This is a genomic window from Secundilactobacillus pentosiphilus (genome assembly GCF_002217985.1).
Lineage (GTDB): Bacteria > Bacillota > Bacilli > Lactobacillales > Lactobacillaceae > Secundilactobacillus > Secundilactobacillus pentosiphilus.
In genome coordinates this window covers 1-41623 of the sequence record NZ_BCMI01000023.1, presented here as the reverse complement: position 1 = coordinate 41623, position 41623 = coordinate 1, and the positions used below count along the sequence as shown (strand labels likewise).

Annotated in this window: 37 protein-coding genes, 1 tRNA gene and 1 other RNA gene; 28 read left to right on the top strand and 11 right to left on the bottom strand. The window is 43.0% G+C overall.

The genetic code is table 11. The annotated features are described in order from the left end of the window. Positions 1–296: 296 nt before the first annotated feature. Both CES81_RS10240 and CES81_RS10235 read right to left on the bottom strand, forming a co-directional pair. A complete protein-coding gene (locus tag CES81_RS10240) occupies positions 297–830 on the bottom strand; it encodes a 3'-5' exonuclease (RefSeq protein WP_089121670.1) in 534 nt (177 codons plus the stop codon). Positions 831–858: 28 nt separating this feature from the next. After that, entirely contained in the window at positions 859–1623 is a 765-nt protein-coding gene (locus tag CES81_RS10235) for an exodeoxyribonuclease III (protein ID WP_089121671.1), read from the bottom strand. Between the two features lie 184 nt (positions 1624–1807). On the opposite strand from CES81_RS10235, the gene murB reads away from it, so the two are divergent. Continuing rightward, positions 1808–2716 carry a UDP-N-acetylmuramate dehydrogenase gene (murB, locus tag CES81_RS10230; RefSeq protein ID WP_089121669.1) on the top strand — a complete coding sequence of 303 codons (909 nt, stop codon included), beginning with the start codon at positions 1808–1810 and terminating at the stop codon, positions 2714–2716. A gap of 17 nt (positions 2717–2733) precedes the next feature. After that, positions 2734–4860 (top strand): cation:proton antiporter, encoded by a 2127-nt coding sequence (locus tag CES81_RS10225; RefSeq protein ID WP_089121668.1) that lies wholly within the window; start codon positions 2734–2736, stop codon positions 4858–4860. Between the two features lie 63 nt (positions 4861–4923). On the opposite strand, the gene CES81_RS10220 is transcribed toward CES81_RS10225, so the two are convergent. Continuing rightward, entirely contained in the window at positions 4924–5631 is a 708-nt protein-coding gene (locus CES81_RS10220) for a DUF1361 domain-containing protein (RefSeq protein WP_089088143.1), read from the bottom strand. 199 nt (positions 5632–5830) lie between these two features. Between CES81_RS10220 and cdaA the strand changes: the two genes are divergently transcribed. The 11 genes from cdaA (at position 5831) to CES81_RS10160 (ending at position 16756) form a co-directional block, all read left to right on the top strand. Next, entirely contained in the window at positions 5831–6682 is an 852-nt protein-coding gene (cdaA, locus tag CES81_RS10215) for a diadenylate cyclase CdaA (RefSeq protein WP_089088142.1), read from the top strand. Further along, positions 6682–7656, top strand: coding sequence for a CdaR family protein (locus tag CES81_RS10210; protein ID WP_089088141.1), 975 nt, complete (start codon positions 6682–6684; stop codon positions 7654–7656). The genes cdaA and CES81_RS10210 overlap by 1 nt, the downstream gene beginning before the upstream one ends. A 26-nt stretch (positions 7657–7682) precedes the next feature. Then, positions 7683–9032, top strand: a complete 1350-nt coding sequence (glmM, locus tag CES81_RS10205; RefSeq protein ID WP_089121667.1) for a phosphoglucosamine mutase — start codon at positions 7683–7685, stop codon at positions 9030–9032. A 216-nt stretch (positions 9033–9248) separates the two neighbouring features. Next, positions 9249–11066: a glutamine--fructose-6-phosphate transaminase (isomerizing) gene (gene glmS, locus CES81_RS10200; protein WP_089121666.1), complete on the top strand. Its 1818-nt coding sequence runs from the start codon at positions 9249–9251 to the stop codon at positions 11064–11066. 313 nt (positions 11067–11379) lie between these two features. Continuing rightward, positions 11380–11526, top strand: coding sequence for a hypothetical protein (locus tag CES81_RS13550; RefSeq protein ID WP_089088138.1), 147 nt, complete (start codon positions 11380–11382; stop codon positions 11524–11526). 103 nt (positions 11527–11629) lie between these two features. Beyond that, positions 11630–12343, top strand: a complete 714-nt coding sequence (locus tag CES81_RS10185; protein WP_089088262.1) for a glucosamine-6-phosphate deaminase — start codon at positions 11630–11632, stop codon at positions 12341–12343. Positions 12344–12551: 208 nt separating this feature from the next. Then, the gene (locus tag CES81_RS10180) at positions 12552–13682 is read left to right on the top strand and encodes a glycoside hydrolase family 73 protein (protein ID WP_089121664.1); all 1131 of its coding nucleotides are present in this window, start codon (positions 12552–12554) and stop codon (positions 13680–13682) included. A 156-nt stretch (positions 13683–13838) separates the two neighbouring features. Continuing rightward, positions 13839–14687 (top strand): glucosaminidase domain-containing protein, encoded by an 849-nt coding sequence (locus tag CES81_RS10175; protein WP_089121663.1) that lies wholly within the window; start codon positions 13839–13841, stop codon positions 14685–14687. A gap of 86 nt (positions 14688–14773) precedes the next feature. Then, on the top strand, positions 14774–15853 hold the full coding sequence (locus tag CES81_RS10170) for an ABC transporter ATP-binding protein (RefSeq protein WP_089088135.1): 1080 nt from the start codon (positions 14774–14776) through the stop codon (positions 15851–15853). 456 nt (positions 15854–16309) lie between these two features. Then, positions 16310–16618, top strand: coding sequence for a hypothetical protein (locus CES81_RS10165; protein WP_089088134.1), 309 nt, complete (start codon positions 16310–16312; stop codon positions 16616–16618). 66 nt (positions 16619–16684) lie between these two features. Continuing rightward, positions 16685–16756: transfer RNA gene (locus CES81_RS10160), tRNA-Asn, on the top strand. A gap of 144 nt (positions 16757–16900) precedes the next feature. On the opposite strand, the gene CES81_RS10155 is transcribed toward CES81_RS10160, so the two are convergent. Genes CES81_RS10155 through CES81_RS10140 form a run of 4 tightly spaced genes read right to left on the bottom strand, consistent with a single transcriptional unit; the run spans position 16901 to position 22423 of the window. Continuing rightward, on the bottom strand, positions 16901–17884 hold the full coding sequence (locus CES81_RS10155; protein ID WP_089088133.1) for a Ppx/GppA family phosphatase: 984 nt from the start codon (positions 17882–17884) through the stop codon (positions 16901–16903). Beyond that, positions 17884–20043 carry an RNA degradosome polyphosphate kinase gene (locus CES81_RS10150; protein ID WP_180949785.1) on the bottom strand — a complete coding sequence of 720 codons (2160 nt, stop codon included), beginning with the start codon at positions 20041–20043 and terminating at the stop codon, positions 17884–17886. The genes CES81_RS10155 and CES81_RS10150 overlap by 1 nt, the downstream gene beginning before the upstream one ends. 8 nt (positions 20044–20051) lie before the next feature. Further along, positions 20052–21584 (bottom strand): Ppx/GppA phosphatase family protein, encoded by a 1533-nt coding sequence (locus CES81_RS10145; protein ID WP_225356381.1) that lies wholly within the window; start codon positions 21582–21584, stop codon positions 20052–20054. 26 nt (positions 21585–21610) lie between these two features. Next, complete coding sequence (locus CES81_RS10140; RefSeq protein ID WP_089121660.1) at positions 21611–22423, bottom strand: LicD family protein; 813 nt, start codon at positions 22421–22423, stop codon at positions 21611–21613. 230 nt (positions 22424–22653) lie between these two features. Between CES81_RS10140 and CES81_RS10135 the strand changes: the two genes are divergently transcribed. Beyond that, positions 22654–23106, top strand: coding sequence for a MarR family winged helix-turn-helix transcriptional regulator (locus CES81_RS10135; RefSeq protein ID WP_089121659.1), 453 nt, complete (start codon positions 22654–22656; stop codon positions 23104–23106). A 66-nt stretch (positions 23107–23172) separates the two neighbouring features. On the opposite strand, the gene CES81_RS10130 is transcribed toward CES81_RS10135, so the two are convergent. Further along, positions 23173–23601 (bottom strand): OsmC family protein, encoded by a 429-nt coding sequence (locus CES81_RS10130; protein WP_089121658.1) that lies wholly within the window; start codon positions 23599–23601, stop codon positions 23173–23175. Positions 23602–23896: 295 nt separating this feature from the next. Here CES81_RS10130 and CES81_RS13545 point away from each other — a divergent pair, with 295 nt between their 5' ends. Beyond that, positions 23897–24073, top strand: coding sequence for a hypothetical protein (locus CES81_RS13545; RefSeq protein WP_179211676.1), 177 nt, complete (start codon positions 23897–23899; stop codon positions 24071–24073). A gap of 169 nt (positions 24074–24242) precedes the next feature. Beyond that, positions 24243–24515, top strand: coding sequence for a LysR family transcriptional regulator (locus CES81_RS10125; protein WP_089089094.1), 273 nt, complete (start codon positions 24243–24245; stop codon positions 24513–24515). Positions 24516–24524: 9 nt separating this feature from the next. On the opposite strand, the gene CES81_RS13540 is transcribed toward CES81_RS10125, so the two are convergent. Then, positions 24525–24668 carry a hypothetical protein gene (locus CES81_RS13540; protein ID WP_179211675.1) on the bottom strand — a complete coding sequence of 48 codons (144 nt, stop codon included), beginning with the start codon at positions 24666–24668 and terminating at the stop codon, positions 24525–24527. Between the two features lie 136 nt (positions 24669–24804). After that, the gene (locus CES81_RS10120) at positions 24805–25992 is read right to left on the bottom strand and encodes a D-alanyl-D-alanine carboxypeptidase family protein (RefSeq protein WP_089121657.1); all 1188 of its coding nucleotides are present in this window, start codon (positions 25990–25992) and stop codon (positions 24805–24807) included. Between the two features lie 281 nt (positions 25993–26273). Here CES81_RS10120 and CES81_RS10115 point away from each other — a divergent pair, with 281 nt between their 5' ends. From CES81_RS10115 to CES81_RS10080, 8 genes are all read left to right on the top strand, one after another. Continuing rightward, entirely contained in the window at positions 26274–26639 is a 366-nt protein-coding gene (locus CES81_RS10115) for a hypothetical protein (protein ID WP_089089092.1), read from the top strand. A 70-nt stretch (positions 26640–26709) separates the two neighbouring features. Further along, positions 26710–27081, top strand: a transfer-messenger RNA (tmRNA) gene (ssrA, locus tag CES81_RS10110). A gap of 304 nt (positions 27082–27385) precedes the next feature. Next, complete coding sequence (locus CES81_RS10105; RefSeq protein WP_089121656.1) at positions 27386–28492, top strand: response regulator transcription factor; 1107 nt, start codon at positions 27386–27388, stop codon at positions 28490–28492. Positions 28493–28917: 425 nt separating this feature from the next. Further along, positions 28918–29889 carry a (2S)-3-sulfopropanediol dehydratase activating enzyme gene (gene hpfH, locus CES81_RS10100; protein WP_089089090.1) on the top strand — a complete coding sequence of 324 codons (972 nt, stop codon included), beginning with the start codon at positions 28918–28920 and terminating at the stop codon, positions 29887–29889. Positions 29890–29903: 14 nt separating this feature from the next. Next, entirely contained in the window at positions 29904–32396 is a 2493-nt protein-coding gene (hpfG, locus tag CES81_RS10095) for a (2S)-3-sulfopropanediol dehydratase (RefSeq protein ID WP_089089089.1), read from the top strand. 33 nt (positions 32397–32429) lie between these two features. Then, positions 32430–33218: a sulfite exporter TauE/SafE family protein gene (locus CES81_RS10090; protein WP_089089088.1), complete on the top strand. Its 789-nt coding sequence runs from the start codon at positions 32430–32432 to the stop codon at positions 33216–33218. 18 nt (positions 33219–33236) lie between these two features. Then, positions 33237–34385: an iron-containing alcohol dehydrogenase gene (locus CES81_RS10085; protein ID WP_089121655.1), complete on the top strand. Its 1149-nt coding sequence runs from the start codon at positions 33237–33239 to the stop codon at positions 34383–34385. A gap of 59 nt (positions 34386–34444) precedes the next feature. Continuing rightward, positions 34445–35866: an SLC13 family permease gene (locus CES81_RS10080; protein ID WP_089121654.1), complete on the top strand. Its 1422-nt coding sequence runs from the start codon at positions 34445–34447 to the stop codon at positions 35864–35866. Between the two features lie 157 nt (positions 35867–36023). Here CES81_RS10080 and CES81_RS10075 read toward each other — a convergent pair whose 3' ends face one another. After that, positions 36024–36797 (bottom strand): Cof-type HAD-IIB family hydrolase, encoded by a 774-nt coding sequence (locus CES81_RS10075; protein WP_089121653.1) that lies wholly within the window; start codon positions 36795–36797, stop codon positions 36024–36026. Positions 36798–37055: 258 nt separating this feature from the next. On the opposite strand from CES81_RS10075, the gene CES81_RS10070 reads away from it, so the two are divergent. From CES81_RS10070 to CES81_RS10055, 4 genes are all read left to right on the top strand, one after another. Further along, positions 37056–37799: a winged helix-turn-helix domain-containing protein gene (locus CES81_RS10070; protein WP_089121652.1), complete on the top strand. Its 744-nt coding sequence runs from the start codon at positions 37056–37058 to the stop codon at positions 37797–37799. Next, a complete protein-coding gene (locus CES81_RS10065) occupies positions 37796–39259 on the top strand; it encodes an ATP-binding protein (protein ID WP_089121651.1) in 1464 nt (487 codons plus the stop codon). Before CES81_RS10070 ends, CES81_RS10065 begins: the two co-directional genes overlap by 4 nt. A gap of 148 nt (positions 39260–39407) precedes the next feature. Then, positions 39408–40259 (top strand): GRP family sugar transporter, encoded by an 852-nt coding sequence (locus CES81_RS10060; RefSeq protein ID WP_089089082.1) that lies wholly within the window; start codon positions 39408–39410, stop codon positions 40257–40259. Positions 40260–40336: 77 nt separating this feature from the next. Beyond that, on the top strand, positions 40337–41623 hold a 1287-nt coding region (locus CES81_RS10055; protein WP_089121650.1), incomplete at its 3' end, for a glucose-6-phosphate isomerase.

Genomic DNA, 41623 nt, shown 5'->3' with positions numbered 1-41623 from the left:
AGCTAACCATGTATAAACTTCTAACACGTTTAACTCTTGACTAATCGTAGGAACGAGGGTGTGACATAACTCGGTAGATTCCAGAATATAATGCCAAAATGCACCATCCCAATGGTGTTTATTGGGATGGTGCATTTTAGCATTATATGACCGAAATCTGAGTTGTGGAGCAGGTTAAGGCTATATGCCAGTATTGAACCAGCGTACATTTTAAGCTTTACTTTAGTCAAGAAATCAACTGGGATCCTTATCGATATAGATTTAAGTCACAGGTCCTTATTTGATTGCTGTGAAATTTACGTCATTTTGATGAACGGTTTTATGGCTTCTTGACCAAAAGTTTTGGTTTCAGTCAGTAAAATATTGGCGCAGGCCAAACTGTCATCCAAGGCGTTGTGGTGATGTTCCAGAGAAATGCCCAATGCATCGGCGACAGTATTCAGCTTATGATTTTCCAATCTGGGCAGAAATTGCCGGCTGGTTTTTACCGTATCTAGGGTTAAGTAGGCTGGTGACGTCATCCCGTAATGATTGAGGGTTTGCCGCAGCACACCATTATCAAACTGGGCATTGTGCGCGATCACCAGCTGTTCTGGGGTAAATAAGGATTGAATATGCGGCCAAACGGTTGGAAAATCGGGTGCTTCAGTAACATCGGCTTCGTGGATACCGTTAATTTGAGTATTACGCCAGTAAAAATCGGTGTCGGGTTTGATCAGTGTGTAGAACTCATCGGCTACCTGATCATTGCGAACAATCGTCAGTGCAAGCGAGCAAGCAGAATAGCGTTTGCCATTGGCAGTTTCGAAGTCCATTGCAACAAAGTTCAAATTGGCCACTCCTTTCAAGTCATACAAATTATACGTGAAGGCCGGTGGTTGTCAAGGCGACAGGGCAGTGATCAGAGCCAAAAATCTGGTCTTTGATATCTGCTGATTCTAATTTTGGCTGAAGGGCATTACTGGTAACGAAGTAATCGATCCGCCAGCCGGCATTCCGGTCACGGGCGCTGAAACGGTAGCTCCACCAGGAATAACGTTCGGCAGCATCCGGGTAGAAGTAACGGAATGTGTCCGTGTAGCCACGGGAGAGGAAGCGGGTAAAGGCTTCCCGTTCCTGGTCTGTAAATCCGGCGTTTTTATGGTTCGTTTTCGGGTTTTTAATATCGATTTCTTCGTGGGCAACGTTGAGATCACCGCAGAGGATCACCGGCTTATTAGCGTTAAGCTGATCAATATAATCCTGAAATGCATCTTCCCAGCCCATTCGGAAATCCAGCCGTTTGAGGCCAGTTCCCGAATTAGGGGTATAGCAGGTCACTAAGTAAAAGTCCGTATATTCCAAGGTAATAACCCGGCCCTCGTGATCGAATTCGTCGGTGCCAATATCGTAGGTAACGTTAATCGGTTCGTGTTTTGTGAAAATGGCCGTGCCGGAGTACCCCTTACGGTCAGCTGAGTTAAAGTACTGGTGGTAACCCGGCAAATCGAGGGTCAGCTGATCGGGTTGCATTTTAGTTTCCTGAACGCAGAAAAAATCAGCGTCCAAAGTGTTAAACGTAGTCATAAAGTCATGTTTGACAGCAGCCCGCAGGCCGTTGACGTTCCAGCTAATAAATTTCAAGGCAGATAACATCCCTTCTTGGTGAAATAAGTCACGTCTATTTTATCATTTTTAAGTGGCTTCGGCTGTTTTCCAGTTGATTAAAGAAGCCACTTATCCGACTAACCTTTTGTTTGCGTCTAGTCAGAATGGTATTATATTAATATATTCTACGAAATATTTGATTGGCGAAAGGAACTTAATCATGACGGCAGATATCATTGCAGCTTTTCCAAAAGTAAAGCTGATGCAAAACGAACCATTATCAAACTATACGAACACTAAAACAGGTGGCAAAGCCGACTTCTTGGCGTTCCCGCAAAATCTAGATGAAGTTCAAAACTTAGTGCGCTACGCCAATGATCAAGCGTTACCTGTGACCGTAATCGGCAAAGCCAGTAATTTAATTGTTAAGGATGGCGGCATTCGTGGGCTGGTCATGATTTTGACCGACATGAATCACGTTGAAGTTCAGGGAAATGACATCACTGCTGAATCGGGTGCCTCTTTAATTGAAGTGACTAAGATCGCACAGAATGCGAGTTTGACCGGACTTGAATTTGCTGCCGGCATTCCTGGCAGTGTTGGTGGGGCCATATTTATGAACGCCGGTGCCTATGGTGGTGAGATCAGCATGGTGGCTGATTCGGTAACCGTCTTGACACCAGAAGCAAAGTTGAAGACGATCTCACGCGATGAGTTAGACTTTGGTTACCGGCACAGCCGGGTCCAAGAGGAAGGCGATATCGTTATTACAGCAATCTTTAAGCTGCACCCGGGTAATGCGGATGAAATTCAGGCTAAAATGGATGATTTAAACGCCCGGCGCTCTGCCAAGCAGCCGTTAGACCTGCCCTCATGCGGGAGTGTCTTTAAACGGCCCACTGGCTATTTTGCCGGTAAATTGATCCACGATGCGGGACTGCAGGGTTATCAGTTTGGCGGTGCGCAGGTTTCTACCAAGCACGCTGGTTTTATTGTTAACGTTGACCACGCGACGGCATCGGATTATCTTGCGGTGATTCAACACGTTCAAGCCACTGTTTTGGCTAATGCGGGCGTTCACCTGGAGACGGAAGTGCGGATTATTGGGGAAGATCCCGTTCAGAATTAACGAGAGGAGTTAGTGAGTTGCTGATAGTTGAAGCGGTTGTTTTATTAGTCGTCCTAGTCTTGATCTCAAATGTCATCAGCCACTACCTCACCTTTATCCCGGTTAGTTTAATTCAAATTGCGCTTGGATTGGTCATTGCACTGTTTTGGGAAATTAAGATCCCGCTGGATACGGATTGGTTCTTACTGTTATTCATTGCACCGCTGCTGTTTAATGATGGTCGAAGGTTCCCCAAACGGGAACTTTGGCAGCTGCGCGGGCCGATCTTTGCTAACTCGATTTTACTGGTTTTTTTGACGACGATCGTCGGCGGGTATCTCATTTATCTGCTGATTCCGCGATTGTCTCTTTCGGTTAGCTTTGCGCTGGCAGCTATTTTATCGCCGACTGATCCGGTGGCCGTTCAGTCGATTTCAAAACGGGTGAAATTACCGGACCGAATTTTACACCTGGTCAGCGGCGAAAGCCTAATTAATGATGCTTCAGGGCTAATCGCTTTTAAGTACGCAGTAGCTGCTACCGTGACGGGTGTTTTTTCATTCAGCCACGCCGTGGGGGACTTCTTATATATCAGTATGGTGGGGCTTTTAGCCGGTTTTCTCCTCATGTGGGTGATTGAATTCATACGTCACTTCTTAAGACAGCAAGGCATCAATGACGTGGTGTTTAACACGGTTCTACAGATCATGACGCCCTTTGTGATCTACGTGATCGTCGAAGAGCTTTTGCACGCTTCTGGCGTGATTGCTGTAGTCACTGCTGGTGCGGTGTCCCATGCACAGGGGAACCGGTTGGTCGAGGATTCTCCTGAACTTAAGCTGGTTAGTGAAAAGACTTGGGATATCATCGTCTACCTCTTAAACGGGATCGTCTTTTTGATTTTGGGCGATGAGCTGCCGATTGCGACAACCAAAATTATTCACGACGTTCATTTTCATACCTTTCAAGCGGTGGCTTATTCGTTTGGCGCTTGGGTGATCCTGTTACTGATTCGGGTCGTTTGGATCTATTTATACCAAATCATTAGCAAACCTCGACGTCCCAGCTTTCGAGTAGCGCTTTTGGCGGGACTATCCGGGGTTCGGGGAGCGGTTACCATGGCTGGTGTGCTGTCGTTGCCACTAGTTACCGCTTCTGGGCAAGCCTTTCCGCAGCGGGCTTTAGTGCTGTTTGTGGCGGCTGGCGTGATTATTATTAGTCTGGTAGCTGCGGTGATCACGTTACCGCTAGTTGCGCCAGATAATCCCGTACCGCTTCAGACTCGAGCCAGTTTCACTGATGAGTCTGATAATGATTTCGATGATGCTGAAAACCTGGAACAGGGGGCCAGTGAACGGCATCCCATGAGCGAGGCCGAGGCGAGAATCTACATCATGCGGTTAGCAATAAATGCGATTGAGGAACACCGGCGAATCGAAAATCAGCGGGCAGCGTATGACTTGATCTTAGATTATCAATTTATTATTCGCAGATTAGAGTTGACCACCCGTGATGATGCCGACCGTCAGCGCGTAATGAACGATGAAATTACCTTGAGACGAGTGGCGTTGAAGGGTGAACGTTCCGCTATCGAGCGGCTGTATGCGCATCACCAAATTTCACCGCAAGCTTACCGTTCAGCTATTGGAACGATCAGATCGGCTGTACGGCGAGTTGATCATCCCAAGGCGCATTTGCATTTTGTGGCGTTTCGAAACTGGTCAGCATCGTTTCACAGAACTGTCCAGTGGCTTAAGACGGTTATTCATCGCTCACAAAACAAGTCCTCTGATAATGAGTGGCAATTGATCGATCGAGAAACTGCGAAATCAGCCATCAAGGCGTTATCCAAATATTTAAGCAACGATGAAGTCAATTCCCAATCATTAGATAAACAAGCGGTCTATCATTTGGTCGTCTTTTATCGAAACCGGATCGAACGCGCTCGCAAAAAACAGAATGCGTCACGTTCAGCGTATACTAAGCAGCTTAATCAGTTAAAAGTAATTGCGTTAGGTGCTGAACGGACGGGGGTTCAAACCCTGTTGGAGTCGGGTAATATTACCTGGCAGATGTCGGGCCGCTTACGGCAATACATCAACTACTCTGAAAACGTCCTTATGATGGCTGTGAACGACGAAGTTGACGAGTTTTATACCAAATAAATAGGATCTAATTAACTATCACTATGACGGTTAATTAGATCCTTTATTAAGTTAAAGAGCGGTTTATTTAGAATGATTTTTTTGCGCGGCATTTTTAACGGATTTGTTCATTGCCTGTTCGTTAGCCCTTTGACTGTGGTAAGCCAGATATACTAACCAGTAAGCAATTAACTGAATCAGCGTCATTAACCCGACAAAGACCACCATGGTGGGTGTCCACATGTGTAATAACCGGTCAGTGATCAACTCCGGCGAAATGAACAGGTAGACGGTATGAATCCTCATAAATCGGCCAACGTAGATACCAACGGAGGACAAGAAAGTCAGGAAAAGGACTAGTAGTGTCTGCAGCCAGGAGTTTCCCTTCAAGTAGCGTTGTGTAATGGTGTTAGCCACGTAGTTCAGACTCCAGAAACCCAGAATGACGCAGAACAAAACGCTGATCAAAAGGTAGGTAAAGTAGACCCAAACGTGCAGGTTTAACTGCAACAAGCCATCCGCACCATAAGGATTAAGCAGTGAGAGATGAAATAGATCCGTTAGTAAGTATGGTGCATTGGGGTAAAAGACCAGCCATAAAAGAACCACTAGCCAAAAAATCAGGTCGTTTGTGGGACGCTCCCTGCTAAGGTGGAAACTAATTTCGATTGGCAAATAACCCAAAAAGGTATTTAAAATTAAAAAAGTAAAAGGCTCATGTGCGAACTGCCACAGAAATAACAGCCACAGCACAACAAAAATCCGAATTTGCCAGCGTGCGTGACCCGCCAAGAGATCATCTCCCTGTTTCAAAATATAACTACACAAATAATAACAGATTACTTGAAAAGTCGCATGAAATTTCAAGTAGTTTACGGAAATCTTGAAATATTGAGTTGGCAGTTCACCAGAAATATGGAGGTGACGCCAAAAAATAGCGGTCGGCGTGCTATAATGTTATCTGAATAGATTTTTGGAGGGAAATTATCAAATGAATCTTGATTGGAGTAGCTTTTTGACGTGGCATAACATCGTAAACCTCCTCGATATTCTCGTCGTCTGGTTTGTTTTTTACGAACTGATTATGCTGCTGCGAGGAACCAAAGCTGTTCAGCTTTTACGTGGCATCATCGTGATCGTTTTAGTCAAGATCATTGCGGTTTACGTAGGGTTTGGAACGGTATCATGGTTAATGGACCAAGTGATCAACTGGGGTGTTATTGCCATGATCATTATTTTCCAACCAGAGATTCGACGCGGGTTGGAACACCTTGGCCGCGGGTCTGTGTTTGTCCGTAATCGGCAGGTGAATGAAGCCGAGAAGCAGATGATTGCCGCTCTGGATAAAGCCATTCAGTATATGTCCAAACGCCGAATCGGTGCTTTAATGACGATTCAGATGGATACTGGATTGGAAGACTATATCGAAACGGGAATCGAACTGGATGCTAAGATTACTGGCGAATTGCTGATCAATATTTTTATTCCTAATACACCGCTGCACGATGGTGCCGTGATTATTCGGAATAACAAGGTAGCTGTCGCCGCCGCTTATCTGCCATTGTCTGATAGTAATTTAATTCCTAAAGAGTTAGGCACTCGGCATCGAGCTGCGGTCGGTATTTCAGAAGTAACGGATGCGTTGACCATCGTTATTTCTGAAGAAACAGGCGAAGTTTCGATTACTAAGAATAACGAGTTGCTCCGGAATATGGACCAAAACGATTATTTGAAGTTTTTGAACAACGAACTGATTAAAGATCAGGAACCTGAACAACCGAAAAATCCGCTGAACTGGCTGATTGACGAGTTTACCCAGTTCTTTAGGGGAGGTAATCGGTGATGAAAAGAATTTTCAATAGTCGTTGGACTTACCGGCTGATTTCCCTGTTTTTGGCTGTTTGTTTATTCTTATACGTTAACAGTTCGAAAAGTACCTCAATGCAACAGACTGGGAATACTGGCGGTACCAATTCCACTACGTTAACGGCAACCCAGCGAAAAACCGTCTCAGTTCAACTCAGATTGAACGTGGATTCCGATAAGTATTTTGTGACCGGCTATCCCGAGAAAGTGAAGGTTCATTTACGTGGCCCAGCGGCCTTAGTCACCGCTACCGCAAATACACAGAACTTTCGCGTATTTGCGAATCTGACCGGTCTTAAAGCCGGTGAACACACGGTGAGGTTGAAGCAGGATGGTTTAAATCGAGATATTAACTACCAAATTGCCCCAGCTGCCATTAAGGTTAATATTCAGCCGCGCCAGACCGTTAGTTTCCCGATCAGCGTTCAGTATGATAAATCCCGAATTGCTAAAAATTACGTTGCTGGCAGCCCTAATAGTGATGTCAATAGTGTTAAGGCTACCGGTGCTGAGGGCGAAATCGACCGGATCAGCAGAGTGGTTGCTCAGCTAAACCTGCCGCAGAATGCTAGAAAGTCTATTAATAGTGAGGCAGTTATTGAAGCCCTTGATAAAAATGGCCAGACCGTGAATGTCATTTTGACACCGGCCACTACTCAAGTTAACCTGCCAATTACGGCTCGGGGGCATTCAAAGAAGGTGCCAATTAGGTTTAAGCCTAAAAACGCCAACAGCGACCAGGAATATAGCTTTCAAAGCAGTACGAAAGCCATTCAAGTGTTTGGTTCTGAGTCGGATCTGAAAGCTATTTCAGAGTTTGATGCAGATGTCGATGTCAGTGATGTTAAAAATCAAAAAACAAAAACAATCAGTTTAGATGCAGCTGCTAATAAGGTGACGGGGACGAATCCGAATAGCGTCAAAGTAAAGGTAACTACTGAATCTAAATGATAATCTGGAAATGAGGAAAATTAAACATGAAGTATTTTGGAACTGATGGTGTACGTGGTATTGCTAACCAAGAATTAACGCCGGAACTTGCTTTTCGACTCGGACGAGCAGGCGGTTATGTACTGACTGAACATGCAACGGAGCGTGAGCAGCCGCAGGTTTTAGTTGCCCGTGATACTCGAATTTCAGGACAGATGCTGGAAGAAGCAATTGTCGCTGGCCTTTTGTCGGTGGGAATTGAAGTTTTACGCTTAGGGGTTATTACAACGCCTGCCGTTGCTTACTTAGTTCGTACTCAGGGTGCGGATGCTGGTGTCATGCTGACAGCTTCTCATAATCCGGTTGAAGATAACGGGATTAAGTTCTTCGGTGCTGACGGCTACAAATTGTCAGATGACTTGGAAGATGAAATTGAAAAACTGCTTGAACAAAAAGACACGCTACCAAGGCCAGCAGCAAAGGGATTAGGTACCGTCGAAGATTACCAGGAAGGTGTCCAAAAGTACATTCAGTTCTTGGAACAGACCATTGATGATGATCTTTCCGGCATGCACATTGCAGTTGATTCAGCAAACGGTGCAACTAGTAACTTGGTTTCCAGATTGTACGCTGATTTAGGGGCTGAATTTGATACGATTGCAACGACACCAAACGGGTTAAACATTAACGCCCAGGTTGGGTCAACTCATCCTGAACAGTTGCAGAAATTCACGGTTGAAAAGGGTGTTTCAATTGGCCTAGCCTTTGATGGTGACGGTGACCGTTGCATTGCTGTTGATGAAGAAGGTAACGTGATCAATGGTGATAAGATCATGTATATTTGTGGGAAATACATGTCGGAACACGGTCGTTTGAAAAAGGATACGATTGTGACAACGGTCATGAGTAACTTGGGGATGTACAAAGCGATGGAAGCCCACGGTATGACCAGTGTTAAAACTAAAGTCGGTGATCGGTACGTGGTGGAAGAAATGCTCGCTAATGGTTATAACCTTGGTGGTGAACAGTCAGGCCACATTGTCTTCTTGGACTTCAACACCACTGGTGATGGCATGCTGACTAGTTTGCAGTTACTGCACATTATGAAAGAAACTGGCAAAAAGCTGTCCGAATTAGCTGCTGACGTGCAGGACTATCCGCAACAACTAGTGAACGTTAAGGTTGCGGATAAGAAAGCTGCATTGAATAATCCAGCAATTAAGGGCATTATTGATACCGTTGAAAAAGAAATGTCCGGTGACGGCCGCGTCTTAGTCCGTCCTAGCGGGACTGAACCACTATTGCGGGTAATGGCAGAAGCACCTACGCAAGAGGCTGTGGATGGCTATGTCAACCGCATCGCTGAAGTGGTCAAAAGAGAAGTTGGAATTGAATAATTTCATGAAATTAAAAACGGTTTTCAAACGGTGCTGTTTGAAAACCGTTTTTTTGCAATTTTCCTTGAAATAGGGTGGTTTTCAATCTATACCACTTTATACTTAATTATTGACATCTAATTTAAATGACTGTAAAGTATACATGTCTATAGATACAAAGAACATTATTGAGTCTATACCAATTAAAATATTATGAAAATTAGAGGATGAAATCTTATGTGTGGAATTGTCGGTGTTACAGGCAGTGATAATGCGGTAAAAATCTTACTTGATGGCTTACAAAAGCTTGAATACCGCGGTTACGATTCAGCTGGTATTTATGTAAACGACCAGGATGGCAAGGATTATCTTGTGAAAGAAAAGGGCCGCATCGCTGACTTGCGTCGTGAAGTTGGACCGGAAGTCCACGGGACAACTGGTATTGGCCATACGCGTTGGGCAACTCATGGGGTTGTCAGCGTTGCTAACGCCCACCCGCAGGTTTCGCAGGATAACCGCTTCTACTTAGTTCATAATGGTGTGATTGATAACTTCCAAGAACTAAAGAGTGAATATCTGAGTGACGTTCCGTTTACCAGTCAAACTGATACTGAAGTTGTCGTACAATTAGTTGATAAATTAGCTGTTAAAGAGGGCTTGAACGCCCACGATGCATTTGTCAAGGCCCTGAGCTTACTTAAGGGTTCTTCATACGCCTTTTTGTTGATGGACCGTGAAGATCCGGATACGCTCTATGTCGCTAAAAACAAAAGTCCCTTGCTGGTGGGTGTCGGTGATGGCTTTAACGTCGTTTGTTCCGATGCTTTGGCAATGTTGCGTGAAACCCATGACTTCCTTGAACTGATGGATGGTGAGGTTGTGACGATTACGCCTGACAAAGTTAAAATTGAAGATCAAAATGGGAACCCGGTTGAACGGAAGACTTTCCACGTGGATATGGATGCCAGTGAAACTGATAAGGGGACTTACCCATTCTACATGCTGAAGGAAATTGATGAGCAGCCTAACGTCATGCGCCGGCTTGCTCAGGTTTACTTGTCAGAGACTGGTGAACCAGTGATCAGCGATAAATTACTAAATTCGATGAAGCAGGCGGACCGCATCTATATTGTGGGTGCTGGTACAAGTTATCATGCTGGATTAGTCGGTAAGCGGCTATTCGAAAACTTGACCCAAACGCCTACTGAAGTGCACATTTCTTCAGAATTTGCTTATGAACAGCCGATTTTGTCCAAGAAACCATTCTTTATCTTCTTATCACAAAGCGGTGAGACTGCCGATTCACGTGAAGTGCTGGTTAACGTTAACGCGGGTGGGCATGAGAGTTTAACCATCACCAACGTTCAAAACTCAACGTTGTCGCGTGAAGCAACCTATACGTTGCTGCTGCATGCCGGTCCAGAAATTGCGGTGGCTTCGACTAAGGCCTATACAGCTCAAATTGCGATTGAAGCGATCTTAGCTAAGGCTTTGGGTGAAGCTGATAATCAAATCGTGGCTCAGCGGTTTGACGTTCGTCATCAGTTAGGCTTAGTTGCAACCGGTATTCAGGCCATTGTTGACGAAAAGAAGAAGCTTGAAGATTTGGCAAAGTCGTCCTTCTTGAAGACACCGAACGCCTTTTATATCGGTCGGGGCATTGACTGGAGCGTTTCACTTGAGGCGGCATTAAAGCTGAAGGAAATTTCCTATGTTCAGGCAGAAGGCTTTGCTTCCGGTGAATTAAAGCACGGAACGATTGCCCTGATTGAAAAGGGGACCCCAGTGATTGGGCTGATTACCCAAGAAAAGACCGCTGGGTTGACCCGGTCAAACTTGCAGGAGACCATGGCGCGCGGTGCGCACATTATTACCATTGTTTCCGAAAGTTTGGCTAAGCCTGGCGATGATATTATTTTGCCAGACGTTGACGAACTCATGTCACCGCTGCTGAGTGTTGTACCAACTCAGCTGATCGCTTATTACACAAGTCTCAACAAGGGCTTAGACGTTGATAAGCCACGTAACCTAGCTAAGAGTGTGACGGTTGAATAAACTTTAAAATTAGCGTTTAAAAAGCGCGTTATTATCAGTCCTTACGGGGCCTGGTAATGACGCGCTTTTTAGCTTCAAAGATAGCTATAGCAAGTTCTAAAGGGGGCGCAAAGAAATAAGACGAGGCCCTTTTTAAAGCATGCGCAATCAGCGCCCTTAATGTTTGGCTGTTAATGATTTGACCAGTTGCTGGCAAAATCCACCTGTGACATTGAGCCATTGTGAAATTAATCATTATTTACTTTCAAGCACTTGCGTGGACGATGTAAGCTTAACATGGTACAATTCCGCAGTAGAGAGAGGAAGATGAAACGTGAAATTTACCAAAAAACGGAGTCAAAATAAACAGGCAGAACAAAAGCGAGACGCCACTTGGAAAAAGTTTAAGACGCAGCAAAATACGTTAGCGGCTAATAAGCGTGGTGACCGGCTGCACGGTTCACGAAAAGTAAATTATTAAACTGAATTGGTCATTTTTCTTGCATTAATGGTCTAGATGACTTATCATTGGGCTATACCAACAAAGGGAGTGGCGAATCATGTCAGAATCTACAAAAGCAAAAATGAATGTGATTATCGTTAAGGATCGTGCTGAAGGCGGTCAAAAAGGCTTTGAAGTTTTTGAAAATGCCTACCGGAACGGTGCAAAGGTGTTTGGATTGGCAACTGGCAGTACACCAGTGACGACATATGAAGAATTAACTCAGAGTGACCTTGATTTTAGTCAAATGACGTCGGTTAACCTGGATGAATATGTCGGCTTAGCCCCAGACCATCCGCAGAGTTACCATTACTTCATGCAAAAGCACTTATTCGATCAGAAGCCATTTGCGCATTCATACGTGCCTGATGGTATGAATAGTGATGCTGCTGCCGAAATGAAACGTTACGATCAAGTGATCGCGGACAACCCAATTGATCTGCAAATTTTAGGTCTGGGTCAAAATGGTCACATTGGTTTTAACGAACCTGGCACTGATCCTGCTCTCGGTACTCACAAGGTCGCTTTAACCGAATCAACGATTAAAGCCAACGCCCGTTTCTTTGAAAATGAAGACGAAGTACCGCGTTATGCTTATTCGATGGGGATTGCTTCGATCTTAACCAGTAAGCATATCCTGTTGGAGGCTTACGGTCCGGAGAAGGCGGATGCTGTTAAAGCAATGATCGAAGGTCCAGTAACAAGTGATGTACCTGCTAGTTTCTTGCAACAGCATGATCAAGTAACGATTATCATTGATGAAGCGGCGGCAAGTAAGTTAACGGAAAATTATTAATTTGCGATAGAGAGATTGAAGAAAGCATGAGAGAGAAGAGCGACAAGGCTGTCGGTCTTCTTTTTTTATTTGTGCAAGCATCATTTTTTAGTATGCAGATCACAATTTTCCTAAGGTTGAGTTGATTATCAGGGAGGAACAAGCTTGTTTTCACTTCTTATTCCCATTATAATAGGTTTAAATTGTTGTATCTGAGGGGGACGTACACATGCGGAAACAGTGGATGGTGGGATTGCTCACCGTTGGTTTAGTCGTATGCGGTCTAGCTGGTGCGGGGCACACCAGGGTTGAAGCAAGCGCAACGACGGACCGGTTTATTAGCAGTATGTCATCACCTGTTAAACACGTTGCAGATGAGTACAAACTGTATCCATCCGTAATGATGGCACAGGCAGCATTGGAAAGTGGCTGGGGGACAAGTCAGCTTTCGGTCAATGCAAATAACTATTTTGGGGTTAAAGGGGCATATAACGGTGCTTCTGTAACGATGAGTACAGCTGAATACAATGCTAATGGGCAACTTTATTACACGCAGGCAGCCTTTAAAAAGTATCCTGATGCAACAGCTTCAATGACGGATAATGCACAGCTGTTGCGTAATGGAACATCTTGGAACCATAATTATTACTCACGAGTTTGGCGGGAAAATGCACCAACCTATGAAGCGGCTGCCAATGCGTTGACTGGCACTTATGCGACTGCACCGAACTATGGCAGCTCGTTGATCAACCTCATTCAGACCTATAAGTTTAATGCTTTGGATGGGGCGCCAATGGCTGCTAATTCGGCTCCAGCCGCTAAAAAGACGGCAACTGTCTCAACTAAGGTAAACTACTATGTTGGTGCTGATAGCCAGACCGCAACTTTGGGTGCTAGCTATAAGCATTATGCGATTTATAATCATGTTAAGGGCAGTAAGTACAAGTCGGTTAAGTATAACTGGTCTCAAGTTGGCGGCTGGCAGGGTCGGCCCGTTTGGATCGATGCTCGCGGTTATAAAGTGAGCACCAAGACGAATTGGTACCGGGTAAGATTTAGCAAGCAGACAACTTCCAAGAAGTATTGGGTCTACTCCAAAACATTGAGTTTCCCCAAAACGACTTATGCTGCTTACAAGAAAACAGCGACTTTAGTTGGTACGGTTTACCCGGTTTATAATCACGTTTTTAATTCAGCCTATATTGCAAAGCAATTGACGACTACGCAGGCACTAGCCAACCACTCGGTGACGATCGACCATAAAGCAACCCACGTTCAAAGCGGGGTAACGACAACTTGGTATCGAATTCACGGTGGTTCTACGAAGGGGTGGGTACCTTCAAGTGCCGTTAAAAACTAATTAAACAAATTGTTTAAATGGCCTTGATACCGCTTCTGGTAATGGGCCTTTTTTAAAGGTTTAAGTTTTAATTTATTATCAAATATTAACTTGTGAATTCTTCAGAAACCGGTATAATATTCACGGTTTAGTATTTTAGATGGGAGATTAGTTAAGATGAAGCTCTGGAAAAAACTGACAATTGTGCTGGTTTCAGTGTTTGGGCTTAGTGCGGCGACAACGGAAACTGTTCGAGCCGATACCCATACTGATTTTATTAATCGGATGAGCCAGCCGGTATTAAAAGTAAGTCGCCAGAATCATCTTTACGGTTCGGTAATGATGGCTCAGGCGGCGCTTGAAAGTAACTGGGGTACCAGTGAGTTATCACTTAACGCACATAATTATTTTGGCGTTAAGGGCAACTATGATGGGCATTCAGTTACGATGTCCACAGCTGAAGCCAATCCCGGCGGTTCAATGTACAATACGTTAGCCCAGTTTAAGGTTTATCCCTCAGCACAAGCTTCTTTGAGGGATTATGCTAAGGTATTACGTGGCGGCACGACTTGGAATCCCTTCTTATATGAAGGCGCTTGGCGGGAAAACGCGAGTTCTTACATGACGGCAACTAACATTGTTGCTGAAAACTATGCGACCGATAAAAATTATGCAAGCAAATTGAACAAAATCATTTTAGATTATGATCTTCACGACCGCCTTGACCGAACTTCAGCCAACAGTACGGATGCCGATACAAGTACAAGACTGACACCCGGTGTGGATTATGACAGCTACGATGGGACTGCAACGGTCAAGCCAGGCACCATCAAATTTTACAATGGTGTGCCAACGGCGAGCGACAAAGCCAAAGTTGTTCGGACTAAACAGCTAGCTAATAAGCAGGTTAAAGTAATGGGTCGCGGCATCGTGACCAAGGATCAAACGATTTGGTATCAAGTTAAGAGCGGTTCAGTAACTGGCTGGATCCAAATTACCGATATCTTAGGTTTGAAGAACCACTAGTAATAAGCAAGACACAAGTCATGATCTCTGATATAATGGCGTTCGTGGCGTAGCAACCGAAAAAAGACGTTAGGAAGAAATAAAAAATGGCAACTGATTACAAAATTATGGTGCAGAATGTTACCAAAGAATATGACTTATTTAAAACACAGTCAGAAAAGCTTCGTGCTTTCTTTGCGTTGAATCGCAAACCAGTACCACATTTTTGGTCGCTCATGGGGATCTCGTTGAAGGTTAAGCCAGGTGAAACGTTGGGTTTAATTGGCGTTAACGGTTCAGGTAAATCAACGCTTTCCAATATCATTTCGGGTATTATTCCACAAACGAGTGGCATTGTTGACGTGCGTGGCGACACATCAATTATTGCAATTGGTGCCGGCTTACGTGGTAATTTGACGGGGCTTGAGAACATTCGTTTAAAGGCGTTAATGCAAGGATTGACTAATGAAGAAATTGACGCACTGATGGATGATATTGTCAGTTTTGCCGATATTGGCGACTTCTTGTATCAGCCCGTAAAGAGTTATTCCAGCGGGATGAAATCGCGTTTAGGTTTTTCTATCGCGGTTCACGTCAACCCTGACATTTTGATTATTGATGAAGCTCTGTCAGTGGGTGATGATACTTTTTATCAGAAGTGTGTGGATAAAATCTCCGAATTCAAGGCTGAAGGCAAGACGATTATCTTCGTCAGTCACTCCTTAAAGCAAGTCGAGATGCTGTGTGATCGAGTAGCCTGGATTCACTATGGGAACCTCAAAGAAATTGGTGATACGGATACGATTGTTTCGGATTACCGGCAGTTTGTAAAGTGGTTTAAGGATCTAAACAAGAAGGAAAAGAAGCAATTTCAATTAAAAATGAAGGAAGCCCAAAAGGAATTTGATATTGATGCTTTTCAGGCTTCAGTAGTGGAGAAACGGCAGAAGGCAAATCCCAGCGAACAAAACGTGGCGGCAAAAGTTAAAAAGGACTTTTATGGATCTGTCATCAGTGAGAAGATGTCGTTTGGCAGCCGGTTGGTGACACTGTTAGTCTTGGTATTGCTTTTCTTTACGTGCTGGACGAATCTTTCGGGTCATTCATTAACGGAAGTTGTCTCTAATCCATCAGCGTTGGTTCACCCCACAAGTCACGTTGACAGAACGGGTAGTTTGCATAAATAAATGAATTTTTAATTAAAAAATGTGAGCATTTCTCATAAAAAGTGTTATAGTATTAATAACCATTTATTTACCCCCTGATTAGTTTTCAACGAAAAGGGATATCTCACATTTAGTGGTTTTATGAGAGCTTTGGCTGTTTGGCGAAACGGTTAAAGCTTTTTTATTTTAAATAAGTTAGCCGATATAGAATTAATCGGAAAAGGGTTGACAGCGCTTTCATGATGTCTTATAGTGTTCTTTGTAAGGTATGAATTAATTACCTTCTAATCAATTCTCTTTCTCTCTTATGCCGCCACTATCTTAGATAGTGGCTTTTTTGTATATAATAAGAGTAGGGAGACGTGTTTTTAAAGGTGTGATGAATTGCCTATGTGTGTCGTATCGAATATAATGAACAAGTGAGCAGTGAAAACTAAGCGATCATATTCAAGCTAAAAGTGGAGGGAGAGTTAGTTTTTGAAGAGTCACGAAACGTTTACACTTATTGAAGAAATAACGCGGCTTGATGGGACCAAGTACATGGAAATTAGTAATATGGTTCAAAACGGCCGTGCTGAGTTGGCAGCGGAACGCGGATTCATCAAACAAGTTCGTATTTTGCAGTTAAATATTCCGCATTCTCCGCACGTTGAGGCTTATGAGAATTACGTTAACGAAAACTATGAAATGCCAACTGAAGCAATGGACCACTTCGAAGAATGGAAGAAGCCAGATAAGATCCAGCATGAAGTTGATATGGTATTAAAAGAAAATCATATTGGTTAAAATTTGAGGAAAAAATGATTGCACGTCGTGAATTTTTATGGTATAAATAACTCATGGCGTTGTTATTGCCCCGTAGTTCAGTGGTAGAATAATTGACTGTTAATCAAGAGGTCGCTGGTTCGAGCCCAGCCGGGGCAGTTTATTTAAAGCGAGTGGGTCAGGTAGTTTAGACCTAATAAAAACCGGTCATCAGTTATTTAACTGATGACCGGTTTTTTTGAATAGTTGAACTGTTTCAATAAGTTGTCAATTGCTCCTGTAAAGTATTCAAAATAATAGCGATTAGGCCTCATCCGTTGTGAAACGGTTCAGCGTCATGGCCGCTTTTTCGTGAACGTTTTGTAGCTGTAATTCTTTCAGATGCTCGAACAGGATACCTTCACGTAGACCGCTGTTAGAAAAAGTAATCCGGTCAGAGTCCAAATAACGCATCAACAAGGTCAATGGGATCAAACCGCCGACAATAATGTCAGCTCGGTCTTTACTAAGCCCAGGGATGGCTTTTCGGCCTTCTAGATCCTGGCTGACGATCCTTGAAAAGGTGTCGTCGACAGAATGACGGCTCAACCGGTAGCCGTGAATATCCTCAAAATTGAGGATGTTATTGAAACGGCGGTTGATCTTAGCCATTGTCCGGTTACTGCCGCCAAGGCCAATCACGGGCAAATTAAGGCCGTTACGCAGCCACCAGATGCTGTTATAAACGTCACTGACAAAGGTCATGACTTTAAACAGGCTGGAAGCTGATATTTGATCAGCAGATAAGTATTCTTGAGTTAAATTAACACTGCCCAAGGGGATACTGATCAAATGACTGATGGTACTGTTTTGGACCAGCACGATTTCTGAGCTTGCACCGCCAGTATCCAAAATAACGGCATTTGTTGCGGGTAGCGTTTCGCTGACACCAAGATAATCGTAATAAGCTTCCATGGTACCAGGCAACACGTCGAGTTTGATATCCAGTTCGGTTTCAACGCGTTTGAGAAATTTTTTCTGATTGGTTGCCTGACGTGTGGCGGCGGTTGCCACTGCTTTTAGCCGGACGTTGTTCATTTTAGAATAGACATCTTTGAATTCCTGCAGGGCAGCCAGTGTTCTTTCTACGGCTTCTGGCTGCAGAACTTTATTTTCACCCATATTCTCAGAAAGGCGAACATATTCCTTCATCTGTTTGACGGTCGAATAAGTACCGTCATCATCAATTTCGGTGATTGTCATTCGAGCTGAGTTGGAACCTAAGTCGATCACTGCAAAGTTTTCCATTAGTCTGATTCACTCCCATCATCGTAGTTCAGCGGATTCGGTTGATTTTCGGGACTGAGCATTGGCTGAAATTCCGTTGGCGCTGTTTTGGTTGCGTCTTCTTGATCACGTTGGACGTGCTCGGTAGCTGCTTTTACAAAGGCGGCTTGTGACTCAAGCGGTACGAGTCCGCGGCGGTCAATGTGCGTGTAAGCACCATCTGCTTGCATGACCCGTGTCTTAACGTTGTCATTCCACATCGTATCATAAATTCGCAGTACCCGGTCAGCTAAATCGGGTTGTAGAATCGGAAATAACAATTCAACCCGACGATTCAAATTCCGAGTCATCAAATCAGCACTGGAGAGATAGACGCTCTTTTGACCGTCAATATCAAAGCAGTAGATACGGCTGTGCTCCAGAAAATGACCGACGATTGAGTGAACGGTAATGTTTTCGCTGACTTTTGGAATGCCGGTTCGCAGACAGCAAATGCCGCGAACAATTAATTGAATCTGCACACCGCAGTGGGATGCCTTATACAAGTGTTCAATCATTTTTTGGTCGGATAACGAGTTCATTTTCATACGGACGGTAACTTTGGCGCCCTTTTTGGCGGCGGCGCCTGCTTCGGTCAGCTTATCGTAAATAAAATCACGAATACCGTCGGGACTGATGTGCAGCAGGTGGAAGTAAGGCGGTTTAGAGTATCCGGATAGCATGTTGAAGATGTTGGTAGCATCGATCCCCATATCGTTATTCGCGGTAAAGAGGCCCATGTCCGTGTAAAAGTGTGCCGTAACGTCGTTATAGTTACCAGTTCCCATGTGCATATACCGGCGAATACCGCCCTGTTCCCTGCGTACGACGAGGGATAACTTACAGTGGGTCTTTAGACCAATCAAACCGTAGATGACGTGACAGCCCATTTTTTCAAGCTGTCTGGCCCAGTGAACGTTGTTTTGTTCATCGAACCGCGCTTTGACTTCTACCAAGACGGTCACTTGTTTGCCGTTTTGAGCAGCCCGGCCCAAGTAACGGATGATTGGAGAATCGCCAGATACCCGGTAGAGGGTCATTTTGATGGCTAATGTATCGGAGTCGCTGGCCGCTTGCCGGATAAATTCAACCACTGGATCGAACTTATCGTAGGGGTGCTGCATCAGCCAGTCGTGACTGCGAATGGCTGCAAAGATATCGTGATTGTGATCCAATTCTTTTGGCTGATAGGCGGTGAATTTAGAGTATTTTAAATCATCATGGTTGATGATCTGGCCGACCAGCTTACTGAGAAAGGTTAAGTCAACTGGACCATTGGTTTCATAAACAGCGAAGTCAGGCGTGCCGAGCTCTTTGTTTAACCGTTTTAAAAGCTTTTTGCTAATGGTATTCTCAACTTCCAAACGAATCACCCTACCGTGTTCCCGCAGCTTTAACTGCTGCTGGACTTCCTTTAACAGGTCCGAGGTATCTTCTTCGGCCACGTCCAGATCCATGTCACGGATGACACGGAAAACAACGGTTTCCTTAACGGTGTAATTAACGAACAGCTGACCCACGAAAGCTTTGATGATTTCTTCAATTAAGATAAAGGCATTTTCTTCGCCCGGTAAACGAACCACCCGGGGGAAAACGTCTGGAATCTGAAGGGTAGCGTAAAGCCTTTCTGAGCTATCGTTTGGTGTGAGTTGAATCGCTAAGTTCAGCGTATCGTTAGCAATGAACGGGAAGGGCCGGGAACTATCGTCAGCCATTGGTGTCAGTACCGGATAAAGTTCATCGTGGAAGTAAGTTTTAATAAACTGAAATTGTTCGCTCGTCAGGTCTTGCACGTGTTTAACGTGGACGCCAATTTGCTGAACAGCTGGTATCAATGAACGGTTGAGCGTGGTGTACTGTTTAATCAGCATTTCATGCGCGCGTTCGTTGACAGCCCGCAACTGTTCTTCAGCAGTTAAACCCGATGCGTCGGGGTTAGGGTAATTGACCGCTGCTAACTTTGCTAACGAAGCGACCCGGACCATGAAGAATTCATCCAGGTTGCTTTGAGTAATGCCCAGGAATTTTAACCGTTCTAACAGTGGGTTGCCTTTATCCCGCGATTCTTCTAGGACACGGTCGTTAAAGTCGATCCAGCTTAATTCCCGGTTGGTAAAATAAGCCGGATTACTGTAGTTGATCTTATCACTCATTTCGAAGATACACTCCTTTGCTTTAATCGTGGTTTCAAACCGAAAGTTTCTTCAAAGAATTGACTTTTATAAGCAAATTCCCAATTTTCAAATGATAAATTTTCATTACTGTAAACCGTAATGACCAGTTCCGGAGACTTAATTGAAACCGAAATACGCTTGATCTTTTGCTGGCGGTCATCATCCAGTGCATCGGCCAGCCGAAGGATTGCAGCTAGTTTTGCGACTAATAGCCGTTCGTTGGTATCCAACTGCTGAAAGTGGCTGAGATCTTCGCTAGGTGTAGTAGCACTATGATAGCGGGCGATAGCAGCGATGATCTGGCGTTCGTGGACGGAAAGACCAATGATGCTCGTGTGACGAATGATGTAGTCGGAGTGTAAGTAGTGCTCATGAGGATCGACAAAGGCCCCCACATCGTGCAGAATTGAAGCCACTTGCAATAATAAACGGTCTCGCGAAGTTAACTGGTGAATTGGCTTTAGTTGATCGAACAGGTGCAGTGCAAATTTGGTGACCAGTTTACCGTGAATTGGTTCTACAAGGTAGTGATTAGCCATGCTGTTAGCAGCATTGATCGTCTGCTCTGAAAAATCGTATTTGCTGTAACCCATCCGAACCGCTTCGTTGATGGCTAGTCCGTCTAACACGGTGTTGTGGGAAAAATGCAGCGACTTTGCTTGTGTCAGGTGCATGAGTTTGCGAACCAGTAAAATTTCTGGCAGGAGTAAAGAAATTTCGGCTTCTTTGACACCGTACTGTTCAATTAAAAATTGATCCGACGCATCAAGAACCTTGTCAAAAATCGTTTCAAATTGGTCGGCCGTTACCGTATGATGATGTTCAGCGTCAACGGTCAGCTGATTTAAGGGCATTGAGCTCAGTAGGATAAGCTCACTGGGACCCTCGATGGCCTCTTGCGGTAATAAGCGCTGATAGTCTGATAGTTTGCTATCGATATAATCACTGAGGACTTCCACGGAGCTGGGTGAGCTTTGCCGGAGGCTTTGAAGGTCTTCGGCAATTCGAACGGGGCCCAGAGAATAGTTGTTAGAATAAAGAAATGACAGATTATTGAATTCGGTGATCGTCGTATTTCCAGAATTGATCCCGACTAAGTAGGTTAAATTTTGACCCGTTGGAATCTTCTTTTGACGCAGGTCAACTAGCACAGCTTGGTTTCGGTAATAAGTTTCTTCGCTGATCGATAGCCAGTTGAGCTTGATCCCCGTTTTTAGGAAAATTTGATCCGCGATAAAATCCGCGTTGATTGCCCGTGAAAGAGCTTCACTGCCCCATAACTGATAGTCTTGAATTTGATAGTCGTTCAGGATTTGTAAAAAGCCGCGCAGTGCCGTCGTCATTTGGTTGACCAATTCAAATTGGATTGGTTCGTGCCGATATAAGTTATCACCAACGGACAGCTCTTTGTGAACGCGTTCCACCGTTTTTAGATTTTTCAGATCAACGATGAGGAGCTGTAAGCCCTGCACTGAGATGAGCATGGTGCCAAAGTAGTGAGTTGCCACAAAAATCGCCTCCATATGAATTTAAATTAATAGAATACCTGATTGTCCATAATTAATCGGCTAATGTGTTTTTCTGTTTGCTGATTTTCGGCTGGTAGCGTCATGTAATCGCCGTACATCCGAGTTAAAATTGAATCATAAGCAGTCGGCACGTTAACTTGTAAATATTCAAACGGAACCTTGGTTAAGTTACTGATTTCAGTGCCGGAAAGGATCTCCCGGTCGTAACTATATTGGGAGGCCAGGTTTTTGTAATAGTTAAAGTGATCGTGTTCATATAAGCGCATCGTATTTTCGCGCTGGTGCTTGAGTTGGTTTAAATCTTCAAGTTTACCAGGGTCGGGTTCGGCTCTATGATGCCGTAAGGGGGAATCAATCAACCTGTAGCCGGCCTTGACGATGATGCGGCTATCCAGGAGCTTAAATCGAGTGATTTGGCTGCGTCGCCGGCCAGGGTCATCAGGAATTCGGTCAAAGGGAAAGATATCAATGAAGACGCCTTTACGGGCATTATTGACGTTGGCCTTTTCCTCAATGTAAGTAAAGCGGTCGAGCAGTTTCATGTAGCTAAAGCCGTAATTGTCATCTGAGTAGGCCGTCTGCAGGAAGTAGTGGTCACCACGTAATTTTGCCGGTGCGTACTTGGCAAAGGCTTCGTAATCAGCGCGGGTCATGCCGATATCCATATCATCATCCCAGGGGATGAAGCCTTGATGACGGATAGCGCCCAATAAGGAACCACCGATCAAAAAGTAATCAATTGACAGCTCGTCACAAAGAGAAATAATCTTTGCTAAATTGCCCAGTTCAACTTGGTGAAGACGTTTAACTAAGTCGATATGCGTCGCCTCCTTTTATTGATGATCAGTACGAAACGTCACGTTAATTTTACTCCCTTTTCGGAGCTGATTAAACTTAGGTAGCAATTTAATTGAAAGTTAAGTGTAACTCAATCGATAATAATAATCCAGTAAACTATAAGAGCTAGTATTGCCAATCAAATGTGGTAATTTGGGCCGGATAATGATAAGCTAAAAACAGGAATGTCATATAGATTAGGGTGAGAAAAATGGAACGAGCACAATTACTGGATGAATACATTGATGTGTATATGAAGTCACTTAAATATCTGGATTCTTTTGTGTCGGAGCCGGCGATGAAGTACAATTTGTCGTTTGAACAGTATCTTATCATGCATGATATTGCCCATCAATCACACGTCACCCTGGCTCGAATCGCTGACAAGCGGGGCGTCACTCGCAGTGCGATTTCTCGGCAGATCAAAGTTTTGCTCAAACTGGACTATATTTACCAGCAGCAAGATGAAAAGGATCACCGCAGGCAGTTCCTGCATCTGACACCTCGCGGAAGCAAAATTGAAGCGATATTGGCTAAGGCAGCTGAAGATCGCTTTAGTGGTTGGATCGATATTTTTGGTGAAGATCGTGCGATGGATTTACTGCAGTTTATTCGTGCATTTAGTGAAGCAGCCAATTTAGAAAATAAGTCGAGGAACCTGTAAGGCAAGTTTAATAAAAAGTACCATTTGAACCGCAATTAGTTTGACGGCTCAAATGGTGCTTTATTTTTACTGGTCAAAGTCATCGACGACTTCGACGGTGTAATGACCACTGTGGCTTAACAACTTGGAAACGGGGCAGCGAAGTTCAGCTTGGTGAACAAAATCGATTGCTTGGGAGTGAGTCATATGTGGGATATGAATCTGGGCGGTGACTAAGAAATCAAGACCGTCAGTGCTTTTGACCATGCTGACGTGGACCCGAACTTCCGCTAAATGGGGGAAACCGTTTTCCCGTTCAATGGCTTCTAAAGTGGCTGACATGCAAGTGCTCAGGGATAATCCAAGTAATTGTTCAGGATTAGTTCCTGGGGTATTTTCTAACGGATGGCTGACCACAACCGCTAAGCCGTTTGGAATGTAGGCAACACCGTTAACGCCATCGTTATTGATGGCTTCTGTCTCATATTGGTGGATGTAATGTTTGGTTTTTGTCATGCGAAAGTCTCCTTTAGTCATTATTTTAGTGGTTTAAGTCGGTAATCACAACGTTGTTAGCTTAACTATACCAATTATGATGTTTTTAAGTAAAAGTATTTCTATGAGGAATGACACACAGCTATTTTACTTGACTCATCATGCTTTTAAAAGGGTGCAGGCTTAGCTTCTTTTAAACGTTAAAGTGGCTTCAAAAAATTATAATGCTGTAACTAGACCAATCAGTTGCAATGAGATATAATGACGGTGTTGTAAGAGTTGGTTTGTAAGTCCTGAAGCTTTGGAGGTATCACAAATGAGTGTGGTAAATTTTTCAGGCCACCCCGTGGTGCAAAAAGTCTTGGTTAAACAGTTCAACCGACAAGGTAAAGCTGTGGACCCTGAGACGATGGCACGATTTCGGTCGATGGTACGAACCCATACTGAACTGTTTGGGGAGCAGAACGGTACGCGGGATCAAACGGACATCTAGCAATTTAATATGGGATAAATAGTAAACGGGATGATCATCAAGTCATCCCGCTTATTGTGTCGTTGCGCAGTTAAAAGGTGAAGATGATCTTTAATCGAGAAAAGGCGAGTTGCCAGCAAGCAATTAATAGTGGTTTAATAGCAATAAGCTAAAGAAGGAGCGATTCGTTTTGTATAAAGTTATGGTAGTCTTACACGATGAAGACGACTACATCCGCATGAATAAAGTCTATTTTGAAACGATGCCCGTCGCTGGACAATACATCATCCATTCTGACGGTTTGGCATACGTGGTTGAAGAAGTCACTTCTTTTGCCGGTTACGTCAGCAGTAAAGGCGCAACAACCATTTTAGTTGTTCACCAGGCACCACGAGAGGCCGCTGTTAATAAGCTGTACGGGATTGATATTGAACGGGATCTTGATGATCCGGAGAATGGTTAACGTGTTTTCTTAAAACTTGATAACGACCTCTGGATGAATTGCTTGCGGCTGGGCTGATTTGGAGCTGTTGGGTTGATGAAACTGACTCATGCCAAATAGGAAGAGGAGAATCGTCAGTAACAATACAAACAGTTCCACAAGGATCTGTTTCATCTTAATGCTCCTTTCTAACGGTGTTTGAGATAAGACCTTGCGCTAATGATAACACCGTCGTAATGACAATTCAGTTGATAAAAAAATCTGACCACCCGCAAAGGATGGTCAGATTTTTTTATAATAAGGTAGAGTTTTAAATCAGTTTGTGAGCATAAACGTACTGCATCAATGAACGGGTTTCAGTAAACTCGTCTTCATCATGTAAAACGACGGTGATCAGCCGGTCGTGGCCAGCTTTTTGACCGGTCCCCACAAAGCAGTATCCTGCTAAGTCAGTATAACCGGTTTTGAGGCCATCGACCTTCAAGGATGAGTCGTAATACTTTCGGCCAGGTAGGAGATTGTTGTAGTTGTAGCAAAGTTGACCAGCAACGGTCATGCTGCCACGACTGCTATCGGACAATACCGAAGGATATTCGGTAATCAAATGTTTGGCAATCAGCGCAACATCCTTTGCTGAGACCATGTTGGCGTTACCGCCGCTGACAGAATAGCCGTAGCCGCGAAGGGCAGATTGCTCCATTCCGTTAGCAGAAACGTAGGTTGCACGACCGAGGTTCCATTTCTTGGCTTGTGCGTTCATCATGGCAATGAACTTGGCATTGTAAGCTGGTGTTGAACCGCCTGCGACCCACTGACCCAGGGCAATGGCGGCGTTGTTAGAGGATTCAATCAGCGCTGCTTGATAAAGCTGCTTGACGGTGTAGCTATTTGCGTTAAATTTGAAGCCGCCGTAAACACTTGACGCGCCCATGCGTTTCAAGCCGGAGTATGAAGTGTTAACTTTAGAATCCCATGTAGAACCGGTATTGGCGACTTTTTGTTCAACTAAGTAAAGCGTCATTAACTTGGTCACGCTGGCAATTGGTCTAGGAGTATTTTCACTTTTAGACCATAACACTTTATCGGTTTTAGCATTCATGGCGACTGCTGATTTAGCATATTTAAGGTAAAGAGGTGCACTACCCTTTTTTAAATAACTGTGCCACACATAACCAGAAACGTTACCAGCACCGTTCTTAACGGCATAGTAAATTGCTTTGGTAGAACCGTGTTTTAAAGTAACCTTCTTAGTGGCATACCAGGTGGTATTCGGGTAGTGGCTTAAACTAGCTAACTTTTTGGTGTGGCTAATGTTGTAGACGGACCCTTTGCTCGAGGCACGGTGATAAGCTGTTTTAGTGATGTTAGAGCTGCTGGCAACACTGTATTTGGCAGCGGAAGCGGCTGCGGGTTTCAGTGACATTAAGCTAAACATGCCTAACAGTACAGCGACTGCTATTAAAATGGTACGTGTAAAATGATTAGATGTTGTTGTCATAATTTTCCTCCCTTTTCCCTTTACTTTTAAGTTAGCATGATAAGCATTGACTGACAACGGCATTCCCCGAATTGTAACTAAACTGTGCTGTTGCAGTCATTTGATTGTAATGGTGATGAACTGAAGGATAAAAATCAACCTGATTAAGGGTAAAACGTGTGTGTTGACAAATTCAGTGAAACTCATTAGTCTGGTTCATAGGCAATGTGGAGCCCGTCATTTTTTGACGGGCCTTGATTAGTTTATGTACCAATTGCTATTTTCAGGTTAGAAGGGATAACATGTCAAAGTTTCCAACGTATAATTCACAACAGTGGGGGGAAGCCCGAGACGCTGTGATGCAGGAGTATCAAGACTTCGTTTCGGAGCTGAGAACACAAGGGGTGGACTACACGATTAAGAATGCCCGTAAACTGCTGATTTATCAAGATTTAATTGCTGAGTGGCAGCACCGTTTGCCAACCGTTATTTCGGATCTGGAAGAAAACACTTTTGCCCTAACGGTATTTGATGAGCTTAAGAAACACAAAAAGTGTACGTTATTAGCACGTGCATATAATGATATGTCATCGTGGTCGAATTTTAATCCGTTGGCACTAACGCTTTGGCTTGAATTGTCTGAGGACGAAGCTATTACGGAGTTTTAAACGTTGAAACTGCAGTCGTTTGGCTTTCTAAGTGTGAATTAATATGCTAAACTGGTAACTGTAGTTTTATGGGGATGTTAAGGATTCGACAGGTATAGGTCGAATTCGGACTGCGTTTCGTAGCGAGGTTCTACGTTAAAACCCTCACCTAATTTTTAACTGCAAATAACAGTTCAAAATCTCTTGCATTAGCTGCCTAATAAGCGCTAAGTAAGGATCCGCCTAATCTCGCCCATGGGTTTGATACGGGTCTTAAATTAAGTGGGCTTACGCTGTCGGCTCCCATCTGAAGTCTGCAGAAGAGATCAATCAGGTTAGCTGTTCATGTTTGGCCCTGACAGGCGGCGAATTGAACAGTGAATTTTAAATAGTCTGAATATAAACGTAGAGGTCTGGATGGCGATATGCTTGGACGCGGGTTCGACTCCCGCCATCTCCATTTTAAGATTTTAGCAAGTGCTTAACGCCTTGTAAAGCCTGGTAGAACGGTATTTCTATCAGGCTTTTAGTTTGGCCTTTTAGAGATTACCTAAAAGTTAAAGAGCCCCAAAGATAAAAATAAAGTTTCATCATCGGACAGTATTGCACATTAAAGATAAGTTTGTACGTATCTAAAAGAGTTTCTTTGTGAAAAGGTTGCACTTGATTTAACGATTCGGCATAATGAAAATACAGGTATTTTTAAGCTTTCATGCAAAATATATTTGTAAAGCAATCATAAGCCTCATGAGTCTGGAGGGGATAATGTGTCAAATAAAAAGCCTGATTCAGTGGATTTTTTTAACGATTTATCGGATTATCAAATTTCAGCTCAGGAATTTTTTAGTCCGGTTTTATTGGATTATATTAAAAATACGTTTGGGTGGGGAAAAGTCCTGTTTACATACTATGATACGCAGGGGGACTTTTTATCTTGGACGACGCAGCAGGGAAGTTTGAAAGATTCGTCTAAGCATCCATATCGAAAATTGATACAGCAAGACATTATTCGAGAGATTATATACCAAGAAGCTGTTAGAGATCATTTAACTTACTTTAATGTGAAGCCGAGATTATACCAGTCGACGGATATATTACCTAATAACCAATATGAAACGTCTGAATACGTTCACTTTATTGAAACAAATTTTCAGTCACATTATAGTGTGACGATGGCATTTGGTATTAATGCTTATATTCAGGTGACGTTCTTTAAGACAAAGGCCCAGGGTGATTTTACGTTAGCTGAGATTGAACAACTCAAGGGAGTCTATGTTTATATCGCCACTTCGTATAAAAACTTTAAAAAGTTCGAGCAATCAAAAATTGTGCAAAATATTCAAAGTAAAATTATTACATCAGGTGAAAAGGCATTCTTAGTCACTGATGATTTTACACACGTGATGAGTTATAACCAAAAAGCAGTTGAATGTTTGACGGGTATTTTAGGATCCGCCATAGCTCAACAAATCGGTGGTCAGGAGCCTTGTAATTGGTTGCCATTTTTGCTAGGCACCAGTGGTGAACAAGAAAGCAGTCATCCTCAGACCCGGATCATTAAGAACTATGTTTTTAAAATCCACACTTTTGACCAAGTATATTCTAATGGTATTGTTGATCGGTATCATTGGATTACCATCGCCAAGGAAAAACCGAAAAAAGCGGTTAGAAGTGTCAAACACTGCGATGCAGCTTTAACACCAACAGAACAAAGAGTTGTTAAACTCATGTGTGATGGATTAACTTACAAAGAAATTGCAGAAAGAATGGTCGTTAGTTACCACACGGTAAAAAAACACGTTGAAAATATTTATGCGAAGTGTGATATCAACAGCAGGTTTGAACTGTATCAATTATTTGGAAGAGAAGGTTAATTTGTGATTAAAAAAGCAATTGTATGAGGTTAGATTATCAGGAACATTCCCTATGCTTCGCTTTTGGCCAATGATGGGGTGTCGCAACTATTCATATTGTTATATCATTCACATATGGGATAGCGTTAATTTCCTTATCAAGTGTGCCGATAATGTGATTATGACGCACAGAATTGAATAGTTAAATTAGAGCAGCCACGCCTAAATTCAGGTGTAAAGCGCTTGTAGATAGCTGAAAGATCAAAGAAAATTTCTTTGATCTTTTTTTTGCTCCAGTTTTTGATTGTGATTCCTGGCACAGATAAGTTAGGAGGATTCCTTAGTAAAAATAATCCTTATAGCCGATTGGTACGTTTTGACATGATTGTTATGATTTGAGCATGGAAATTATAAAAGCGTTTCCAATTTGAAAGGAGTGACGTTAATTGTCAAAAGACGGAATTGTTTTTGATATTCAACGTTTCACAATTCATGATGGGCCAGGCCTGCGAACAGAGTTATTTTTAAAAGGCTGTCCGTTAAGGTGCCAATGGTGTAGTAATCCAGAGAGCTGGAAGCCAAGGATTCAATGGGGCGCTTACCCTTCGAAATGTATTTCGCTTGAAAAATGTGGCTTATGCACGGCCGCTTGTCCCGTAAAAGGGGTTCTCAATTTTACGGATGGCAAGTTAACTTCCATTGATAATTCAAAGGGAGTAGATTATTCCGCTTGTGCAGAAGCTTGTCCCTCAGATGCAATTAAGCAGTGGGGCAAGTCAATGTCAGTTGCAGAATGCATGGCTGTCATTCGTAAAGATAAGGATTATTATCAGCGCTCTGGTGGCGGGATAACAGTCTCTGGCGGGGAAAGCTTGATGCAGAGTGATTTTGTAGCAGAGCTGTTTGAAGCTTGTCAGGCAGAAGACATTCAGACCTGCTGTGAAACGACATTTTACACAAAGTGGCGAAACGTAGAAAAGGTTTTGCCAAACACCGACCTTTGGATTTCTGATTTAAAGCAAATGGATACCAAAATCCATCGCAAATATACGGGAGGCGGTAATGAACTGATACTTGAAAATTTACGTAAACTAGCTGATTTGAATCAACGTTTAATTCTTCGTATTCCAGTCATTCCTAATGTGAATGATGATCCGGTTAATATCAAAGCAACGGCTGATTTTATTTTAAACGACTTGCATGGCCGGGTTGAAACTTTACAATTATTGAGTTTCATGCGACTAGGAGTCGAAAAGTATAAGGCGTTGAATATTCCTTATGGCATGGAAGGCGTGCACTTTGACCGGAAAGAATTTCAGGCACATGTTGAACAAATTGCTGACTACTTTAATCAGCGCGGCATTCATTGTTTGGTAGGTACTAAAGATAAAGAAGTAGAAGCAGTAAAAAAGAATTAAGGAGGTTTATTGATATGTTAAGCACCGAAAAAAGATATCATACTAATGCAATTGGAATTGAACCCTTCGATAAAAGTTATGGTCTGGGCTATCAAGTTAATCACGCTGATTGGTCACCATTTCCACGGGTAAATGATTTACGACAAACCTTTTTAGACCGGCCTTATGACATTGATGTTGAACGGCTTCGCTTGGTAACAGAATCGTATCAAAAGCATCAATCCTGCTCACGGAAACTCCAATGTGCTTATGCTTTTGAAAATGTTTTATTAAATACCAAACTTTACATTTATGATGAAGATTTAATTGTAGGTGAGATTGCTGCACCAGCTAAAGCTGCGCCAATTTATCCTGAATTTTCAGTTAACTGGATCATTGATGAAATTCGTCACTCACCGTTTGAAGAACGGGAACATGATAAATTCTTTATCCGTAATGATAAAGATCGTCAAGAAATTCTGGATCTCTGTCAGTGGTGGAAAGGAAAGACGATTGATGACCATTTGCAAGCAAGCCTGGATAAGGACCAGTTGAAAGGGTCTGAAGTTGGTGAAAAGATTTTTCAGACTAACCTTTACCACTATGCAGGTGTTGGGCATTTAGCAATCGATTATGCAAAATTAATGAAGGTTGGTTATGTCGGCCTGATTAAAGAAGCAAAAGAACACCTGGCAGCATTGAGTAAGCGGGATCCAGAATGGGCTTCTAAACGGGATTTCTATCTAGCTGCTATCATTATGCATGAAGCTGCTCGGACATACATCAAGCGCTACGCTAAATTGGCTGAAAAGATGGCTCAAACAGAACCTGATAAGAAGCGGAAGACAGAATTAAAACAGATTGCTGCTAACTGTTACCAGATTGCAGATGGCACACCAAAGACCTTCTGGCAGGCATTACAGCTATTTAATATTGCAACTACTTTAATTCAAGTCGAAAGTAACGGTCATTCAATTTCTTATGGGCGTATGGATCAGTGGTTATATCCATATTACGAAGCTGATATGAAAAAGAAGTCACTGACAAAGAAACAAGCCCTGGAACTGCTCGAAGTTGAGTACGTTAAGATGAATAATCCAACTAAGCTAAAGGATAAGGGCAGTATGGCTGTTCGAAATGGCCGGGGCTTTGGTGGTGAAAGTCTAACCATTGGCGGTGTTGATCGCGAAGGTAACGATGCAACAAACGATTTGACCATGTTAATGCTGGAAGGTTCTGTTCATACACGGATGATGAATCCTTGGATTTGTGTTCGAATGCATGAAAAGACACCATATGAATTGAAGACTAAAGTGGTTCAATGTATTCGTGCTGGTTATGGGCACCCCAAATTATATAATGATGCGCCAGCAATTAAAGCGATGATGCGTAAGGGAATGACCTTAGAGGAAGCACGGGATTACTGTGTAGTCGGTTGTGTAGAATTGAGCTTACCAGGTAAGGAATATGGTTGGCATGATGCTGCCTACGTTAACACGGCAAAAATGATGGAAATGGTTTTAAACGGTGGCCGTAGTTTTAATACCGGCAAGCAATTAGGACCCGATACAGGTAACCTTGCAGAATACAAGAGTTTTGATGAAGTATTAGCCAGCGTGGATAAACAGTTCGAATACTGGACTGATCAAATGTGCAGTAGTTTAAACATCATTGATTCCTTACACCGTCAATTGAAACCGCTTCCATACGTTTCCCTCTTCTTCAGTGACTGCATGGATTCTGGCAAGGACTTAACTGAAGGCGGTGCCAAATATAACGGTATTGGACCACAAGCAAGTGGGACTGCTACTTGTGCCGATTCGCTATCTTCAATTAAACAGCTGGTTTTTGAAGACCATTATTGCACCGGTGCTGAATTATTAAAGGCAATTAAGGATAACTGGGAAGGCCATGATATTCTGTACGCTATGGTCAATAGTTCTAAAGTTCACCATTATGGTAATGACGACGATTATGCCGATGACCTGTTTAAATACATGTTTGAATGCTATTGCCGTCATATCACGGGACGTAAGAACTTACGTGGTGGCGATTTCCGTCCTGGCGTTTACTCTGTGAATGCTAACGTTGCTATGGGGATGAATACGCATGCTTCGGCTGATGGTCGTAAGAAGGGTGAAGCCATTTCCGATAACATGGGTCCAGTTCACACAGATGCTGGTTCTCATGATATTTGCGGACCAACAGCTTTGGTTAATTCCTTAGCAAAGGTCGATCACAGTTTGGCTACCAACGGAACACTGATGAATTTACGTTTCCCAGAAGATGCTGTGGCGGGTGTTCAAGGACGAGATGATTTGCTGAACTTCATTGATTCATATATTGCAAAAGGCCCGATGCACGTACAATTTAACATTATGAGTTCCAAGACTATGCGGGCCGCTCAAAAGCATCCTGAAAATTATAAAGACATGTTAGTTCGGGTTGCTGGATACAGTGCTTACTTTGTTGAACTTGGCAAACCATTACAAAAAGATTTAATTCAACGGACAGAATTACACTTCTAATAAACTGAAAAAAAGCCAGGGAGGGTGGCTGGGATGACATTTAATTTTGATTATGTACTCGTCGGTTTAATGCAAATTGTTGGTTTCTTTGTGCAAGGTTGTACCGGTTTCGGTTGTACTGTCATTGCTGCAGCCGTTACCAATGGGCTATTGGGTACCAAAATTGGGGTCCCCTACGGTACGTTGCTAACGTTACCATTTCTATACTACTTAGGAATTCGTTCGTTCCATAACGTTTCGTGGAAAGATTTAGGTAAAATAATTGGTTTGTGTTTACCAGGTATTTTAGTGGGGAACTTCTTGTTCCACACAATGGATCCAAATATGGCCAAGATCTTTATTGGCGCTATGGTAACGCTGATTGCCTTAATGAACATCTATAAGCACCTTATAAAACCAGTTGTATTAAAGAAGCCAGACGATGAAAATGCAAAAGATACCACCGGGAAAAAGATCTTCCGTTATGGTTGTCTGATTTTAGGTGGGGTCGTCCACGGCGCCTTTACTATTGGTGGCCCGCTGATCACGGTATATACGATTGAAGCAGTTAAAGATAAAGAGAAATTCCGGAACACCATGAATATGGTATGGGTTGTTTTAAACACTTGGAATGCGTTTACTCAGTTACGTGGCGGTACCGCGACATCTCCTGTTCTTTGGAGCTCCTTATTAATTGGGTTACCAATGGCAGCTATCGGTTTCTTCTTAGGGATGGCTTTTTTGAAGAAAATCAATCGGGAAACCTTTTTACGGATTGTCTACGTTGTGCTGTTATTCGTCGGTGGAGATATGTTTGTAACTAGTTTAATGGCGGTTATTTAAAAGTGGAGGTATTTAAAATTGCAAGATTTTGAATTTAAAGTGCCACAAAGTATTGAATTTGGAGTTGGAAGTCTTAAGAAGTTACCAGGAATTTTGAAAGACAATAAATCGGATCATGTTTTCCTGATTTCTGATGAAGGTTTGGCCAAATTAGGCGTTGTCAAAAAGATTCAAGACATTGTTGAAGCTGGTGGGCTAGAGTGTACGGTTTACTTAGGTGTAGTGCCCAATCCAACAGTTGATAATGTTAATGAAGCAACCCAAAAGTATAAGGAAAGCGGTGCAACAAGCATTGTCGCAATTGGTGGTGGCAGTGCAATGGATGTGGCAAAAACAACTGGTGTTTTAGCTGCCTATGGCGGAAAAATTACCGATTACGAAGGCCTCCAAAAGGTACCCGGTCCAATCGTACCAATCATTGCCGTACCAACTACTGCCGGAACCGGGAGTGAAGTATCTGCGTCTGCGGTTATCACGGATGAGGCTCGGAATTATAAAATGTCAGTGATCAGCCACGAAATGTTGCCTAAATATGCCATTTTGGACCCGGATATGATCATGACAGCACCAGCTTCAATCGCGGCGGCTTGTGGAATTGATGCTTTGATTCATGCTATTGAAGCATACATCTCAACTAGCGCCTCACCGTTTACTGATGCAATGGCTGAAAAGGCGATGGCCTTAATTGGTCCTAATTTACGCCCATTTGTTGCCAATCGTCAGGATGAGGATGCCGCTTGCGCCATGATGGTAGGTTCAACTTTTGCCGGCATGTCCTTTGCTTGGGCCAAATTAGGCGACGTTCATGCTTTGAGCCACCCACTAAGTGCCTATTTCCACGTTGTTCATGGGGTAGCCAACGCTATCTTGCTACCAACGATTCTCGAATTTAATATGAATACAGATCGTGGCCGTTACGAAAAAATTTATAATTACATTCGGACTGCTGCAAAACCAGCCACTAATTTTGAACCTGAAATGCTCATTGCCGAAGTTAAAAAGTTAAGGGATGCATTAGGCATGCCGACAACGTTGTCTGAGGTTGGCGTTACGGAGGATAAGTTCCAAGAAATGGCTGAAGATGCGATGAAGAGTCCTAACATTGCAACCAATCCACGATCTACCAATATTAAAGATGTGATTGAATTGTATAAGAAAGCGCTTTAAAATCGAGTTTAAAGGGTTGTTGGGATGGTAGTACTAAAACACAATAGAGGGATCAGAAAATGGAGAAAACGGGGTTGCGCCATGCAGAGGTTCAAGTTCATCAAATCCAGTGGAAAAACGCTATTGGTTGGTTTATCAGTATTCTATTGCCAGCTCTGATTGCATTTGTACCGACCAGTCATACATTTAGCCACAATTTAAAGGTGTTTTTGGTGATTACGGTTTTTATGATCGTCATCATTGCACTGGAGCTATTACCAAAACTAGTATCGGGTATTATGATGCCGATGCTGTATATGATTAGTGGCATCGTATCGCCACAAGTTGCTTTTGGGTCTTGGACCAGTGCAACCGTATGGATGGTGTGTGGTGGCTTGATTTTCAGCAATGTGCTAGATGATATTGGTTTACTTCGACGGATTGCTTACTATGTCATCAAAAAAAGTGGCGGTACTTATGCTGGCGTTACCTTTGGCTGTTTCTTCATTGGCGTTGCTTTAAATGTGGTAACGTTTAGCAATGGCTGGCTTGTTGCCAGCGCCGTGATTTATGGTATTTGTAAAGCAATGGACTTGAAACCATCAAAGGAGTCCTCGTTAATTTGCTTTGCTGGTACTATTGGGGCAACGGGCTGTTGTATTTGCTTGTATGATCCTGGCTACTTTGCCATCATTGAAACTGCTATGAACAGTGTTAGGCCTGGTTTTAAAGTCTCCTTGCTAACGGGCTTCATATACAATGGTGCCTTTGTTATTTGGTGCATCCTATCGCTCTTGATTTTACTTAAAGTCTACAAAACTAAAGACTTAAAATTTAATGATCGTAAAGGGGTGTTTGACGAAAAATATCAACAATTAGGAAAGTTAAGTACCACCGAGAAAAAGGGTGTGTTGTTGACTGTTCTGCTCTTGGCATACTTAAGTATCGCCATGTTTGTCCGACTACCAGTCGTGTATGGGTTTATTGTTGTTCCAATTTTGATGTTCATGCCGGGTATTCGGGTTGGAAAAATGAGTGTGCTAAAACGGTTAGACTTCCCGTTGTTGTTCTTTGTTGCTTCCTGTTTAGGTATTGGCTTAGTCGGTGCCCACGTTGGCTTTGGTGCATTTTTGACAAATTTAATCGTCCCGATTTTGGCAGGGAAAAGTATGTTGTTCATTTGCTTAGTATTTCTGCTGATTGGTACGCTTGCTCATTTTTGTATGACGCCCTATGCCATGTTAGGCGGCTTAGCCTTACCCTTTGCTCAAATTGCAATTTCGCTAAATATTAACCCGCTGGTTGCATGTATGTGCTTGCTTTACTCCTGTGAATTACTGTTCCTGCCGTACCAATCTGCCGGGAATCTCATTATGTACGGCTACGGTATGATGACAATGAAGGACTTCTTCAAAGAAATGGCGTTAAAGTTTGGCATAATGGTAGCCGGGTTTGTTTTAGTGATGTTCCCTCTTTGGAATTTGTTTGGTCTGCTTCGGTAAAGCAAATTATGAATTTATGGCTAAGATCTGCATTAGTATTTGAGTTTTAGCTCTGCGCTTCTAGTCAGTGTGAGTTAATTAACAGCGCTGGTAAAAAAATACCATGGTTTCCAATCTTGTTGGAAACCATGGTATTTTTAATTCGGCTACGGCTTTTTTATAAGAGCTTGAAGTGTTTAAGACCATTGACGATACCGTGATCGACGTTGGCGGTGGTGACAAACTCAGCGGCCTCTTTAACCGGCTTTAGCCCGTTGCCCATTGCCACGGTGTGGTCAACGACCTCAAACATCGGCAGGTCATTATTACCGTCACCAAAGGCATAAGTGGGCACGTTTTTAAACTCGTGTCGTGACAGGAGTGTTTGGATGCCGGCCCTTTTGGAAACACCGGGGCCCACGACATCAATACTATAGGGTGTTTGTCTAAAGAAGGTTAGCTCGTCTTTAAAACTGTCAGTATAATCGTTGTCGTTTTCATTTGTAGCAATAATCAGCATCATGTGAACCGGATAGAGCTGCCAGAAAGTGGGGTCAATGATTGGGATTGGGCTATTAATGTAGTGGTAGACTTTCTTAACGTTTTCGTTCATACGGTTGATGCGATCAGTTTGGTTGTTTAACGTTGCGTAGGCATCATCGTGATTTTTAACCAGGGCTGCCAGACGCTTAATGACATCTCTTGGTATTTCGGTAACATCAACTGGTTTACCATTCAGTACTATGAAAGCACCATTAGCGGAAACTAAGGTATCTATTTGAGTTTGTTTAATGACGTTTTTAATTTCGAAAATATTACGGCCGGTTGCAATGACTGGTAGAACATCGTTGGTTTTCAACTGTGTTATAGCACTGATCACTTCAGGGTCTAATTGGGTTTTATCATTGAGTAGTGTACCATCTAAGTCAAAAAAGACGATTGCTTTTGTCATGAATCAATTCACCTTTCCTGTTACTTTATTATGTTGATTGTAGCACATTCTTATATTTGATTTGTGATGAATAGCGCACTTCGAGTATAATAGGTACGGTTATAATAAATTCACAGAAGTCTATCTGACGAATGATTTATTGATGTACGTAAATACGAGCAAAACAGTTTCTTTATTTTGATATGAGAACGGTTACTTAAAATAGAATGGCGATATCGGCTTCAATGTGAGAGGCCACTGATTGACGGAGGATCCAAAATGAAAATATTAATGGTTGAAGATAATAAATCCGTATCTGAAATGATGCAGATGTTTTTTAAAAAAGAGGGCTGGGACGCTCACTTTGCCTACGATGGCGAAGAGGCTGTTGCGGTGTTTAATGAGAGCCCGGATGACTGGGATATGATCACCTTAGACCTTAACTTACCGAAAATGGATGGGATGCAGGTCAGTGCGGAAATCCGTAAGGTTTCACCAACCGTTCCGATTATTATGCTGACGGCGCGTGATTCTGAAAGTGACCAAGTGCTGGGCTTAGAAATGGGGGCTGATGATTACGTCACCAAACCATTTAGCCCAATCACGTTGATTGCCCGGATCAAGGCGTTGGATCGGCGTGCTAAGATTGGCGGTAAAGTAGCCGAGCATGAACCAGTGCCCTTGGCTGCAGTGAATGAAGAAGAAAAGTTTGATATTGATACCGGTAAGTTCCAGCTAAATAGTAAGACCCGGGAAGCTTTTTTGAACGGTAAGCAGATTAATGATCTAACCCCTAAGGAGTTTGATTTGCTGCGAACATTAGCGCAAAAGCCCCGGCAGGTATTTTCTCGTGAACAGCTCTTGCAGCTAGTCTGGGACTACGAATACTACGGGGATGAACGGACAGTTGATGCACACATCAAAAAGCTGCGCCAGAAAATTGAAAAAGTCGGTCCGCAGATTATTCAAACGGTTTGGGGAGTTGGCTATAAGTTTGATGATACTGGGGCTGACAAGTCATGAAACTGGTCTACCAGCAATTACTAGCCTTGTTATCGATGGTTGCCATTGTCTTAGTTTTACTAGGTCTGTCATTTAGCAGAATGACGAAGCAATACGTCTATCAAAATACCTGGACGAGCCTGGAAAAGTATGCAAACAGTTTGGTGGAGCAGTCTGTGCGCGTGTCTTCGAGTAATCCGCAGCACGTTAATTTTGATTCGGAATCGCTTTTGAATAGTGAAGTACTATTACGAAATCAGTCCGTTAACTTTACGATTTATAACCGGGATAACACGGCTATTTTTCCTGATAACGTTTATATTTCTAAAATAAAAACGACTGATTGGCAAAACTTACGGCAGGGTAAGGTTGTCAAAAAAGTGACTGACCAGCAAGCCCACGTTAATAGCGGTCACGTTGAACCGGCAATGACGGATGTGTTAAAGCCCTATTTTTATACTGACCAAAAGAATCAAAAACACCTTGTAGCAGTGGTTAAAGTGGGGGCTTACGTTTCAAATATCAATTCAAATATTGCTGAAATTAACGCTAACCTGACCAAAGCGTTATTGGTGGCTAGTTTTGCTGCTATGCTGCTGGCATTCTTTATTGCTCGTTATTTGACATTACGAATTGACCGTCTTCGAAGAGCCACGAACCAAATTGCAAAGGGGAATTACGATGTGCAAGTGCCAAGTAAGAATCGTGATGAAGTCGACGATTTAGCCAATGATTTCAATAATATGGCACGTTCCCTGCAGGAATCTAAAGAAGAAATTCAGCGTCAAGAGCAGCGCCGTAAGGAATTTATGGCTGATGCGGCCCATGAGATGCGAACGCCGTTAACGACGATCAACGGGTTATTGGAGGGCTTGGCTTACGATGCAATTCCGGAAGAAAGCAAGGCACAAAGCATTGATTTGATGAGAAATGAAACGAATCGGCTGATTCGCTTAGTTAATGAGAACTTGGATTACGAAAAAATTCGCAATAATCAGATTAGTTTGAATAAACAGCAGTTCAATGCGATTGACACGCTAAACCGGTTGGCTAAACAGCTTGCTCAAAAGGCGGCCGCGAAAAACGATACCATCAGCATTCAAGGCGGTGCTGATATCGAAGTGTTCGCGGACTATGACCGGTTTGTTCAAATCATGTTTAATATTACTCAAAATGCCATTCAGTTTACCGAGAATGGTCAAATCGTGATTCTGGCACAGCGCGGTTATCAGGAAACTATTTTTAAAATTTCTGATACGGGTATTGGGATGACGAAGAAACAGTTAGCCAATATTTGGGATCGTTTCTATAAAGCCGACCCCTCGCGTACCAACACCAAGTATGGTGAATCAGGGCTGGGACTGGCTATCGTTCACCAGCTAGTCTTGCTGCACGACGGTAAAATTGAAGTTACCAGCAAACCGAATCAGGGGACCACGTTTACCGTTATTTTCCCCAATCAAAAGGCTGCGAAAAAATGAGTGTCGTTTTAGAAAATGATTAAGATTAAAGGATTTTTCAGATAATCCTTTTTTTTTAGATCAAAATCGAGTAAACTAATATAGATGTGAAAATAATAAAGCGCTTTCAAAAATATTTTAAGGTATGAAAGAGAACGGAGTGAATTTCATGGCAATACTTTTAGCTTTAATCCCCGCGATTTGTTGGGGGAGCATTGGATTAATTAGTGGGAAGATGGGTGGCTCTTCCTACCAGCAAACTCTTGGAATGACGATTGGGGCTCTCTTCTTCGGCATTTTTAGTGTGTTATATTTTCATCCTCACTTAACTAGTTTTGTTTGGATGATTGGTATTTTATCTGGCCTTTTTTGGGCCGTGGGTCAGTTCCAGCAATTTCAGTCTATGAAAGCGATTGGTATTTCGGTAACGATTCCGGTTTCAACTGGATTGCAGTTAGTTTGTACGACGTTAGCAGGGGTTCTCTTGTTCCATGAATGGACGACTACCAGAATGTTAACGTTGGGAACGACTGCTATGGTTGTTTTGATTGTGGGTATTGTATTTACTTCGTTACGAGACCGTGCTAGTGTTCCCCGAACGGGATATAACCCTGGTGCTGGTGTACGGGCAATCATCTTCTCGACAATTGGGTACACGTTGTATACGGTGATTGTCAACTCTTCCGGTGTCAACTCAAAAGCAATTTTTCTGCCTCAATCAGTGGGGATGGTCTTAGGGGCCTTGCTATTTGCGGCCCGCGCTAAACCGTTTGGTAAACCAATGGTGAAGAATATCGTCACTGGGTTGTCATGGGGTATTGGTAATTTCTTTATGTTTATGTCAATTCCAGCAATTGGCTTGGCAATCAGTTATTCCTTAGCTCAAAGCGGCATTATTATTTCGACATTCGGTAGCATTCTGCTCTTAGGTGAAAAGAAGACTAAGCGCGAAATGGTTTATATCACCGTTGGTTCACTTTTGGTAATTGTCGGTAGTGTGATTCTTGGGATGCTAAAATAATCATGGTATAGTCCATTTATTTTTTGGTCAGAAAAGTTTATAATGGTGTTATCAAAATAAAAGTGAGGTACAGTTCAATGGCACATATTTTGTTTGATGCTTCAAAGCTCGATAAGTTTGTTCATGACAACGAACTTGGAGAAATGCAAGCGTTAGTAACCGCAGCAGATGAAGAATTAAGAACGGGTTCTGGCGCCGGTAGCGACTTTCGGGATTGGTTAACATTACCTAAGGACTACGACAAAGAAGAATTTGCGCGGATCAAAGCAGCCGCCAAAAAGATCCAGTCCGATTCGAAGGTCTTGGTTGTAATTGGCATTGGCGGTTCATACTTGGGTGCCAAGATGGCCACTGATTTTCTTCACGAAACGTTCTATAACTATTTGCCAGATGCACAACGCGAAGCACCACAAATTTTATTTGCGGGGAATTCACTGAGCCCATCGTATGTTCATGATTTAATCAAAGTGATTGGCGACCGTGATTTCTCAGTTAACGTTATTTCTAAATCGGGAACAACGACTGAACCTTCTATTGCGTTCCGGATCTTTAAGGACTTGCTGGTTAAAAAGTATGGTGAAGATGGTGCTAAGTCGCGTATCTATGCAACCACTGATAAAAAGCGCGGCGCACTTAAGCAGGAGGCTGACGCTGCTGGTTACGAAACCTTCGTCATCCCGGATGGTGTCGGTGGCCGTTACTCAGTATTAACTGCCGTTGGGTTGCTGCCGATTGCCGCTTCCGGTGCAGACATTGATCAGTTAATGATTGGTGCTGCAGACGCAATGGATACGTATACTGATTCAGACTTAACTAAGAACGAAGCGTACCAGTACGCTGCCTACCGGAACATCCTTTACCGGAAGGGTTACACCACTGAATTGCTAGAAAATTACGAGCCTAATATGCAGTACTTTGCTGAATGGTGGAAGCAGTTAATGGGTGAATCAGAAGGTAAAAACGAAAAGGGGATTTACCCGTCATCAGCTAACTTCTCAACTGATTTGCACTCCTTGGGACAATACATCCAAGAAGGGCTTCGTAATTTGATGGAAACCGTTGTTTTCGTTGACAAGCCAAATCATGATATTGATATTCCTAAGGAAGATGAAAATCTGGATGGCTTGAAATATCTTGAGGGTGAAACCATGCACTTTGCTAATACCAAAGCCTTCCAAGGTGTGACGTTAGCCCACACAGATGGTAACGTACCTAATATGAGTGTTCACATTCCTGATCAATCAGAATATACATTGGGTTACTTAATTTACTTCTTTGAAGTTGCTGTTGCCATTTCAGGTTATTTAAACGGTATTAATCCATTTAACCAACCCGGCGTGGAAGCTTACAAGACCAACATGTTC

Bases quoted from the DNA above. Each gene is read 5' to 3' on its own strand.
- CES81_RS10120 (WP_089121657.1), bottom strand. From the start codon at position 25,992: ATGACAACAACATCTAATCATTTTACACGTACCATTTTAATAGCAGTC.
- CES81_RS10070 (WP_089121652.1), top strand. From the start codon at position 37,056: ATGAAAATATTAATGGTTGAAGATAATAAATCCGTATCTGAAATGATG.
- CES81_RS13540 (WP_179211675.1), bottom strand. From the start codon at position 24,668: ATGAAACAGATCCTTGTGGAACTGTTTGTATTGTTACTGACGATTCTC.
- glmS (WP_089121666.1), top strand. From the start codon at position 9,249: ATGTGTGGAATTGTCGGTGTTACAGGCAGTGATAATGCGGTAAAAATC.
- CES81_RS10080 (WP_089121654.1), top strand. From the start codon at position 34,445: ATGGAGAAAACGGGGTTGCGCCATGCAGAGGTTCAAGTTCATCAAATC.
- murB (WP_089121669.1), top strand. From the start codon at position 1,808: ATGACGGCAGATATCATTGCAGCTTTTCCAAAAGTAAAGCTGATGCAA.
- hpfG (WP_089089089.1), top strand. From the start codon at position 29,904: ATGTTAAGCACCGAAAAAAGATATCATACTAATGCAATTGGAATTGAA.
- CES81_RS10175 (WP_089121663.1), top strand. From the start codon at position 13,839: ATGAAGCTCTGGAAAAAACTGACAATTGTGCTGGTTTCAGTGTTTGGG.
- CES81_RS10065 (WP_089121651.1), top strand. From the start codon at position 37,796: ATGAAACTGGTCTACCAGCAATTACTAGCCTTGTTATCGATGGTTGCC.
- CES81_RS10075 (WP_089121653.1), bottom strand. From the start codon at position 36,797: ATGACAAAAGCAATCGTCTTTTTTGACTTAGATGGTACACTACTCAAT.
- cdaA (WP_089088142.1), top strand. From the start codon at position 5,831: ATGAATCTTGATTGGAGTAGCTTTTTGACGTGGCATAACATCGTAAAC.
- CES81_RS10090 (WP_089089088.1), top strand. From the start codon at position 32,430: ATGACATTTAATTTTGATTATGTACTCGTCGGTTTAATGCAAATTGTT.
- CES81_RS10170 (WP_089088135.1), top strand. From the start codon at position 14,774: ATGGCAACTGATTACAAAATTATGGTGCAGAATGTTACCAAAGAATAT.
- CES81_RS10180 (WP_089121664.1), top strand. From the start codon at position 12,552: ATGCGGAAACAGTGGATGGTGGGATTGCTCACCGTTGGTTTAGTCGTA.
- glmM (WP_089121667.1), top strand. From the start codon at position 7,683: ATGAAGTATTTTGGAACTGATGGTGTACGTGGTATTGCTAACCAAGAA.
- CES81_RS10135 (WP_089121659.1), top strand. From the start codon at position 22,654: ATGGAACGAGCACAATTACTGGATGAATACATTGATGTGTATATGAAG.
- CES81_RS10210 (WP_089088141.1), top strand. From the start codon at position 6,682: ATGAAAAGAATTTTCAATAGTCGTTGGACTTACCGGCTGATTTCCCTG.
- CES81_RS10155 (WP_089088133.1), bottom strand. From the start codon at position 17,884: ATGGAAAACTTTGCAGTGATCGACTTAGGTTCCAACTCAGCTCGAATG.
- CES81_RS13545 (WP_179211676.1), top strand. From the start codon at position 23,897: ATGAGTGTGGTAAATTTTTCAGGCCACCCCGTGGTGCAAAAAGTCTTG.
- CES81_RS10130 (WP_089121658.1), bottom strand. From the start codon at position 23,601: ATGACAAAAACCAAACATTACATCCACCAATATGAGACAGAAGCCATC.
- CES81_RS10060 (WP_089089082.1), top strand. From the start codon at position 39,408: ATGGCAATACTTTTAGCTTTAATCCCCGCGATTTGTTGGGGGAGCATT.
- CES81_RS10185 (WP_089088262.1), top strand. From the start codon at position 11,630: ATGAATGTGATTATCGTTAAGGATCGTGCTGAAGGCGGTCAAAAAGGC.
- CES81_RS10115 (WP_089089092.1), top strand. From the start codon at position 26,274: ATGTCAAAGTTTCCAACGTATAATTCACAACAGTGGGGGGAAGCCCGA.